We start from the raw sequence: 44,953 nt of genomic DNA, 5'->3' as shown, positions 1-44,953 counted from the left end.
AGCTACCTCGCCGGTCTCCACCTCCGCGCCGCAATGATCTGGATCGACGACCTGCTCAAGAGCACCCAATGATCACGACATCACACAGGCCCTAGGGGCATGGGACACCCCGAGTCTGTTTCGACCCCGTGGTCAGATCGCGGTGGGGATGGAGGGCGCTGCTGCGACCTGGGCCATCGTCCGAAGTCTCCTGAAGTAGGAGGCGCAGTACTCCTCGTTGATCAGGGGCACGATCGTGTCGAGATCGGCGATGCAGCCCCACAGGTAGGCGATGCCGATGTCGTCGAGGCCGCCTTCCAGCTCCCTCTGTACGAGGCCGGCGACGTCGGCGTCCAGGAGCACCAGGTCTATGCCGTCGAAGTCCACGCCGCGGAAGCCGTCGGGGAACAGTGCGCGCAGGTGGTCCTCCCACAGCCGGGCGAGTCCGTCTTCGGGCTGTGCTCCGCGCAGCACGTCGGGGGCTGTCGTCTCTGCCGCGGACGGGGGGCGAAGGAGCAGGGAGACGGCATCGAAGACGGCACGCACCATCGCGAGGGCCCGGATCGGGCGGAGGGCGGCACTCGACTCGGCGCCCTGCGTGAGCGTGTCGCGGAGCACTCGGCTGCGGTCGAGTTCGGCGGCGAGTCCCGCCGTGATGAGCCCTGCGTCGGTGGCCCGCTCGATCAGGTCGTGGAGTGGTGCGTTCGTGGCCAGACGCTCGGCGAGGACGTGCTCCAGGGCGAACAGGGAATGCGTGACGGCGACGGTGGCGAACTCGTACCGGTAGTAGGAGTGCCGGATGAGCTCGCGGGAGGTTTCCATCGCGCTCATGACGTACATCGACGCGTCACCAGGCAGGACCAGGTCGGCAACCAGGGCGTGCATGTCCGCATAGTCGAGAACGAGGTCACGGGCGCGCGGGTCCCGTACCGGCTGGAGGAGCGGGTCGGTCGGCGGTGGCAGGGTGTTCACCGGTGCAGTCTTGTCGCCGTAAGGCTGTCGGTGCCATCGGATTTGCTCGGGGCGGTGGCGACCCACTGCCGCATGCTTCAGTGTCGCGGAAACGTCTGCTCCATGATCCGGGTCGAGCCGGTGACCGTGTCTCTCCAGAGGCCCCCCTTCGACTTGCGGGCGGCGGCATACTGCCAAGTCCGATGGCAGTGAACCGGTCATCCGTCAGAAGCGTCAGCCTCCGGGGGAGGAGTTCCTCCCGCCCCCCGGGTGATGCGGTAGCAGGACTACGGTCAGGGCAGGCAGAGCCGCGAGGATGAGCCACGGTACGGCCGGCGGGAGGCCCAGGTCGAGGAGGGATCCAGTGGCCGAGGTGCCGAGGAGGACGATGAGGCCGGAGACGGAGGCCATGGCTCCGGTGTAGAGGCCGAGGCGGCCGTCCTCGGCGAGGTCGGGCACCCAGGCGCGGGCGGCCGGGACGATCAGCATCTGGCCCAGGGTGAGCAGGAGGACGTATCCGGTGGCGGGCAGCAGCCCGGTGATGCCTGTCCAGGTAGCGGGTCGGGCGGCGGCCACGACCGCGAATCCGGCGGCGATGAGCAGGAGTCCGACGGCCATCGAGCGGCGCAGGTCGAGCCGGTCGCCCGCCCAGCGGGTCACGGGGAGTTGGGCACACACGGCCAGGAGTGAGGCCAGGGCGAACAGCCAGGACAGCGCGGCCTGGGAGCCGGTCACGCGCTGCACCTCCTCCGGCAGGGCGAGGTAGAGCTGGTTGTAGGCGAGCAGATAGGCGCCATAGGCGCAGCACAGGGCGATGAAGGGGCGGTTGCGCAGCAGTGCGCGGAGCCCGCCCCGGACGCGATTCGGGACCCGGCCGGGTATGTGCTGCGGCATCAGCCGGGCGTGTCCGGCAAGCACGATGACGAAGACGGCGGCTCCCGCGAGGCAGGCGGTGCGGAAGTCCACGGCGAGCAGCAGGGCGCCGAGCAGGGGACCGACGAAGGCGCCGGCCTGTCCCGCCGCCGAGAAGAGGGCCAGTACCCCGGTGCGCGGGCCGTGCCCCGCCTCCTCTGACAGCACGGCCTGCCGGGCGGCTTCCGACTCCACGGCGGGGGAGAACAGGGCGGCGGCGAAGCCGATCAGGAAGACCGCGCCGATCACCGTCCAGGTCTGCTCCGCGTACCCGAGCCAGGCGAATCCCATGACGCGTAGCACGCAGCCGACCAGGACGAGGGGGCGTACGCCATAGCGGTCCACGAGCCAGCCGCCGATGACGAACAGCCCTTGTTGGCTGAAGGTTCGAAGACCCAAGGCGAGACCGACCAGCCACCCGGCCATGCCGATCGTGGTGCCGAGGTGCCCGGCGAGGAACGGTAGGACGGCGTAGAAGCCGACGTTGAAGGCGAGCTGCGTCAGGATGAGCAGCTTCAGGAGTGGGGACAGGGTTTTCCAGGTCCGTTGGCGCGCGGACTTGGAGGTCCTGGTACTCCGTTGCGGCAATACGCGGGAGAAGACAGCGGGCATCGGAATCCGTCAGTCGGCGGGGGTGAGGACGGGAGTACGTGCCGGTTCGGTGACCGGCGGCGCGGTGTCGGTATGACGCGCCGGTGGCGCTGCGGGGCGCTTGCCGGAAGATCGCCGGAACCGGGGCAGGCGCACTCCGCCCGTCGTGGTCACCGCCAGCGCTCCCAGCAGGGCGAGGACGGCGGCCGGGGCGAGGACCGCCCATGGTGCCCGCTCGGCGTATGGCTGGTTCTCGGCGATCAGCAGACCCCACTCGGGGGACGGCGGCTGGGAGCCCAGGCCCAGGAATCCCAGCGCGGCGAGGGCCAGGGCGACTCCCGGCAGCCGGAGCAGGGCGTGGCGGGTCACGGGCGGCAGGACGGCCGGGACCAGTCGGCGAATGAGGAGGTACCACGTGCTCGCGCCCAGCGCACGGGTGGCGTTCACGTGGGTGACCGCGCGTTCCTGCCGCAGCAGGGCGGAGGTGTGCGCGGCCAGCGGCGACCAGGCGACAGTGGCCACCGCGAGAGCGGGCGTCCACGGGCCGCTGCCCGCCGTGCCGGTGATCAGAAGGGCCAGCAGCACTGGTGGTACCGCGTTCACGGTGTCGGCGAGCGGCTCGGAGAGCCGGGGGAGCAGCCCAAGCAGGACGGCGACGACCAGTGCCGCGGTGCTCACCGCCACGGCGTCGCCGAGGGTGGTCACCGCGCCGTTTGCGATCCGGGCCAGGATGTCCCGCCCGAGTGCGTCGGTGCCGAACGGGTGCGTGAGCGAGGGCGCTTGGAGGCGGGCACCGGTCTTCATCGCGAGCGGGTCGCGGGGCAGGCCGAGGCCGATGACGGCGGCTAGTACCGCCGCGTACACCAGGGGGAGGATCCGGGGGCCGGGCGGGGCGGGGCGGTGCAGGGAGTGCAGGGCTCCGTCGCGCAGCGCGGGGCCGGTCAGCGCCCGGGCGGCGAGCCGGGCCAGAGTGGTGGCGATCGCGGCGAGCAGGACCAGGGCCAGGGTCCCGGTCTGCAGGACGGGCAGGTCCTGGGCGAGCGCGGCGCTCAGGGTGAGTCGGCCCAGGCCGGGGATGTCATAGATATGTTCCACGGCGACCGCGCCGCCGGTCAGGCCCACGATGAACAGTCCCAGATTGGGCAGCACTCCGGGCAGGCAGCGGCGCATCGCCTGTCGGGCCACGGACCGGGCGGGGATGCCGCGTGCGGCGGCGGCGAGCGTCCACGGTTCGGCGAAGGCGCCGGGCAGCAGGTAGTCCAGGATCCGCCCGAGTACCGCTCCGGCAGGCAGCCCGAGGGCCAGCGAGGGGAGAACTGTCCACTGCGGCCCGTACCAGCCCAGGGCGGGCAGCCAGCCGAGCTGCACCCCGACGACCGACACGAGCACCGAGGCGAGAAGGAACTCGGGAAGCGCGGCCAGCACGGCCGATCCGGTGCCACCGGGCTTTCGCTCACCGAGCCGGCGTCGCGAACCCAGCCACAGCGTCCGGGCGCACACGGCTCCGGCCGTCATCGCGGCGACCGCCAGGGCGCCGGCCATCAGCAGCAGGGAGACTCCGAGGGCTTGGGTGACGGACGGCAGCACCTCACTGCCGGAGACCCATGAGCGGCCCGCGTCCCCGTGTGGCAGACCGGCGAGCCATCGCCCCAGCAAGGCCAGGGGACCGTCGTGCAGGCCCAGTTGTTCGCGTACGGTCCGCAGCGCCTCGGGGGTGGGTTCGCCCTCTGCTGAGCGTGCCCTGAGCACGGTCAGAGCGGGGTCCGTGCGGGACAGCCAGGGCAGCAGGCCGATTCCGCATACAAGGGTGGCGGTGAGCAGCCCCCGCCACATCAGTGCGGGCCCGCCGCCCCGCGCGAAGGCGCGCAGGGCGGTGGTCCCGTCTTTCACCGGTTGGGTCATCGGGTCAGCGCCGGGTTCCCGTGCCGACGAGGAGACGCTCGTACGGGTCCATCAGTGTGCCCTCGACCGACGTCCCCATGCCCATGGCCGTCTTCATGTGCACCAGGGGGATCACCGCGTCCGTGGCGAGGAGGGCGGCTTCGGCCGCCATGACGGCTTCCTGGCGCCGGCTGGTGTCGGTGACGGATGCGGCCCGGGCCACGGCCTGGTCGACTTTCCTGTCGCACAGTTGCGACTGGTTGTTGCCGCCCTGGCAGGTGTAGTCGCTGGCGAGGACGGAGACGGGATCGCCGGTGTCCGCGAGGACGTTGCGGGCGTAGACGGTGGCATCGAATCTCCCGGCCAGCGCGTCCCCGTCGAACCGGGCCAGATCACGGACCTCCAGCTTCACCGTGAACCCGGCCTTTTGGAGCTGCTGTTGCAGCACCTGGGCGGCCTCCGGCAGCTCGGGCCGGTTGCTGTAGGTGGCGATCCTGATGGTGGCGCCGTTCGGATCCGCGGCCTTCGACCGTCCCTTCGGCACGACGCGCTTGGCGGCGGCCCAGTTCAGGGCGGGGCCGAAGATGCCCTGGGCCGGCTCGGCGTAGCCCTCGTACACGTCCTTGGCGAGGACGGAGGGATCGACGGCCACCCGGGCGGCCGCACGCAGCCCCGCATCGACGAACGGGCCGGCCTTCGTGTTCAGGTTCAGCACGACGCTGCGCGCGGTCGGCTTCTCGTGGACCGTTTTCCTGTCCATGGAGGAGATCTGAGCGACGGGCAGCGTCTCGGTGATGTCCACCCGGCCGGTGCGCAGGGCGTTGGCCCGGGCGGTGCCGTCGGGTATGAACGTGGCGTCGACGCCGGCAGCCTGGGGGCGTCCGCCCCAGTAGCCGTCGAAGCGGTCCAAAGAGGCCGCCGTCGCGCCGGTGATCTTCTTCAGGGCGAACGGCCCGGTGGCGGTGCCGACCGGGTTCACGGAGCCCTGCTTCGCGTACGCGTTCGGGGAGAAGACCGCCAAGCGAGGATTGGACAGCCGCAGCGGCAGCACGGGGTCGGGGGCCTCGGTACGGATACGCACCTGGTCGTCGCCCACCACCTCGGCGGACAGCTTCACCCCGGCCAGGGCGACCGGCACCGGCTTGGCCTGCGTGGCATGGGTGAGGGCAGTCACGACAGCGTTCGGGGTGACTTGGCCACCGTCCTGGAACTTCGCGTCCCGCAGGGTGAACAGCCAACTGCGGCCGCCGTTCTCGCTGGTCCAGGACCGGGCGAGCGCCGGGGCCGGGCTGCCGTTGGCGTCCAGCTGGGTCAGGCACTCGGAGACGCCGAGCCTGGACAGGTGGTAGGCGTCCTCGCCGAACGGGGAGAAGTTCTCCGCGGGCGGGAAGGCCATCGCCACACGCAGCCGAGCCTTTTCGCCGGAGCCTGCCGAGTCGGCGGCCGGGGAACCGCCGTCGCCGGAGGCGAAGCAGCCGGTGAGCAGGGGAGCGAGGAGCAGGCCGGCTATATATCGACGGCGGGGTCTCATGGTTCGCGTTCTCGTCTTTCGGTCGTGCAGATCAAGGCGTCGACCGACAGAGTAAACGATAATCGTTTTCACTTAAACCACGGGTGCTTCGAAGCGGAGTGTTCTCTGCGCCTCTCCGGGGTGCCTCGGGCCGCTCGTGCAGCACCAGCTCTCCCGCGGACCGCCGCAGCGCTTCTGCGCTCGGCGAGGGAGATGGGTGCGCAGGCGGAGCGACTGGTGGCTGCCGTCCGTCCTCGCGAATGCCGCCGACTCGGCGACCAGTCGCCGGGCCGGATTGCGCCGCCAGTGCTCACGGCGTACGTACACCCGCCGGGGCTGCCCGTCTCGCCCGAGGAGAAGCGCTCCGCGACCATCGCGGGTCCGGCGGGTGTTCGGGCCTCGCGCATCCAGTGCCGCCGTGGCGGCGACCGTCCCGTCTCGCTCGTCTTCGGTCACCGGAAGGGTGTGCCGAGGCGGGGCGACGTATGCGAGTTCCGGACGACGATGTCGGTTTCCACAGTGCGGGAACCCACTCCAAAACGCCGCGCACGGCAGCAGGTTGCGCGTGCCCGAACACCGACGTGATCCGCCTGGCCGTCCGTGTCGGCGAGGAAGAGCGTCCTCGGCCGCTCGTAGGGGGGTCCGCGGGCGCCACAGTCGAAGACGGCCACGAGCGACCCGCGCCGGGCTCGCGGCGCGTCGTCACGTTCCGATGCGCGAAGCCCGCCGGTGTGGGCGTGCGGAATCCGGTGAGCGCGGGCCGAGCGGCCGGTGTCCGGGGGCCCGGCCCGCGCGCTCATGTCACCGCCCGGCTTGAAGGGCGGTCCAGGTCGCCGTACCCGCGATGCCGTCCACTGTCAGCGCTCGGCTGCTCTGGTAGTCCCGGACCGCCTGGGCGGTGCCGGGGCCGAAGGTCCCGTCGATGCCCACGGTCCGGCTCAGCCCGGCCGTCAGTGATCGCTGGAGCCGTTTTACGTCGGTGCCCGAGGAGCCCTCGCGCAGGACGGGTTTCGTTCCGGCCGAGAGCAGCGCTGTCCAGGTCTGCCGGCCGATGATCCCGTCGGCCGGCAGTCCGCGGGCGGTCTGGAACGCCTTGACGGCGGTCGCCGTCTTGGTGCCGAAGACGCCGTCCGCGGTACCCGCGGCGTACCCCTGTGCGTTGAGGAGGGTTTGTGCCGCGGTGACCTGGGGGCCGGTCGAACCGCTGCGGAGCGTGTCGTAGGACGGGAAGTCGAGGTTGACGGTCCCGCTGCCGGTGCCACCGACGAGCTGCATGTAGTAGGACCAGTTCCAGTTCGGTCCCGGGTCGGTGTGGTCGTTGTTGGGGACCTCGGAGTGCCCGACGATGTGCGCGCGGTCCTTGGGGATGCCGTACTTGTCGGCCAAGTGGCGCGTGAGAGCGGCGGACGACCGGTACATCGCGTCGGTGAACCAGGCGGGGTTGTCGACGTAGCCTTCGTGTTCGATGCCTACGCTGTAGGCATTGCCCGAGCGTGCGTGGTAGGCGGTGTCCTTGTCGCGCACGGTCTGGGTGACCTGTCCGTCGGACGAGCGGATGACGTAGTGCGCGCTGACGTTCGAGCTGGGGTTCTGGAACCAGCTGATGGACCCGGCGTACGAGCCCTGGGTGACGTGGATGACGACGGCGGAGATGGCCGAGGTGCGTCCCACGGTGTAGTTCCCGCTGTTCGCCGCCACCCACAGGGCGGGCGGGTAGTCGGTGCTCAGTGTGCCTGCGGCGGCCGAGCCTCCTTCGTCCAGGGCCGGCACGTCCGCGTAACGGCCGCGTTCCGGGCGTACGGCGCGTGGGCGCAGGTTGAGGGTCTCGCCCGCGTCCGTGGTGGCGCGGACGCCGTTCGCCAGGAAGTCGTAGACGGAGTCCGCGTAGAGGCGGGCCGCGCGCTCGTCCGTGCTGCCGCTGTACTCGGCCACCGCCGGATACCAGGCATCGGCGTCGTCCCGGTCGTCCGCGGCGAGCCCCAGCCGGTCGGCGTACGAGCGCAGGACGGCGGCCGCGCCGCGGATGTTGGCGGTGGTGCTGTCCCGCAGCGCGGCCGGTGTCTCGCCCGTCAGCTCAGCGGCCAGTTCCAGAGTGCGCGAGCGGGAGTTGCTGACCAGGTGCATCACCCCGTAGCCGTTCGCGTGGCTGGGTTCCCCCTTGTGGGAGTCGAGTCGGCTTTCGCCGTACCCGATCGCCACGAGCAGGTCGCGGGGGACGTCGAATTCGCCGCCGGCCTGTACGAAGGAGCGGTCGACGGTGCCGTGGGCGGAGGGCGCCGCGGTGGCGGAAGGGGTGCCCATGCCCGTGAACAGGACGGCGAAGGCTGTACCGAAGACGAGCGCGGTGGTGCGTCTCCATGATCGCGGGTGTCGGTGCATACGGAGGTGTCTCCTCGTGGCAGTCGGATCGGTCGGATCGGCGGGGCCAGTCGGTTGGCCGGGTGGGGCTTACCGCCACGGCCGGGTGCGCTGTCAGGTCACTCCAACAAGCTTGCGTGTCCACGTCAATACGTGCGCGGGCCACTCTGCCGGGGCGGGTGTGTAGCCGAGCGGGCGCCTTGGTCGAGCGCCTCCAGTCGGCGCTGCAAGTGAGAGAGGCACAGCGTGGCACCAGTGCACCCACCGGGGGCCCTGTACCCATGGCCGAGAGGTCACTGGCACCGGAGCGCTCTTATCAGCGTCACCAGGCGCTATTGGTGTCACCGATGACGGCTTCTCCTTCCTCTGACCTTCGAGGTGCGCAGGTCGTCCCTGGGATGCCCTGTCTCGTCTGTCCGTTGTGCGGGCCGGCCAGGGGAGCGACTGATGAATGTCCCTAGCCTCGTCGGCGGCGAGGCTCTCCGCGAACGGGACGAGGGTCGCGGCCAGGTCTTCGCCGGCTTCCAGGCCGCCCTCAATGAGCGCGGCCGAGTGCCACTGGCGGGTTGCGACAGCCTTGTACCGCCAGACCCGACCCTTGCTGACGCGCGTGAGATGGCCCTGGGAGAGGAGGATGCTGGTGACCGTCGCCACGGTGGCGTATGCGACGTCCCGATGAGGGTGATGTCGTCGACGACCTCACGAACGGCCGACGGACGGGCCCGTGTCCTCTGCGCTGATCCCGATTTTGCCTTGCATAGTAGACGGGCAGCTCACGGGGCAGTTCCGTCGCGTTCGAAGGGCTGCTTCTTGAGGAGGCCCGGCCTAGGTCGTTCGGGTGGCAGTGCTGTGGGCACCCGCAGCCCCCTGCGGACCGTTGTCACCGGAAGGGCGCCCACAGCTATTCCGCCACCGCTCCGCCGGTCGCGGTTGTAAAGGGGTGCTGGAGTCGATGACGAGTCGACGTGATCTCATGACGAGATCGGCGGGAGCACTGGCGGTCAGCCTCGTATCCAGCTCCTGCGCGGTAGGGGCGAGCGCACCTCGGGAAAGGCCGGTCACTACGCCCGATGGTCGAGTGGACTGGGAGGCCCTGCGGGCGCAGTTTCGTCTGGAGCCTCAATGGGTGAACCTCTCGTTGTTCTATCTGGCCTCGCAACCGAAGGTGGTGCGGGATGCCGTGGAGTATCTGAGCGCACAGGTCGACGCCAATCCTCTGTCAGTGCCCACGGGGCTGGTGCTGCCCGACGGTCCGACCGGTTGGCCTCGGGTGCGCCAGGCGCTCGCGGCCTATGTGGGAGGGCGGGCCCAGGACATCGCGATGACGGCGAGCATGAGCGTCGGTCTGGGTGTCGTCTACAACGGCGTCGTGACCCGTCGGGGACAGGAGTTTCTGTTGTCCGAGCACGACCACATCTCCCATCGAACCGCCGCTCGGTTGGCCGCCGAAAAGCATGGCAACACGGTGCGGCTGGGCTCCTGGTTCGCCGAGCCGACTACTGCGACGGCGGACGGCATCGCAGCGGCGGTTGGCGAGGCGATTCGCCCGACAACCAGAGTCGTGGGGATCACCTGGGTGCAGTCGAGCACGGGGCTTCGGATGCCGGTGCGTGCGGTGGCCGAGGTGGTACGCCGAGCCAATGACGGTCGCAGGCCTGCCGACCGATGCCTGCTGGTCGTCGACGGCGTGCACGGACTGGCGGCAGTCGATGAGGATGCCGCCGACCTGGGCGCGGATGTGATGGTCGCTGGAACGCACAAATGGTTGTTCGGTCCCAGGGGAACGGGGCTGGTCTGGGTGGCGCCGGACGTCCTCGACCAGCTGCGGCCCACGTTCGTAAGCTTTATCGGGAGTGGGGGAGCTGCGGCTCTGTCGCCTGGGGGGTTTCTGGCGTTCGAGCACAGCTTTGCCCTGCCGGTCGCCGTAGCGCTGCATGAGCAGCTGGGGCGGGCCCGAGTTGCCGCCCGAATCACTGAGCTGTCGACGCGGGTGAAGCAGGGACTGAGCCGCATCCCGGGGGTCACCGTGCACACTCCTGACGACGCGGAGCTGTCAGCGGGGATCACCTGTTTCAGCGTGGCCGGACACACTCATCAACAAGTGGTCGACCACGCTGCTGCTCGCCGCGTGCGGCTGTCCACCTTGACCTACACCCGCATCGGCACCGCCGTGATCAACACTCCGGCAGAGATCGACACGGCACTGAACAGCTTGGATGACCTCACCCGCTGAAGGGCCGTTCTTGGCTTCTCCAGGCGTCGCTGTGGCTGCAGGGCGTCAGACCAGTGCGAGCCGGTCTACCAACAGTTCGACTCTCACCTCGGCGTCCTCGGGTAGCAGGCGGCCCGCTCGGGTCAGGGTCGCCAGGCCGTGCAGTGCCGCCCAGAACACCTCGGTGAACGTTCCTGGGTGGACGCCGTCGCCGGCGACCTCGGCGAGGCATTCGAGCAGGGCGGCGAAGGCGTCCTTCAGTGGCTCGGGGGTGTCTTCCTGTGCGTACGCCAGGCCACCATCAAGCTGGAACAAGGCGTCGTAGACCGCGGGGTTGTGCTCGGCGAAGTCGAGGTAGGCGCGGGCGAGGGCAGCGACCCGCTCGCGAGGGCTGTTTCCTCCGGACGTCGCGGCCCGCACAGAAGCGGCCAGCTCGGTGGCGCCTTCCAGGGCGACGGCGCCGATGATCTCGCGTTTACCGCGGAAGTGGCTGTAGAGGACGGGCTGGCTGTATTCGATGCGCTCGGCGAGCCGACGGGTGGTGACCGCGTCCCAGCCCTGCTGCTCGGCGAGTTCGCGGGCTGTCACCACGATGAGGCGCTCGCGCTCCGCCCGTTCGCGCTCCTTGCGTTCCTTGACCGACATAACTCGATCCTAGCATCGCTAGACAATCGAGCACGAGCAGGTCTAGCGTTGCTTCATCATCTAGCGTCGCTAGATCACAGGAGGGGTCACCATGCTCAACACACTCCAAGTCGTCACCACCGTCGTCGTCGGCCTGATGGTGGGGGTGGAGTTCTCCGTCGCCTTCATCATGAACCGCATCCTGGACGCGCTTCCCGAGGACAGCGGCCAGGTGGGCCACTCCCACGGCGGCCGGATGCTCGGCGCGCTGATGCCGTTCTGGTACATCGGCTCGCTCGTCCTCGTCGCGGCCTGGGCCACCGCCGGATGGCACCACCCCGGCGCAGGACTCGTCGTCACCGCCGCCGGACTGCTGATCCTCAGCGTGGTCATGTCGATCGTGCTGCTCGTCCCGATCAACAACCGGAACAAGACCTGGACCCCCGAGAACCGGCCCGCCGACTGGAAGGACCAGCTGCACCGCTGGGAGCGCTACCACTACGTTCGCGTCGCCGTCATCGTCGCCGCGTTCACCCTGCTGGTCGCCGCCCTCGCCTGATGCACCCCCACCCCGACGCCCACCGGTTCCCCACGACGGCTGTGCCCCATCGCGATGAGCCGGAGAGGGTATCGGGTTGCTGCCCGCAGGCAGAGGTCACGCCGCCGGCCCATCCCGGATCCTCGGGGGCCGGCCGCACATCCGGGCATGCTGCCGCCGCGCAGATCCCCGGACTGTGGTCCCGACAGGCCGCGCCCCTCGAACGCCCGCTTACAGGCGGCCTGATGAGCCCCACACGGCTCGGCAAGCGTCACACAGACCACTTGACTGACGAAAACTCACATGGGGAAGACCAATGTCGCTGAAGAAGATCAATACCGTCCTGGCCGCCGCCTTCATCCTCTTCATTCTCTGGTTCGGGACGGAGTACATCGTGAGTCCGGAAACGACGGCGCCGGGCTACGGCCTGCCGAGCTGGCCGCCCGGCGACGGCGACGGCTTCCTGATCATCAAGGGAATACGCGACGTCGTCCTGGCTCTGGTGCTGGGCATCTTGCTCGTGACGGGTCACCGGCGGGCGTTGGGCTGGGCGCTGCTGATCGAAGCGCTCGCCGCGTACGGCGACATGGCCAACGTGCTGGCCCACCACGGCTCCGTGGCCACCGCCCTCGGCGTCCACTGCCTGACCGCGACCCTGATGGTGTGCACCGGCCTGCTGATCCTGCGCGAGACCCGCAGCGTCGCGGCCGCTCCACAAAGGCCCGCCCCACAGCCCGCCTAGGACCTGACACCCGCACGCCGCCGACGCCCCCTAAAGGGGGCGGCGACAGGGGGTTGAAGGTGCCTCCGTGTTCACTCGGTCATCAGCTTGCCGAGCATCGATGGGGCGGGCGATGCAGCGGGGAATCAGCAGGCGTAACGGGTCGCCGGGGCCCGCCCCCTTCTTGGCGACGGGAGGCGGTCCGGTCCGGTTCCACAGCCGGCCTTTTCGGGCGCACGCGCGTCGGCGGCCGGTCGTCCTTGTCTCCCTACCCGAGTCGGGGTCAGGGAGCGAAGGAGAGCATGCGGGGTTCATGACGGGCGTCGTCGCCGTCCACGCCCGCGGGTGCGAGCACGAGCCGGTCGCCCACGTAGGCGTTCCGCCCGACGCCGCCCATCCGGATTTCGATTCTCGCGGTGGAGGCGGGGAGCTTCAGTACGTCCTTGGTGGAGTCGGCGCCGCCCGGGCCGATCTGCAAGACGCGTCCGGGACGGCTGCCCGTGCCCACCTGGTAGACGAAACCGGTCTTTCCCGCTCCGACGCGCAAGGGGAAGTAGCCGTACGAGGTGCCCTCCGACTTCACACCCCAGACGAGGGTGCCGGTGCCGAGGTCGTAGGCGCCGACGCGGTCCTCGCCACCCAGGAGCACGAGCCCGCCGCCGACGACGGCCTCCCGGCACGCCTGGGCGTTGGCGGAGGTGTCCAGGGTGTCGCCGCAGTGCTTGAAGCCTTTCCCCCGGGGGTCGATGGTCCTGCGGGCCCGCCCGTCGGGCCCGAGGGCGACGACCCGCCAGTCCTCGGCGTGCGTCTCCCGGTTCGCGGTGGTGATCACGCCGGGGGCGACGGAGAGCACCTGCCCGATTCTTCGGCCCGGCTCCGTCCGGTAGCGCCACATGACCTTGCCCGTGGCGGGGTCGATCTCCCGGACCTGGTCGTACACCTTCTCCATCGAGGTGATCGCGCAGTTGGCGAGCACCAGGAGCCGGCTGCCGCCCGCCACCCTGCCGGGGTAGCACGAGCCGGGGTCCTCCCTGGGGATGTCGTACAGCTTCCGTCCGTCGGCGATGCGGTATGCGGCGGCTTTCATGCTCTGGACAATGGCGACGGTGCCGCCGCTGATGGCGCTGTCCACGATGATCGTGTCGTCCCCGGAGCCGGTCTCGGTCAACTCCTTGCGCCAACCCTCCTTGCCCGTACGCAGGTCGATCATGCGGAGCTTGTTGCACCGGGCGCCGGACCATGCCTCGATGTTCTGAAGGACGATGACGACCTTGCCGTCGGGGGTCGGGTTGACCGGGGTCTCGCAGACGGGGGTGGGCAGGGTGACGCTCCACAGCTCGGCCCCGTCGCTGAGCCGGTGGGCGACGACCCTTTTGTAGATGGCCTGGACGGCGGTGTCGCCGACGATCCAGAGGTCCTGGGTCGGGATGTTCCGGCGGGGCAGATCGGTGCGGTCGTCGACGATCCAGGCGCTCGCCTCGCCGGACCGGCGCTGCCGAGCGATCTCCCCGGTGGTCAGGATGCGGGAGGGCGTCGGGCTGGGGCGGGCCGTCGCCGTCGACGGGGCCGTGGAGGGCGGAGCGCTGTTCCGCGGCCCGGCGCGGTCCGGTCCGGACCGCTCGCCGAGGACGTACACACCGACGCCGACGAGCAGCAGCAGGGCGAGGCCCGCGGCGACCAGGAGCCATCCGCGGCGGCGCGGGTGCGGTGGGCGAGGCGGTGGTGCACCGTAACCCCCAGGGGCGTACGGGTTGTCCGGCGCGGGCCACGAAGGCGGGCGGTGCCTGTACCAGGGCTCGTGCGACTGCGGCATCCGGTTTCCCCCTGTGAAGGTGCGAGCGGGCTCCCCGTGGAACTGGTCCTCGGAGAGCTGTTCTGATCGATGGCTGCGGCGGTCTTGCCGAAACGCCCCATGTCGACCACGGGGCCTACGGCGTGAACGGCGGGCAGGGACGGGCAAGGGCGGGCAGGCATACGGCGAAGGTCAGGAGCGCGGAGGAGCAGCCCGTACCGGCAGCGGTGATCGCCGTCCGGCCGCCGACGTGGTCAAGGGCCACGTCGATGCCGGGCGCGGCACGCATCACGGCTGTGAGGGGACACGGCCGCTTTCCCTCTGCCTTCAGCTACCGCCTCATACCGCGGGGCGTTCGCCGGACGGCTCGGCGAGGACGATCCGGACGTGGGAGGGAGCGTACTTGCGTGCCTTCCTCGTCATCTTCGTCAGATCGAACCTGGAACGCGGTACGGCGACGTGGATCGGTACGGGCATCGCCTCGTTCCGCGGGGGAACGGGCGCGCCGTGCGGCAGGGAGGCGCCGGGGCGCAGCCGGGCACCGATGAGCGCGTACTCCTCGTCGGGCGAGGTCGACACGACGAACTGGGTGACGTCGGACCACGGCAGCAGGACCTCGCCGAATCGGGCGCCAGCCGCGTCGAACTGGAAGGCCGTGCGCCGCTTCTCGAACCAGGAGACGATGAAGGGGGTCGCCGCGACCAGGACCACGCCGCCCTTCATGTCGAGTGCCCAGCCGAGCAGGAGGGCGACGGCCAGGACGCCCGCGATCGCCCCCCACAGGAGCGCCAGATCGCGTGCGGTGAAGGGGTGGGTGACGCGGTAGCGTTCCCACCGTCCGCCCCGGCGGGTGGGCGGGAGACCGGATGTTCCATGGGCCTGAGACACAGTGCTTGACCTTTCTCGATGACGGGTTCGGCCGCCGCGGGCCACGCCGGGCTGCCCACCACGGAATGGCGGGGCCGGGCCACCGACGGGACGCCCTGGGACGCCCCTGGGCTTCGCCGCCGAGTCAGGTCTGCCGACCGTTTTCCCGGCGCCCGCACAGACCGAGCAGTGAAGACACCCGACCTGGCTGCGCACGGCCGGCCACGGTCCTGACAGACTCTGGCGTAAAGCGCTGCTCTTCCGATGAAGTCCTGTTGAAAGGGGCTCCGGCAGCGAGTGGCACCGGACGTACGGGGGCATGGGGATTCGACGTGGGCGTGCATTCACGGGATACGGACATCGATGCCACCGATGCACGGAGTGACCTGCGCATCGATCTGCTCGGGTCGGTCCGTGCCCGGCGCGGCGATGTGCCGCTCACGCTTGGCCCGGTGCGACGGCAGGCCGTGCTCGCCTCGCTGATCCTCAGGGCTCCGGCGTTCGTCACGTACCAGCAGTTGCTGGACGACGTCTGGGGAGATGAGCCCCCTGGCACGGGACACCGGGTCCTCCCGAGCTACGTGTACGCGCTGCGAAAGGCACTGGACGAGCCGCACGCCGCGGCGGAGCTTTCCGTCGTCCGCGGGGGACGTGGCGGCTACCGCCTCGCAGCCGACGGAGTCCGGACCGACCTGGCCGAGCTCGCCGAGGAGACCGCGAGAGCCCTGCGCGCGAAGGCCGCCGGTGACCTCGACGCCGCGCTCGATCACGGCGGCCGGGCCCTGGAACTGCTCCACGGGGAGCCGCTCCCCGGTCTGCCGGGCCCGTTCGCCGAAGCCCAGCGACAACGCCTGGGCCAACAGCGGCGCGCGCTCCACCTGGATCGGGCCGAGTGTCTGGTCCTGCTCGGGCGCGGCCCGGAGGCCCTGGACACCCTCCTGGCGGCACCCGTCACGCAGCAGTACGACGAGCCGTTCGCCGCCCTGCACATGCGGGCCCTGTACGGCAGCGGCCGGCAGGCCGAAGCGCTCTCCGTCTACCGCGAGACGCGTCGACGGCTTGTCGACGAGCTGGGCCTGGAACCAGGGGAGGAGTTGCGGCGGGTGCACCAGGCCCTCCTGCGCCGGGACGATTCTCTGCTGCTCGGCCGGACAGGACAAAAGCGCGCGGCAACGACCGTAGTCGCGGATCGCACCGCGCCCCAGGACTCTGCGTCCAAGCCGCCGGCTGCGGACGATTCTGGTCTGCCCGAAGGACCCGACGACCCGCACGGGCGGCTCAGTCCTCGCACGCGTCGAAACGACCTGCCCGACGGGCTCCCTTCCCGCACGCGTCGAAACGACCTGCCCGGCAACACCGCCTGCCTGGTCGGGCGGGACACGGAGCTCGCCCTGCTCACCACCCCCGTGTCGCCCAGGGCCGTGTCCGTGACGACCGTCGACGGCACGGCGGGAGTGGGCAAGACCGCTCTGGTGGTCCGTGCCGCCTGGTCGCTCGCCGACGCCCACCCCGACGGCTGTCTCTTCGTCGACCTGCACGCGCACGGCGCCCATGAGCAGGTCGTCCCGCAGCGGGCCCTTCGCCGGATGCTGCGGGCGGTCCTCGACGAGGGTGACGCGCTGCCGCCCCCTCCACCCGGGCCTCACACCCTGGCCGGAGAAGACGTTACGGACGACCTGGCGGACCTCGTCACGGCCTGGCGTGCAGCCACAAGCGCGCTGCGGCTGCTCCTGGTCGTCGACAACGCGCGCAGCGCCGAGCAGGTGCGGCCGCTGCTTCCCGCCGGACCGGGCAGCCGGGTCCTGGTGGCGGGACGCCAGCGCCTGACCGGCTTGGACGCCGATCTGCGGCTCACCGTGGAGCCGCTGGACACGGGCCCCGCCGTCGGACTCCTCCGAGAACTCCTCGGGAAGTCCCGGGCCGACAGCGAGCCCGAGGCGGCGCGCGAGCTCGTACGACAGTGTGGGGGCCTGCCCCTGGCCCTGCGCATCGCGAGCGCCCGGCTGCAGAGCCGCCCGTCGTGGACCCTGTCCTTCCTGGCCGGTCGGATGGCCGACGGCACCCGCAGCCTCGACGAGCTGCGGGCCGAGGACCGCAGCGTGGAGGCCGCCTTCCGGGTGTCGTACGACCAGCTCGGTCCAGAACTCCGGCGAGGTTTCCGCGCGTTGGGCACGGCTCCCACCGTCCGCTTCGACAGAACCACCCTCGCCGCGATGCTCGGCGGCTCCCGCGAGGATGCCGAGGGAGTCCTGGAGGACCTGGTCGACGCGAGCCTGCTGCAACAGCCGCAACCCGGCCGGTACCGGCTCCACGACCTCGTACGGGCTCATGCGCGACGCGTCGCCTCCGAGGCACCTGAGGAGACCGCTGCGCACCGCGACGCCGTCCTGTACCTCTATACGGCGGCAGGCCGTATGGCCAGCGACTGGGGCCCCAACTGCTTCCCGCCCGTCGTCGATGCCGCCGGTCGAGCCGTACCCGGATCGTCGTTCACCAGTTGGCGGGAGGCCTCGGCATGGCTCGACGCGGCGGAGGGAGAGCTCGTCGACGTGGTGGCCCACGCCGCCGCCACCGGCCAGGACGACCACGCGTGCCGGATCGCCGAAGCCCTGGTCGACCACTTGGCCGGCCAAGGGCACCACCACGAGTGCCGTACCACGCTCGAGCTCGCCTTGAGCTGTGCGGACAGGGCCACCGACGCGCGGATGCCGGCCGCACTGCGCAACTGCATGGGCCTCGTCGACGTCTACCAGGGGCGGTTCCGGCAGGCGAGTGCCTGGTTCACCGAAGCCCTGCGGTACGGCCGCGCGCTGGGCGACCTGCGGGAAGAGGCCCGGGCCATCGCCGGGACGGGCATCGTGCTGGGGCAGCTGGGGCACCCGGAGGAGGCGGTCGCCCGGCTGAGCAGGGCGGTGGAGCTGGCCGCCGAGGTCGACGACGACTGGCTCACGGGGGTCTCACACTGCAACCTCGGCTCCCTTCGCCACCGGCAAGGACGGCACGAACAGGCGCTCACGCACTATGACACCGCCCTCGCACTCGCCGAGAAGAACGGTCGGCCCAGGACGATCAGCAGCACCCTGTGCTTCTCCGCCGAACTCGAACTCGCCCTCGGCAGACACGCGGAGGCCGCGCATCTGCTACGGCGCGCCACCGAACTGGCCGGCGATGTCGAGGACCAGCCTCTGCGTACGACGGCCTTGTCGCAGCTCGCCGCCGCGGAGCACAACCGCGGCGATCTCCGCTCGGCCGTCGACCTCCACCAGGAGGCCCTTTCCCAGCTCACCCCGCACACGAGCACATGGCTGGAGATGGGAGTCCGCATACGTCTTGGCAGCACCTACACAGCGATGGGGCGCCGCGCCGAGGCACGACGGGAGTTCCGTACCGCCCTTTCGCTGCCCGGAGCGGGTGACCACCCCCGCGAGTACCGGATGGCACATGAGGGACTGGATGCCACGGGTAGTCATGTCCCGCCGCCGGGCAGGGGAGGAGCTCGAGGAACGCCTGAAGGAGGACCGCAAGGAGGTCGGCCTCCCTCCGAAACCGGATGACGCCGACGGCTGAGGGATGGCGGGCACACCGGGAAGAGGGGCATGTGGGGGAGAACACCCGGCATGATCCCCACACGCCACACGCCACACGCCACACGCCACACGCCGTCCCGCGCCCCGGCCCAGCACTTGCGGCGCCGGGGCGCGCCACATGTCGGCACCGCTCGTGCGCCCGTACTGGGTGTCGGAGACACCTCTGAGGCTGCCGCGCTCCAGGAGCGTGTAGTACTCGACACAAGACAGCAACCACGCCCCACCGCACAGGATGAAACCGCAGCCCACAGAACTTACGACGGCCAAGTGTGTCTCCCACCGGGCAGGATGAGAGCCATGGTCAACGAGGGAAACACGGGCTTCACACTGCCGCGGGGTGCGACAGGCTTCTTCGTACCCAAGGAGGGCCCCCTTCCGGAAACCGACCTACGGGCGTTCCGGACCGCTCTGTACGCCGCCGCCCGAGTCGTCGAAGGCCACGTGGAAGAGATCGAGGGCCAGGAATACCCCCGGACCTTCCACACCGCGTCAGTCGTCGATCGCACCGGCGAGAGCGTCATCCTGTGCCACGCCCATCACCCCTGGATCGCCTTCGCACACGAACGCCGGAACTGGTACGCAGAGGAGTTCCTCCCCCCTCCACCCTGGGCCTCTACCTTCGCGGAAGCAGGCTTCCTGGTCCTGAGTGGCGAGCAGCTCGCCACACCTCTCTCCGACGTGGACACGGCGGAGATGACACAGGCCGAGTGGCGCCACATACGCTCCTACGGCATCACCACGTTGGGCGGAACGCTCTTCAACGCATGGGCCTGATGACCATGCAGAGTCGTTGCACGACAAGCTCACTGATTGTCTCAGAATGAGGTGCGGAGGCGACGGAGGCAGACAGGACCCCAGCCCGGCTGAGGTCACGGCCCCTTGTCTCGCCTAGGCTGAGGGGCGCACGTGCGGGGGCGCGAAGGGGGCGGACATGGTCCGGTTGGAGAAGGCGCCGGCGCGGGTGAGACCTGCGTCCCGGCGGAGCGTGTGGACCACGCTCACCGGCTGGGGGATGCTGCTCAGCGCCGCCGGGGCGGTCGGCTGCACGCTGTGGGGCGTCGGCCGATATCCGCCGCTGGTCACCGAGACGGGCCTGGCGGCGCTGAGCGTGATCTTCGCCGCCGCCTGGATCGCCGCCTCCCGCCGGGCCCCGCAACGAACCGGCCTTCCCCCGGCCAAAGGCCGCGCGCTGGTGTGGCTGGTCGCCTGGCTGGTGCCGCTGGCCACGCTGGCCTGCTTCAACCTCGGGTTCATGGTGTCTTCGGAGTACGGGCGGGAGACCGAGCGCTTGGAAGCGGCCCGGTACGGGCAGTACTCCGTCACCGTCGTCCGGCTCGCAGGAGACCCGGTCCGCGGGCACAACGCCTCCGACGAACCGGTGTACTTCGAAACCGACCTCGTCCTGCGTATCCCGTACGACAGTGGTCCGCGCGAGGTGACCATGCCCGACATGTACACCCGCTACCACCCCCCGAAAGCGGGCATGAGGATCGACGTCTCCTACGCGCCGGGCGACGCCCGCCCGGACTCGCCCGTCCTGGAGGACGGCCGCCGCTGGGGCACGGGCGTGATCGGCTCCCGCATGTTCCTCATCACCGCCTTCCCGGTCCTTTTCGCAGGGGTCGTCCTGACAGGGGCACTCTCTTATGAAATGCCGGGCAGAGTAAGGCGGTTCGCCCCATCCGTACACCTCCCCGCCCTCGGTATCCTCCTTCTCGGTCTGCTCCTCCTCCTGCCGACAGCCCTGGGCTGGGATGCCGGCGGCCTGGCGCGCCCGGCGGCCTTCCTGTCCTGCGTGACGCCCGGGGCCGCGCTGGCTTGGCTCTGGCGCTCGTCCTTCTGACTGATCGCTTCAGATCGGTTTGAGCTATGGGTCTTGCGCTCGCCGATCCTGGTCGGCAGGGCGCCCGGGGGCGTGCTGATCTTGTTCCGGACGAACTGGGGGGCAGTCCCACTGCTGCCAGTCGCTCCAGAACGCCGCCGTCGCCACCCCGGGCGAATCCGTGATCCCGACCAGGTGGCGCTCACCGGCGTACTGTCCACGCTGCCGACCATAGTCGTCCGGCGGGATGTCCCTGCGGGGACCGTCGGCCGCTCCGGAGTGACGGACTGGCACCGGCTGCGGGACTGGACTGAGGCCGGCATCCGGCTCCGCCCGCGCGCCGCCCTACTGACCGAGCTGCACCGCGCCGTCCTGCTGGACCTGCACGACGCTCCGTCAACGGCCCCCCGATCGTCGCGCAGCTCCCGCCTGGACACCCGCGCCGGGGCTCTTGCGTGCCTGGCCGACCGCCGGGCCACCGCACCGGGCCGCCGCACCCACCCGGGGCGGGGGAGGGGCTACCCGCCTCCCCAACCCCATGACCGACTGATAGAGGTCGATGATGCCCGCTCGGGCACCCCATGTGGGGCGTCGAGCATAGGGGGATCCAGCTCGGGCGTGACCGTCTCTCCGGTGAACTCGTTCGCCCGGCATCCCGCGCGCCCCCGGAGCGTCCAGCGCGGGCCGGTCGGAGACCGGTGCCTTCCCGGTCCAGAGCACGGACCGGGGACGTAGGGCGGGCCATGGGGGAGACAGGCTTTGCGATCCGTGTCGGTCAGCGGGTGCCTGACCGCGCAGGTCCGGGCCAGTGCCCTACCTGAGTCGGATCCGGTCCTTTTCTTGGGGGTAGTACATCGTGACCTCGCCCCCCTGCGGATGCTCCTGGAACCAGGAGGTTGTCCAGCTCCGATCGAGCCGAATCAACGGCGTTCAGTGCCTGTGACAGCTTCTTCGCGGGGACGCCCGGCTGACCCGCCCTGGGGTAAGCGTTGGCGAGCTGGACAGATCGCTTGAGCAGTTCGTGTCGGATCATCTCGAGGGCCTGGCCCATCTCGACGTGCTCTTCAAGGGTCAACCTGGGCTTCATATGGTGATCATCCCCCAGGCCGGGTTCAGCACGGGGCTGAATCCACCAACCAGGGCAGGGCGGGTCACCAAGTGCGCGCCCGACCGTCGAGATCAGCCGAGTCTTGGGCTGGGAATCCACTTGCTTGACGGTTTCAAAATGATTCGCAGCTGTGGTCAAGGAAGATCATGCTGTGAGAGCACACTGAGCCTCACAAGCGAACGGAGCCACGTCGATGGCAAGACCCCCTGGCGCATTTCAGTCGATCACGTTCGCGGCCTGGCGTGACCGTCATCCTCGGGAGGACCGCGCCTCCGATCGGTACTACGTCACGCTGGCGGAACTCCTTGTGCGCCTCGGGAGCTTTGGGCTCGGCCTCACTTGGAAGGTACGGATCGACGATGCTGGACTGGTCACCAGGTTTGCCGAGATCGAGAAGGCCTCCTCCGGTGTCGGGATCGGCACCTTGGAGCTACTGGCACTGGTCGCGCCGGACCTTCAGTTTGTTGACGCGGACTTCGCGGGGTATGCAGGCAATGACCTGACCGTGGTGCTGCGGGAGTTCGACAGCACGAGCTGGGACCTCTGCACCACGGATGCCTCGGTAGTCCGGGAGATCCGCCAGCATTTCCCTGACGCGGTACTGACTCCTGAGGACGTTCTCCAGGAGATCCCCTGGCCGACCAACCGGCGAGAGATGTGATCCAATGCTCTTACTGATCGTTTCCGGGTGTTGAACTGTGGGTCTTGCGCTCGGCGATCTTGGTCTGCAGGGTGTCCGGGTGCGTACTGACCTTGTTCCGGACGACCTGTGGGAGCGGGTGGCCCCGCTGTTGCCACCCGCTCCCGAACGACGCCACCGCCATCCCGGGCGACTTCGAGTTTCGGACAGGGCGGCTCTCGCCGGCATCATGTACGTCCTGCGGACCGGCGTTTCCTGGCGCGATGTCCCTGCCCAGACAGTGGGCTGTTCCGGGGTGACGGCCTGGCGTCGGCTGCGGGACTGGACCGAGGCCGGCGTCTGGCCGCGCCTGCACGCCGCCCTGTTGACCGAGCTGCGCCGGGCCGGCCTGCTGGATCTAGACGACTGCTCCGTGGACGGGTCCCACGTCCGGGCCCTCAAAGGGGGGCTCACGTCGGTCCCTCGCCCGTGGACCGCGCTCGTTCCGGCTCCAAGCACCACCTGATCGTCGATCGCCACGGAACCCCGCTCGCCGTGACGCTCACCGGCGGGAACCGGCACGACGTCACCCAACTCCTCCCACTGGTGGACGCCGTCCCGTCGATCCGGGGACTGCGGGGACGTTCCTGTTGCAAGCCCCGGCGGCTGTACGCGGACCGGGGCTACGACTACGACAAGTACCGCCGCATGCTGTGGAAGCGCGGCATCAAGCCGTTGATCGCGCGACGCGGCGTCGCCCACGGCTCCGGACTGGGGAAGGTGCGCTGGGTGGTCGAGCGCGCCTTCGCCTGGCTGCACCAGTTCAAACGGCTCCGCATCCGCTACGAGCGACGTGCCGACCTCCACCAGGGGCTCCTCGAACTTGCCTGCAGCATCATCTGCCTCCGACGCCTCCAGGCGGCATTCTGAAACGATCAGTTAGGGCTCGAACGGCACTCCGGCTACGCCCATGAGCTGGTGTTTGGCCGGTTTCCTCCCTGCCGGGAGCTCGACATCGTGCACGAGGACGACTTCGCCTGCGTCTTCTGCTGCAGCGATTTGCCAGAGACGTGGAAAGTGGATCCCCCGTCTGATGGCCCAACAGTCACTCGTTGATGGCCGCTACCGGGCGACCGGCGTGGCGACGGGCTGGTACCGGCCGGTCGCAGCGCTGGTGTCATGTCCCCGAAGCACGGGGTGAGCGGCTTCGTGCCTCTCGGTAACAGCGTTTGTCGCGGGCTTGGGGGCAGTTGGCGATCAACTGGGCCGTGGATGTCGAGGGGAAATGACGACAGTGTCGTAGGAAGCCGGCCCGGGCACCGAGCTGTCGACATGCCCCCGTCTACATGTCGCCCGTGGGCAGCCCGCTGTTCGTCGAGGCCCTGGCCTGCGTCGTTGGACAGGCGAGCACCTCGTCGGTGAGGCCGAGCCGCGTGCGCAGTGCGGTGTGGCCCGCAGCGGTCACTGTGACCTTCCGGGTCGTGCTCCGGTGCACCAGCCAGGATGAGTCCAGCGCGTGGCGGAACAGCGCCGCGCCTACTGCGCCGGCCAGATGAGGGCGCTGTTCCGTCCAGTCCAGACACGTGCGAACGTGAGGTCGCCAGGACGCGTTGGGGCGGTCGTCGGCGATGCCGAGGTCGCGGAGCCAGTCCCGGCCCGTCGCGGTGAGGGTCGGTCCGTAGTCCCAGGCCAGCAGCCCGCGTTCGGTCATCGCGTCGGTGATCGCCACGGCCAGCGTGCCCGCGAGATGGTCGTAACAGATTCGGGCGTGCGCCAGGGCGCGGCGGCGGTTGGAATCGGTCAGCGAGCGGACCGGGGCTGGTCGGGACGGTGCCCGGGCGGCCAGGTTCTCGATCATTTCGGCGGTGTCCGCGGTCGCCAGTCGTAGCAGCCGATTCCGCCCCTGCCTCTCCTCGGCCAGGATGCCGCCCCGCACCAGCCGGTCGAGGTGCGAGCTGGCGGTGGATGGTGCGACGCCCGCGGTGCGTGCCAGCTCCGACGCGGTCCAGGCACGGCCGTCGAGCAACGCCAGACAGAACGCCGCGCGAGTACGGTCCGCCAACAGCCCCGCGAATCCGGCGAGGTCAGGGCCGTCTGCGTAGGTTCCGTCGAAGCTGGTCACCCCTACAGTTTCGCCCGACGACAGTTCGGCCGCCGACGAAGGGTCCGGACCCTAGGGTTCGACTCCATGACGACAGCAACACACGCGCCCTCGCACATCGCGATAACCCCGAGCATCCTGTACTTCGGTACCCCCGTCGCCCTGCTGACCACCGAGAACGCGGACGGCTCGGTCAACCTGACCCCGGTCTCCTCTGCCTGGGCGCTCGGCCAGACGGTGGTGCTCGGCCTCGGCGCTGACAGCCAGACCGCAGCCAACCTGGCCACCCGGCCGGAACTCGTGATCAACCTTCCGTCGCCCGGCATCTGGACCGCGGTGGAGCGGCTCGCCCCGCTCACCGGAGCATCTCCCGTGCCCGCCGCCAAGCAGTCACGGGGCTACCGCTACGAGCCCGACAAGTTCGCCGCGGCCGGCCTTACACCCGTACCGTCCGAGACGGTACGGGCTCCGCGCGTCGCTGAGTGCCCGCTACAGCTCGAGGCCCAGGTCCGGCGCAGCTCACCGGACGCGGAGGGTCACTTCCTGATCGTGGAGTGCGCGGTCGCGCGCGTCCATGCCGACCGGAGCATCGTCGTGCCCGGCACCCAGCACATCAACCCCACCCTCTGGAGTCCACTCATCTTCAACTTCCGCCACTACCAGGGCCTCGCCCCCGAACTCGGCCACTGCTTCACCTCGCAGACACCCACCCACTGAGCGATGACGGGCGAGTACGACTCGAACCGATCACCGCAAGCGGATGACCAACGCCTTTCACCAAGAGCATCCCCATGCTGTCCTGGCAGGAGACCTGGTGCCTCCCGAACTCGGTTCTGGCACGGATCCTGGGAAGCCGTCGCGGAGCGAGACATCGTTGTTCCATTGCGAGGCTTGCTGGAGCGGGCAGACAGGCAGCGTCTCGTGCTCCACCGTCGCCGCGGCGCGTGGGTCTGTGTGTGGGGCACGGTCCGGCTGGGGGTCAGCTTCCATCTGTCAGACTCCGGTCGTGGACACCGAGGAGCCGCGCTCCGGCGCGGTCGGTCCCGCGGCGCCCCTGCTTCCCATCCGCCGAGGCCTTTTCCAGCCGTAGCCGCGCGGTACGTCCGCGCAGTGTCAGTGTCATCAGCTGGTTGCCGAACCAGGGCCCGCCGGTGCGCTCCCAGCGGACCTCCGGTCTTGCGACCCGTCCGTGGCGGGCGAGGAGATGCCCGATGATCTTCGCGAACCGGCTCCAGCCGAAACGGAACCCGACCCGTATGGCTGCGGGGACCGAGTTGTGCAGCGGTGAGCAGGTGAACTGGAAGACGCGGGAGCGCGGCTGCTGTCCGGTGGCCCAGACGGGCTCGGCCACATACGCGTGGTGTACGTCTCCGGAGAGCACGCACACCGTCGCCGGAGCGGCCTCGGATCTGCCTACCTCGGCGACCGTCTCCGTGAGCTGTTCGAACGACGAGGTGAACGCCGCCCAGTGCTCCAGGTCCGCGCGTCGGCGCAGCCATTCACCGAAGCGTGCCCAGCGTGGTCCGCGTTCGCCCCGGCAGAGCGCCGCGTGCCAGCCTTCCGCGAAGTGGACCATCGGGGGCAGCAGCCAGGGGAGCGAGGTCCCGACCAGCAGGTGGTCGACGCCGCCGGGGTCGTCGAAGGCCTGCGTGCGAAGCCAGGCCGCCTCCTCGGCGTCCAGCATCGCCCGCTGCTGCTCCTCCAGCACCCGCGCGGCCCGGGTGTCGACCATGAGCAGCCGGGTGCGGCCGAAGTCCTTGCGGTAGCTCCAGCGCACGGTCGCAGGGTCGGCATCGGCGCGCTCGGCGAACGCGCGCAGTACCTCCGTACCGTCGTCTGCCGCCAGTACCGCCGCGTACAACGTGTCCTCGGCGAGCTCGGCGGGGGAGAGGTTCCCGAGGTGCTGGTAGACCCAGTACGACATCAGGCCGCTGGTGATCCGCTCGTGCCACCAGGGCGTTGCCCGCATGTCGGCTACCCAGGCGGCGCTGGTGTTCCAGTCGTCGATGACGTCGTGGTCGTCGAAGATCATGCAGCTGGGTACGGTCGAGAGCAGCCAGCGCAGTTCGGGGTCGCCCCAGGACTCGTCGTAGAGGTGGGTGTACTCCTCGTAGTCGGCGACCTGGTCGGGCGGGGCGGCGGAGCCGGTGCCGGCGGCCCGCCGATGTCGGGCGATCCAGGCGCGGGAGTCGGCGGAGGTCTCGTCCGCGTACACCTGGTCGCCGAGGAGGAGGAGAACGTCCGGACGCTCGGCCTCCGGGTTGGCGGCGAGCCGGGCGGAGAGGGTGTCGAGGACATCGGGTCCCACCGGATCGGGTTCGCCCACGGCAGGCGCCGCCCAGCGGCACGAGCCGAAGGCGACCACCGCGCCCGTCGCCGGGACCGGCGGTGTGTGAATGGTGCTGGGCGGCTGGGTCGAGTGGGCGAGGGGCCACACGCGTTCGCCGTCGAGCAGCACCTCGTACGTCGTGGCGGACCCGGGGGTGAGTCCGGTCACGACCACCAGTGCGTAGTGGTGGCCGAGGACCTGGAACGTGGGGGCCGAACCACCGGCGCCGCCCGGGCACCGGACCTCCGCCGTGCACGCCCGGTCAGCCTCGACCCACACCGTCGCGCTCGTGCCCGACTCCCAGTCCACATGTCGCAGGAGCGGACCCAGCCTCAGACCAGCCATCGAATGCATGCTCCCTTCCGGTGCTCCGCACGGTAGGGAGCGGCCGCTCCCACAGTACTGAGATGACGGCGGAAACGGTGCCGTTGTGCTGCCAGGCCGCCCCGCGCGGCGGACACGGAAGCTGCCATTCAGCGCGACAGCACATGCGCTGTGGCCCTCACCGCGCCCGTCTCGTCCGCGCCCCTCTGCGAACGCCTGGACCGTCTGGAGGCCGCGGCGCCTCGGGCCGTCGGATCGACCAGGTATGGAGGAGGGCCAGCGTTCGCCCGTCCAGCCCCAGGCCGCAACAGTCTCTGCAACGTCCAGGAACCCTGAAAGGCAGCTCCCGTGACGGCGTCGACGACTCGCTGTAAGCCGCTGACCGGTGAACGCGTGCGCTCGGCGGGGTGGTGAGGGAACCGGCGGCGATGCACCGACCGCTGTGGGGCCAGCCCGGCCACGCCACTCGCCACAGAGTGGCCCTGGCCGCCGGCCTGGGCCTTCGCCGTGAGAGACATGAACGCGGCTATGCCAGCGGTTCCAGGACCACCGCTGCTGCGCCGATCTGATCGGCTAATGCGTCACGGTTTTGTCGTTGCTCCACAGCGCGGCCGATGAGTTTGTGGCTCCCGGCCGGTCCAAGCTGGTGACACCTCAAGGAAAGGACACCGCCATGTCGGAGCTTCTCGTCGACTTCATCACTTCTCTCGACGGCTACGCATCGGGGGAGGGATGGCCCGGGTTCTGGGGCCTCGAGGGCCCGGAGTATCTCGCGTGGCTCGGCGAGCAGCCCGAGGTCACCTACCTGATGGGGGCGAACACCTACCGGCTGATGTCGGGCTTCGCCGCGGGCGAGGTCCCGAGTGGCCAAGACGAGTTCCGGCCCGAGGAAGAGGCGTCCGTCGACGAGCTCACGCAGGCGTCCAAGGTGGTGTTCTCCTCCTCACTCGAGGAGCCACTGACGTGGGCCAACTCCAGGCTCGTCCGCGACGACGCCGTCGAGGCGGTCCGCGCCATGAAGTCGAGTGGCTCGGGGCTCCTCAGCACGATCGGCAGCCTCAGCCTGTGCCGGTCCCTGCTGCGCGCCGGACTCGTCGACCGCTTCCGGGTCGTCATGTTCCCGGTGATCACCGGGGCCACGGGCGAAGAACGCATCTACGACGGCTATCCGGATGTCGCCCTGGAGATGATCGAACACCGCACCTTCGACGGCCGCATCCAACTGGTCGAGTACAAGCCCCGCGTGCTCGAGCGCCCGCCGCTCAGCGTCCCTGCGTGACGTCGCCCCGTAGCCGGTCTGGACAGCCGCCAGGCCGGCCCCAGCGGGTGGAGCAGGAAGAGGTGGCGGGGTGACTGCTTCGACGGGAGCAGCATGTCGTCATAGGGGCGGTCGTCCAACTGGGCGACGCGATGAAGCACCGCTTCGGTTATTGCTTCGATGCCCATGTCCTTCATGCGGCTCACCTCGGTACCGGTTGGGAGAGGGCAGGACCAGACGAGGGGTGTTCCTCGCTACGCTTCCCGACCGTCACTCCCAGGGGTGCGATGGCACGCCACCGGCTTGACCACCCTGGAGACCGTGCAGGCCCAGGTGGACGTTGCGCGCGCGTGCATTCGGCTGAGCGTCAGCGCGCGTCCTCGCCCCCGGTCTCAGCGGCCTACAAGATGCCCGTATGGCAACACCGGAAGCCGCTCCGCAGGTAGAGCCGTCCCATGGATCCGTACAGCGCGAGGTACGTCTCGCCCTGGTGATGAACGGCGGAGTCAGCCTCGCCGTCTGGATGGGCGGTGTCACACACGAGCTGGATCTCCTGCGCAACGCTTCACCGCACCGGCAGAGGGAGGACGGAGCTGCCCTGGGCAAGGTCCAGCAGATCTGGAGCGAAGTCCTGGCGGCAGCCGGCGAGCGGGTAGTCGTCGATGTGGTCTCGGGGACATCAGCCGGAGGCTTGAACGGCGTGCTGCTGGCCACCGCGATCGCTCGGGGTCGTGCGCTTCCCTCTTTGCGTGACGTGTGGGAGAAGTCCGCCTCACTCACCCGTCTTCTCGACGGGGTCAACACATCGAGCATCCTCAACGGGAAGACTTTCTCGACAGAGGTGGCGCAGGCGATCGAGCTGATCGACAAGTCCGGGAGCGGCGCGGCCAACCCGGTCGAGCTGCTCGTGACCGCCACGGCCCTCGGCGGGCCGGCATGGCCGTACAGGGACAGCTTCCGCAACCCGTTCGAAGTCGAGGACCACCGGCGCCTCTACCAATTTCGTCACGGTGACCGATGGGAGTACAACCGGTCCGAAAGCGGATGGGTATTCGAAAAGGCGTGGCACGAGGAGTTCGGGGACAACTTCACTGAGCGACTGGTACTCGCCGCCAGGGCCTCCGCCAGCTTCCCGGCCGCGTTTCCACCAGTTGACAGCAAGCCCTTGGAGGCATGTCAGCTGCGCCGCCGGCCCCTGTCCGAAGCCGACGCAGGCTGCGTCATGGACGGCGGCGTCCTCAACAACGCACCGTTCGAACCGGTGCTGGCGGCTATCACACGACGGGGCATGGCGCACAGCCCAGTCCGGCGCGTGCTGGTCTACGTCGTACCGTCCGTAGGCATGGGCGTCACGAACGCGAGTGACTCCGACGTATGCGGTCACATCCCCATCTACAAGCCGCCTATGCATGCACTGCAGTACCCGACCGAGACGAACCTGCGGTCCTCGGTGGAGGAGATGCTGACCAGGCTGCAGGGCAGAGCACGGGACATGCCCAGCGACCTTCTCGGCCGGATGTGGGAGCAAGCACGTGAAACCGAGACATCACCTGGCCGTGCCAGTCTGGCCGATCATCTGGTCAAGGCCGCACGCGACCTGCTTGGCGAGTACCGCCGCAACCGTGCCTACGCAGTCGTGCTCGACGCCCGCCGACGGCTCGCCGACGGCACCACCGAGGTCACCTTCCACGAGGCCGACTCTGAAGAGATCGAAGACTGCGCGAGCGTTCTGCTCCGGCGCGGCGATCTGGCCTGGGTCCCACGGTGGCACCCTGACGAGCTGACGGGCAGCCGCGGCGCCTGGCGCTGGGGACTGGCCGCAGCGGAACGCCTCCTGCAGTGCCTGAGCGTGCACCTGCGCCGCCTGGCCGACCACGAGGCCGAAGGAAGGCCGCTCCCTGAAGCCGCCCGGGACGCTCTCATCGACAGCGCCCAGAGCATCACCGAGGCCCTACGAAAGGTCCTGGCCGTGGTCGAAACAGTCGATGACGACCTGCAAACCAAGGCCAAGGAAACCCGGCACCCTGTCGACACCGAAACACTGACCTCCCTGATCGACCGCGTGTATGAGGATCTCCACCTCACGGAAGAACTGCGCCGCATCGTCGAAGAGGCGAGTACCGCGTACTCGAGCGCCCTGGAGCGCTCCGGATTGGGCAACGGCTGGACCGCCGACACAGTCGTCACCTACTGCCTCGCCATCGAGGTAGTGACGCGGGTATACGCGACGCCGGCGAGATTCCTCACGCCTCTGCCACCGCAGTTCGCATTCCTGCGGCTGGGCCCGGACAGCATGGGCCCTCTTGTCGAAAGCCCCGCGCTCACTGGTATCGGGGACAAAAAGCTGTACGGACTGAGGCTCGGACATTTCGGAGCATTCATCGACCCGGAATGGCGCAGGTCCGACTTCGCCTGGGGCCGCCTGGACGCCGCCCACCACCTTCTATCGCTCTTCACGCTCTCCCCAGCGGACCGCCAGGCCTTTGAACGCAGGCTGCACCTGGCGATCCTGAAAGAGGAGGCGCCCGTGGGCATCGCCGCGAGCCAGGCGCTCCCACGTGAGGAACAGGCTCTCGCATGGCTGCACGGCCACCTGGCCCACGCGGACAAGAAGGACACCGCCCTGCTGAAAGACCAGGCGGACACGGAGGACGGGAAACAACTGATGCGAGACCTAGCCGGCGCACTTGTCCGGATCGTTGACAGCACATTGCCACCCGACACACCAGACCCAGGAATGAAACTTCCCTGGCGTAAAGCCGTACACATCGCGCGCCTCGTCTTCGCTCGCGAACAACCCGCACGAGGACCAGGAACACTGCTACTGCGCGCCCTGACCACCTGGCCGCGCCGCCGGGCCCAGAGGGCACTGCGCACCGACCCTCGCGCATTGCATCCCGACGTACTCCGAGCCTTCCTGTACAGCGTCGCGGGCACACTGGCCGGCGTAGTCGGCCTCACGGTGCTGATCACCTGGCTGGCCGCACGCCGATGACGCCGCCCTTGTGGGCACAAGGGCGGCGTACACAGTCGGTACCGCTAGTGTCCTGAGTCAGGGGTTTGTCGTCAGTCTGGTGCGATCGCCTCCTGTCCTGCTGGCCGGCTCACCGGTCAGCGGCTCGCCCAGCGGCCAGGGCTGGCAGGGGTCCAAGGTCAGCAAGCTGGAGAACGGGAAGCAGACGGCCTCGCCCGAGGACCTGAGGGCATGGGCCGACGGGGCGGAGCGGCCAGACGCGTACCCCGAGCTGGCCGCCCGGCTCGCCGGATTCGAGTCGCACATCCGGTCATGGCGCAGAGCGCTGGCGTGAGTCGGCGGTGTACGGGGCCGAGGCCAACTACCTCGTCGGACTCGGCGCGGCGCGCTCTGGGCCCCCCCGCTGAGTCCGGCTGGTTGACGCGTCGGAGCCCCGGTGACCACCTGGCCGCGCCCACGACCTCTTCGTCCCGATGAGGTTCGGTTGGTGACCGGGTCTGCAAAAAAGATCCCCGCACGCGGCAACCTTGCACGGGTCGGCGACCACTGACAGGGCGTAACCCCGTTCTCCCCCGTAAGGAAGCCCCGTGGCTGCTCACTCCCACCGCCGATCCCTCCGCTCCCGTCGTGCCGCCGTCATCTGCGCGGCCGTCGTTGCCGCAGGCGTCGGCGCTGGTGTTGCCGTGATGAACGCCAATGCCGGGACCGTCGACCTGTACCACCAGACGCTCACCGCGGCGGACGGCTGGGCGTCCTCCGGTAAGGGGACCACCGGTGGCACGAAGGCCGACGCCGCCCACACCTTCACCGTCTCCACCCGCGCGCAGCTGGTGAAGGCGCTGGGCTCGGTCTCCGACACCACGCCCCGCATCATCAAGATCAACGGCATGATCGACGCCAATACCGACGACAGCGGAAAGAAGCTGACCTGCGGCGACTACGCCCTCGGTACCGGCTACTCGCTGCCGGCCTACCTCAAGGCCTACGACCCGGCCACCTACGGCCGCTCCAAGCTGCCCTCCGGCACCCAGGAGCAGGCACGCGCCGCCGCCCAGGCCAAGCAGGGCAAGAACATTGTCTTCAAGGTGCCAGCCAATACGACCATGGTGGGCGTCCCTGGCACGAACGCGGGCCTCACCGGGGCCATGCTCCAGATTCAGAACGTGGACAACGTCATCGTCCGCAACCTGACCTTCGCCGCCACTGAGGACTGCTTCCCGCAGTGGGACCCGACCGACGGTGACGACGGCAACTGGAACTCCAACTACGACTCGGTGTCCCTGCGCGGCGCGACCCACGTGTGGGCGGACCACAACACGTTCACCGACGCGCCGCACTTCGACAGCGCCAACCCGAAGTACTTCGGCCGCGAGTACCAGATCCACGACGGCGCCCTCGACATCACCAAGGGATCCGACCTGGTGACCGTCTCGCGCAACCAGTTCACCAACCACGACAAGACGATGCTGATCGGCAGCAGCGACACCGACAGCGTCGGCAGGCTGCGCGTCTCCATCCACCACAACGTGTGGAAGGGCATCATGCAGCGCGCCCCGCTGGCCCGCATCGGCCAGATCCACATCTACAACAACTACTACGACGTCACGCCCGTCCACGGGTACACGACGCAGTACAGCATCAACTCCCGTGCCAAAGCTCAGGTCGTCGCGGAGAACAACTACTGGAAGCTGCCGGCCGGCGCGAAGGCCGCCAAGCTCCTCAGCGGTGACGGCACCGGATCGATCAAGGGCTCCGGCAACTTCGTCAACGGCACGGTGACCGACCTCGTCGCCGCCTACAACGCCGCCTCGTCCAAGGACCTGAAGACCACGGTCAACTGGACCCCGACCCTCATCACGGGCCTGGAGACCTCGGCGAGCGGCCTGCCGACGTCGCTGGCGACGACGACAGGGTCGGGCGTGCTCAAGTAGCACCCGAGACACGCGAGGGCCGGGAGACCAAGAGCCCCGGCCCTCGCGTACCCACGCCGACGCGGTCTGCCGCGCCACGGACTGTGAAGGGGCCCGGGATGCGTTCCCGGGCCCCTCGCAGCGTCTGCCGGGCACCGTCCACAGGACGCGGTGCACGCCGGGCGCATGCCCTTGTTCTCGGCGGCCGGAAGCCGGCGGAAGAGGCATCGGGAGAGGGCGGCCCGCCGGCATGAACATCCCGATCTCCCCGGCGCGACAGGAGATCCGAACAACTGGCGCTCCTCCTCGCCGGCAACAGGTCCGAGCCATGGGACAAGAACGCCGTCATCGTGCTGTCCCTCGGCCCACGTGGCAGCTGCTCGGGCGCGCATCGAGCCGTGATCGAACCGCCTGCTGCACAGGCCGGTGGCGGCCGCCCGCGGCGCACCGCGTGAGATCATCCGTCCATGAGCAGCGATCTGGAAGTAAGCGCTCTGGCGATCAATGTCACGATCCCGCAGGCGCTCCGCTGGACGGACACTCGACGCGGTGAAGCGTTCACACTGACCACGCTCAACGTCCGGCTCCTCCGGGACGGTCACCTCGCCGTGAAGGCCTATGGCAGACCAGTCGGTGGTGGTCGGGGTGCATATGTCTCATTCCCCGTCCCCGATAACCCCGAACTGGCGACTCTGGTCTCCGACGCCGCCAGCCGTGCCGGGGCGCTGTGGGCCGCCCATCGTGGTCTCGGCTGATCGCAGGGCGCATATCGGGCCGTGATCGGTCTGCGGGAGTCACCCTCGCGGCGGGGCCGGACCGGTCGGTCTTCTTGCGTGACGCCAGTGCAACCGACCCACGGGCAAAGCGAGTTCATCCACCCGTACACCTCGATAGTCTGCACGGCGTGATCACCTCGTATGCGAGCTTTGACGATGCTGCGGTCGCGATAGCCGGGGCGCGGGCCGGCGCCGGCGTGGTCCGCGACATGTACGGCCAGCGGCTCGACCGCATCGACAAGGGTGCCGGGGACTTTGCCACCGCCGCCGATGTGGAGGCCGAGATGGCCATCCTCGGCGTCATCCGTGCCGCACGGCCTGATGACGCGGTACTCGGAGAGGAAGGCGGGCAGCAGGGCACTACCGGCGCTGTGCGGCAGTGGTTGGTGGATCCTCTGTGCGGCACACTGAACTACGCCGTCGGCAACATGCTGGTGGCCGTCAACGTGGCGCTGCGCGATGGGGCGGCCGCGGTGGCCGACCCGTTCAGCGGAGAGGTCTTCTTCACCGACGGGGAGACCGCGTGGGTGCAACACGACGGGGCCGAGCGACTACTGGTGCCCACACCCGATAGCCGATTGGTGGACGTCAACCTGGATCCGCCCTTCCCCAGTGCGCCCGGATTCCGGGCCGTGGATCTGCTGGCCCACCCTGAGTTCGTCGAACGGTTTCAGCCGCGCGTCGTATCCACGACTCTGGCGATGGCCTGGGTCGCTGCCGGCAAGCGCGCCGCGTATGTCACCGATGGCGGCGACCTTTCCAGGAGCGTGCACTTCGCGGCCGGTATCGCTTTGTGCCGGGCGGCTGGTTGCGTTGTCACGGGGGTCGACGGTGCCCCGATTGGCGAGGGGGGTCGTGGGCTCGTGGTCGCTGCCGACGGCGAGATCCATGGGCTGCTGATGTCGATGATGCGCAGCCGAAGCCAGTGGCTGTCTGGTGATCATGTGGCTGAGCCGAGCGCCGGCGTGGGCCGGGCATGACGCGGGCCACCGGATGCCACCGCGCCCCACTGGCGCGTACGGCCGGCGGAGGGCCAGGCGGGTGCGGGCGGAGTCGTTCTGTACGGCGCCGAAGCGTCAGGCCGCCGAACGAGAGGGCGAGACACCGGGGCGGGGCTGCTGCGCCCCGGAAGCAGCGGGATCGTCCGCGTGACCGGCGGCGGCGATGACGGCCCGTCGGAGTCGCTGTCCGCACTCGCCGACGGCCCGCCCCTCGCCGATGTCTACGGCCGCCTTGCCCCGGCTATCGCCGCCCCGGGCGAAAGCCTCACTGCAGTCACCCTCGACCAGAGTTCGCCTTGGGTCTCGGCCTTCTCCTCGACGGACTTTGTAAGGTAGGCGCACCGCTGAACCCTCAGAGTCTTGGGGGCCCTGCGGCGCGACATGCGGGGCGAAGGCGGCGAGGCATCGCTGCCGCGGCCCCTGGCGCGCAAGACGTACGTCAGGAGCTGGCGCCGCTGACGCCAGGGGCGACGAAGCGCCGGTACAGGGGGTGGAACGTCGGCTCGGGATCGCTCGCTTCGCTCTGCACGCCCAGTTCACCCTTGAGTACGGGGGCGACCCTAGCTCGATGAACCGGTTGAAGTGATCTTGCGACTCCCAGATGTCCATCACGTTGAGGCCGCCGTCGACGAACCAGGCGGCGTGCAACACGCACCCGTCCGGTGCGTCCTCTTCCCAGCGCCCCCTTTGGCGCACCGCGTCGTACACGTCGGGTGTGATCTCGGGCCGGGAAAAGGTCATCACGACTGCCATGGGGATGTCCTCCCGCCCGCCTGGACGCGCCGCGGCCGGACGGCACACGGGATCGCACTGCGAAGCTAAGCCGCAGACCTTGCCGGTGCACACCGGGGCGTCCACCCGAGAAGGGCCGATTATCCACGGGCAGAGCGGGTTACTGCCTCGGCCGAGCAGGTCATGCAGCTCCTCTTGGCGCGGCAGCGGGACGCGCTCCGGTGGCTGCGTCCAGGCGTACGAAGATCTGTAACAGGCGACTCCTGACCATTCGCATGGCGCCACGAGAACATCGTGTCCTGGCCACTCACCGGCGCAGCGACCGCGTACGGACCCGCCGCCGGGACACGGCAACGGCCAAAGTGGCGAGGATGTCGGCTGGGGCCACCTTCACGGGGCAGTCCATCCCGCTTACGTACCGCCTTCAGGCGTGGGGAACCTCGAGGACCCTCGTTCGGATCACCGTGATGGCGGTGGCGACGGGGGCCGACGAAGGTGGGTGCGTACGTCTGTCGGTGACACCCATCCCCTCTCCGAGGAGCACTGTCATGTCCGAACGCCACACCTTCATTCGCAGCCTGCACGATGTGGGCCTGGCCGTCTGGTTCGGCGGCTCGCTGATGGGCGCGATCGGACTCAACGGCGCAGCCAAGGACGAAGGCGGCACGGCGGCGACCACGGACCGGATTGCGTCCGCCGGCTGGGCGAAGTGGACACCCGTCAACGCCGTCGCGCTCGGCGCGCACCTGTTCGGTGGCGGCGGTCTGCTGGCCGTGAACGCCCCCCGCGTCGCCACCCAGCAGGGCGTAGCCGCCTCCACCACGGCCAAGACCGTCGTCACCGCCGCGGCCTTGGCCGCCACCGCCTACGCCCGCGTCCTGGGCAAGAAGGTCGAACTGGCCTCCTCCTCCGACCCGCAGGACGCGCAGAAGGCGCGGGAACACCCCATCGACCTCGACAAGGCCCGGCGGCAGCTGACCTGCGCGCAGTGGGTCGTGCCGGCGCTCACTGGATGTCTGGTGGTACTCAACGCCCTGCACGGCGAACAGCAGCGTCCCGGCGAGCAAATCCCAGGCATGTGGGACCGAGCCCGGTCCGCGAGCCATTTCGTGATGTGAGACCCGCTCTCGGATGCTGAGTCGACCCCGGTCCGAAGATTCCGCCGTTGTCAGTGACTGATGCTCAACGGGGCGTGGGGGAGGGCCGGGTGCGTCTGCGTACGACCGCTCAGGCGTTGGCTCAGCAGTCGCGAATCGTGTGGGAGCGTGCGGACCACCAATCGATCATGGAGGTGTCCCGGCCGGGGTACGGATCGCTCAGGACACGTCTCCTCTGCTGCGCCAGTAGCTTTGCCCAGGAGCCCAGGAGCCCAGGAGCCCAGGAGCCCAGGAGCCCAGGAGCCCGGGAGCCCGGGAGCCCAGGAGTCATGCGATTCTGCCTCACCACCCCAGGCAGGACACACACGGCGGGCCCGCCGTCGAGGTCCGAGGGTCAACCCTCGTCGCTGCCGGGCCTCACAAGCGGGTCGCGACCCAGAGACGCAAACAAGAGCGAGGTCGGTGCGACCTCGTGCCGACGGTGACGACCGCGCCCATCCCCGACTGGATGAGCGCCTGCTGCGAGCCGGCTTCGGTGGGTGGAAAACCGACTGCGACGTGTGCGCACGGCAGGGTAAGTTGAGGTCATGCAGCTGTTTCTCACTCCTCCGCCCGCCGCTTAGGCGGGCAGTTCGACCCGGTCACCTTTGTGGAGGGGCCGGGTGGGTTGCCCACGCGTACATCGTGTTGGCAATCGATCGAGGAGATATCAGGTGCAGTCCTCTTCTGCCTTGCCAGTCCGGCAGGGTGTCCTCTACGTCGCTATAGCGGCCACGGCATGGGGTACGGGCGGAGCCGCGGCCGCCTGGCTGTATGAATCCGGCGGCATCGGCCCGGTAGCCGTTTCCTTCTGGCGGTTCGTCGTTGGGCTGGGTTTGCTTCTTGCCGCTCACTGCGTCCGACGCTCGGGGCGGCGGGGGACAGCTGGGTCGCTGCGCACGATGTTCGCCGCGAACAAGGGGCGGATGGTGACGACAGGCTGCGGGCTGGCCGTTTACCAGACCGCCTACTTCGCTTCCGTGCAACAGGCGGGGCTGACGTTGGCCACGGTGGTAACGCTCGGCGCGGGGCCTGTGCTGATCACCCTCGGAGCCCGGATTTTCCTGGGCGAGCGCATCGGCGCCGCTGGGGTCGCTGCCGTCGCATGCGGCGTTGTCGGCCTCGTACTGCTCATGGGAGGGGCCGATGACAGCGCTGGCTCAAGCCCCGCCCTGGGCATCGGATACGCGCTGGTGTCCGCCGCCGGCTACGCGGGCGTCACCCTGCTCGGACGCGCTGCGGGTCGAAAGCACACCAGTGACCCCTTTGCATCAACGGTGACCGGCTTCGCGGTGGGCACTGTCTGCCTTCTGCCCATGGCACTGCTGGAAGGCATCGTGCCGCACATGGATCGTCCAGGCGTGACGCTGGGGCTGATGCTGTATCTGGGAGCTGTACCGACGGCGTTGGCGTACAGCCTCTTCTTCGCGAGCCTCAGCGTCGTGCGGGCGACAACAGCTTCCGTGGTGGCGCTGTTCGAACCGCTCACCGCCGCGGCCATCGGCATCGCGGTGATGGGCGAACGACTGAACGCGAGCGCGCTGGCCGGCACGGCACTGCTGGTGATCGCCGTGCTCTTCCTCGCAGCGGAGGAAGGGCCCATCCGAGCGGCTGCCAGAAAGCCCGAAGAAGCCCCATCACTGCCGTAGAGCACCGGCGGCGGCCGCAGGAACAACGGCGGGCAGCGAGGATGACCTGCTGCCCGCCGGGCGGGCGAGGAGCCCTCCGCGCTCACCATCACGAGGAGAAGACGGTGGACCTGTCGCGGCCGGCGGTGCCGGACCTGACCCCGCCTGGGCGCCGCCGGCCGGCTGGCGTACGCAGCCCCCTCCCGCACTTTCCCTCCGGAACCTCAGCTCTACGAGGCCGGGCGGCCGGAGTAGCTGATCTTTCGGTAGGAGCGGACAGTTCACCTTGAGCGGTAGGCCCTGCGCCCTCGTGCTGTACCGTGTGGGAAGCGTCGCGTGCCGGTGGCAGACCGTGTCAGGCATGGAGGCGCCGGACCGAAGGAGGCCGACGATGTACTCGTCGCACCCTTCGCTCTCGCGTGACTGAGCGCGAGACGACCAGGCTCGTCGCCTGGAGCCAAGAACTCCGTCAAGTGCACCACCGACTACGGGAAGCGTTGTCCGTAACCCGTGCCTCCCTTGCCGACGGCACTCCCGGTGAGGCTGCCACGCGCGAACTGTTGCTGTACTGCCACGGCTTCTGCGCAGCTCTCGACGGCCACCATCAGGGCGAGGACCGCAACCTTTTCCCGGCCATCGCAGCTGCACACCCCGAGCTGCGCCCGGTACTGCGCTCCCTACAGCAGGATCATTCGATGATCGCCTACCTGATCAACGGCCTTCGTACCGCGATCGAGCGGGCTGCGCCCCCCGAGGAGCTTGACCAGCACCTCGAAGGCATCGCCGCGATCATGGAGAATCACTTCCGCTACGAGGAGCGGCAGCTGCTCACTGTGCTCGAGACCCTCGAGCTGCCAGCTACACCCAGCGAGGTCCTGGGCCCGATATGAGCCGGCGGACGGTGAATCCGGGTCGACCATGCGGGCGGCTATGTCGCCGGAATCCGGGGCGGTCCAGGCCTGGGCTGGGCGTGTTCGGGCAGAGCATCGGCCGCGGCCGGTCTGGGAAGGGCCCGGCGATTTCGTCCCCCGCCAGGGGACGCAGTCCGGATGGGGTGTTGCCAGGCGGCAGTCCGAGCCGCCTGGCAAGAACGCCCGGACCAGTACGGCTGCGCACCCTGGCCACACCGTCCGCATCCGGTACGACGGAACACCAGTCGCCAGGCACCGCGTGGGCCAGCATGAGGGAGAAACCGTCATCTGTGACCTCGGAGAGTATGTCGGCGATGGTCATCTGCTCTCCTTGTGGGGTTGCCTTCCGCTCCAGCTGGGGTGGCCGTCGCGGACGCTTCGCCCGATCGGGCAGGAGTCATGGGTCGAACGCGACGGCGAGCACGATGAGCACGCCGAGGATGACCACGCAATACCCGGCGTGGCGCTGCCAGCCGGTGACGACGGCTCCGGAGCGAGCAGCGGCAGACCGGGACGGCTCACGAACGCGCCGCGGCCCGCCCGGTGGTCCCGGATGGCGTGCAGCATGTCGCGGGCGACCAGGGCGAGGTGTCTGGCATAAGACGTCGTTTCATATCGGGCGCCCGAAGCCATTGCACGCCGTTCAGCGTCAGTCGAAGCACGTAGCGTTGCACTTGAGCGGACCTCATGGGGAGGCGTACGCGGTGTTGACGTTGGACGAGGCGGTTATTCAGCTTGACGACAGGTCCTCGGCGAAGCGCCGTGCGGCCGCGAAACGACTGCGCAAACTCGCTGTCGAGGCTGCCGGACCGGCACTGTTGCTGGCTCTCCAACGCGAGGTGCTCGACCTGCGGACATGGGAAACTCAGTACCAGATGGTCATGGCGCTGGGAGCGTGTGATCACCGGCCAGCGGTCCCGTTCCTGAGCGATCTGGCTCAGCGGCCCCTGGAAGCCACCATGGTGTATGTCGCCCTTGGTGACTCGATCGTGCGGCTGCGCGGCGCGGAAGAGGGAATCTCGGTCCCTGTGCAGCGGAACACCCATGCTTGCCGACGGAGCCCTCCGCGCTGTCGCCATGCTGCGCGCGGTGCCGGAGCCGGAGACCGTCGATTACATCCTCGACTTTCTTGCACCACTGCACTCTCACGATGGACTGCGCTTCTGGGCTGCGGCAGCAGCAGCCGGATGGCCAGGAGAGCGGGTCCACGCATTCTTGGAGAGGTGTGTGGCAGGTCCGCGGACGGACGTGGCTGATGCGGCGGCCACGCCGCTGGAAGGCAAGTACCAGACCTATCGGCCGCTTTAGACGTCATCTCATTTGGTGCGTGAGAGTAGAGCTCGGGCTTGCTGTGGTGCGTATCTGACCTGCAGGTTGGGCCATACTCCACGAGTGACTACACCGATAGGCCCTGTGATTCTCTTCGATGACGACCATTACATGTACGTCCTTCAGGACCGAGCGTCCGCCGAGGCATGGTGGGAGATGCCCGACGAGTACGCCTGTGGATTCGACGCCTTGGCCAGACCGTTGCGCATGACGGGTGAGCCGCATCAGGTCACTCTTGAGCTCAGTGGTGATGAATCGGCCGAGGCCGACCTGCGTCGTCTCGTTGCCGACCACTACCAGCGGTTCCTGCATGGGCAGGCGCCGCCCCGAGCATCCGATCTTTCAGAGTTCGTTGCGAGACTGCCTGTCGAGGGCTCATAACGCGAATCCGTTCGCCTGGCAGGGCTTCAACGAATCAGGTGGTGAGTCTGCGGTAGCAGATGAGGGTGCAGGCGATGCTGGTGAAGGCGAGGAAGTGGTCGGCCTTGCGTTCGTAGCGCCGGTGGAGTCGCCGACAGCCGGCGAGCCAGGACATAGTGCGTTCGATGGTCCAGCGGTGGTGGCCCAGCCGCTGCGAGGACTCGACGCCCCTGCGGGCGATGCGGTGGGTGATGCCTCGCTCGCGTAACCATTGCCGCAGGTGGGAGTAGTCGTAGCCCTTGTCGCCGTGAAGCTTGCCCGGCTTGCGTCGCCTGCGTCCGCGGCGGGACCGGATCGGCGGTATGCCCTTCACCAGCGGGATCAGGGCCTGGCTGTCGTGCAGGTTCGCCGCCGAGATTCCGACAGAGATGGGCAGACCGGTCCGCTCGGTGATCAGATGGATCTTCGACCCGTACTTGCCCCGGTCCACAGGATTCGGGCCTGTCAGGTCCCCCTTTTCAAGGCCCGCATGTTCACCGAGTCGATCGCACAGCGGGACCAGTCCAGCTCGCCTCGTGAGCCGAGTTCGTCGAGGACCAGGCGGTAGAGCTTGGCCCACACTCGGGCCTTCGTCCACTCGGAGAAGCGCCGGTGGGCTGTCGCTCCTGACGGCCCGAACGACGCGGACGGCAGCTGCTGCCACGTGCAGCCGGACGTTGCCACGAACACGATCGCGGCCAGCACCTCTCGGTCACCATGCCGACGCCGGCCACCGCCCTGAGGTCGCGATGGAGCCTCCGGCACCACTCGCTGGAAAAGCTCCCACAGCTCGTCCGGCACCAGCCGTTCAACAATCCCCACCACAGCCCGCAGCCTACCGACCCTGCCAAATGAGATGACCTCTTAGGTCAGGCCGAATGACTTGTGGCGCGTAGTTGGGCCGAGCGGGTTCAACTCGGTCGGCGGTAGCCGATGAGGGCTGCGGCAGTCCCAACGAATGCGAGGAAGTGTTCGGCCTTGCGTTCGTAGCGGCGGCGGAGCCGTCGGCAGCCGGCCAGCCAGGACACGGTTCTCTCGACTACCCATCGGTGGCGGCCGAGCCGTTGTGAGGACTCGACGCCCTTGCGGGCGATGCGGTGGCGGATTCCCCGCGCGCGGAGCCATCGGCGCAGGTGGTCGTAGTCGTCGTGCAGTTTCGCCGGGCGTCGGCGGCGTGGGCCTCGTCGGGAGCGGATGGGCGGGATGCGCCGCACGAGCGGCTCAACGCCCTGGCTGTCGTGCATGTTCGCACCGGAGATACCCAGGGGCAGGGGGAGTCCGTTGCGGTCGGTGATCAGGTGAATCTTCGATCCCAGCTTGCCGCGATCGGTCGGATTCGGTCCCGTCAAAGGCCCTCTCTTGCAGCCCGGACACTGACCGAGTCGATCGCGCACCGCGACCAGTCAAGCTCGCCCCGGGCACCAAGTTCGTCGAGCACCACCCGATAGAGCCGGGCCGGTAGACCGTGGGCCAGGCCGGTCCGAATACCGGCGGCAGCTGTGGCCAGGTGCAGCCCGACGTCGCCACGAAGATGATCGCGGCCATAGCCTCACGGTCACCGGCCCGGCGCCGGCCCCCGCCGTGCGGACGCTTCACCTCAGTCGGCGGCACCACCCGCCGGAACAGCACCCACGACTCGTCCGGCACCAGCCGCTCAACCAGGCTTGTCATGCCCCACTCAACGAACGATCACGTCATAAGAAGCGACGTCTAAGGACCAGGGCCCGAGCGGCCCGTCTTCGGGGCCGGCCGCCTTCAGCTGCTGCCAGGTCTCCAGCGCTACCCGGCCGCGCAAGCTGGGCTCGCTCTCCAGGATCTGCTCGACGCCGGCGGCGGCGGTCGCGCAGCTGGTCAGCAGACGGTCCGTGAGTCGGGCCAGGGGGAGGGCGCCCGGGCGATGTGCCTCTCGATGGCCACCTCGACGTGCTCCTCTTCGACCCCGGCCATCCGAGTGAGCGCCGCGCCGAAGTCCATCTCGACGACGGAGTCGTTGCCTGGTCGTGACGGGGTCTCCTCTTCCTCGGTCACCGGGAGCCGGATATCGGCGAACAGCCGCTTCCTCACGTCCGAGTCATCCAGACCCTGCGGGGTCAGCTCACTAGCGTCCACGACGCCGCTCTTCCTACTACGCTGAGATGCCCTGTCAGCACTGCACTACGACGGTAGAAACCGCAGACCGCTGCCAGAAGGGGCCGCAGGGACGGGAACGCGGGACCTGGTTGGCGCGTAGAGGGGGGCCCATGGGCGGCCACTCGCGTACAACTCCGACCGACGGTCAGGGATCCCGGCCTCGAGCGCGCGGAGGCGTGGTGTCCGGGTACGTCTTCCGGCTCATCCGAGAGCAACTCGGGTGCACGCAGGAGGAGCTGGCTGAAGAGTTCCGCGTCTCGTCCGACACCATCGCCGGATGGGAATCGGGACGCCGGCCCCTGACCGCTACGGCCGTGGGGACGAATGCGAGGGGCCGGCATCGGCTGTCGGCCACGTGGTCCCCCCGCCGCGGGAGCGTCCGAGGGCATGGTCGTCCTGCTCGCCTGCCGGGACCCCTTTTGACGGGTCCCAGCCGCATGCTGGTGGGTGCGGCAGACCGTGGAGTCGACGCTCAGGTCCCAGACGATTCGCCTTTCGCGTCAGCCAGGGACTGGAGCCGGGTGACGTCGCCGCGAAGATCAACGACGCGGTATGGCAGCGGTGGCAGCTGATGGTGGGCAAGTGCCGGCTGCGTCAGGCCGCCATCACGGGTGGAGTCACCGTGACGACCAGGGCGCGGTTCGGCTGCACCGCACAGGCCGGCACGGCCGACGCGGACGCTTCCGCCGGCTCGCCGTGCGCCTCCCTGCGGCGTACGCGCACCGCTTGTTCGACGCCCGCGACGCTGGAGCCGGTGACCAGCAGATGCCTGGACTTATCGCCGAAGGATCGAGGGATATGTGTTCCCAGGACGGCGGCGGCCGCGCTTCAGGTCTGTCGGACGTGGAAATCAACGATATCGATTACCTCGGCCTGGATTTCTGAGCACAGTAAATGAACGACATAGCCTTGTCCCCGGCATTGCAGCTGCCGGGGACGAGGCTCGTTACGGCAGACCTGCCGCATGAGGGCGTGATTACTGCTTGTGGTCACGCAGGGAATCGCGTACGCCTTCCAACCTCGCCCCGACCTGCTCGGCGGCTTCATTGGCCTTGCTCTTGACCTGGTCTGTCCTGCCTTCGGCTTCAAGGCGCTCGTTGCTGGTGACCTTGCCGACCATTTCCTTGGCCTTACCCTTGGCGTCCTTGATACCCATGTCTACTCCTTCGGTGACGGATGAGTCGGAAATGACGTTATGGGCGGCTCAAGCAGCTCGCACACCAGCGCTGCGCCATATGGGGGCGGGCCGAGGAGTGGCTGCAGAGGCTGATGGCCAATGCGTCGGGTTCGGCAACAATGACGTCAAGTGCTCCGGCGCTATCGGCGGCTCGGCCCGGTATCAGCTGATACGCGAAGAAGCCCACCCCTTCGGACGGTTCTCCGTCCGACCGCCGCCCTGCCGTCTAGTGACCTGAGTCAGAGATTCGGTGGCAGTAGGCGGCGATTTTGTCGAGGATTTCGTCGGCGGTCTTTGTCCAGACGAAGGGCCTGGGTTGGTTGTTCCAGTCGGCCAGCCATGACCGGATGTCGCGTTCGAGGGATTGGACGGAGCGGTGGACGCCGCGCCTGAGCTTCTTCTGCGTGAGCTCGGCGAACCACCGCTCGACCAGGTTCAGCCACGACGCACTGGTGGGTGTGAAGTGCAGGTGGAACCGCGGGTGGGCTAGCAGCCACTTCTTGATGTCGGGTGTCTTGTGCGTTGCGTAGTTGTCCAGGATCAGGTGGACCTGGAGGTCGGCCGGGACTTCCTTGTCGAGCTTGCCCAGGAACTTCTTGAACTCGACAGCCCGGTGGCGGCGGTGCAGCGATCCGATGACCTTGCCTGTGGCGACTTCGAGGGCGGCGAAGAGGGTGGTGGTGCCGGCGCGGATGTAGTCGTGGCTGCGTCGTTCGGGGACGCCGGGCATCATCGGCAGGACGGGCTGGGACCGGTCCAGGGCCTG

The 44,953-nt window shown here is 69.0% G+C and carries 33 protein-coding genes and 6 pseudogenes; 21 read left to right on the top strand and 18 right to left on the bottom strand.

Annotated features, from left to right (window positions below):
- Nucleotides 1-132 precede the first annotated feature (132 nt).
- From ACZ68P_RS34090 to ACZ68P_RS34065, 6 genes and pseudogenes are all read right to left on the bottom strand, one after another.
- Nucleotides 133-951 carry a hypothetical protein gene (locus ACZ68P_RS34090; protein ID WP_471013029.1) on the bottom strand — a complete coding sequence of 273 codons (819 nt, stop codon included), beginning with the start codon at nt 949-951 and terminating at the stop codon, nt 133-135.
- 213 nt (nt 952-1,164) lie between these two features.
- Nucleotides 1,165-2,454: an MDR family MFS transporter gene (locus tag ACZ68P_RS34085; protein ID WP_471013027.1), complete on the bottom strand. Its 1,290-nt coding sequence runs from the start codon at nt 2,452-2,454 to the stop codon at nt 1,165-1,167.
- A gap of 9 nt (nt 2,455-2,463) precedes the next feature.
- Complete coding sequence (locus tag ACZ68P_RS34080) at nt 2,464-4,266, bottom strand: ABC transporter permease subunit (protein ID WP_471013033.1); 1,803 nt, start codon at nt 4,264-4,266, stop codon at nt 2,464-2,466.
- A 73-nt stretch (nt 4,267-4,339) separates the two neighbouring features.
- Nucleotides 4,340-5,845, bottom strand: a complete 1,506-nt coding sequence (locus ACZ68P_RS34075; protein ID WP_471013025.1) for an ABC transporter substrate-binding protein — start codon at nt 5,843-5,845, stop codon at nt 4,340-4,342.
- A gap of 780 nt (nt 5,846-6,625) precedes the next feature.
- Nucleotides 6,626-8,203: a peptidoglycan-binding protein gene (locus tag ACZ68P_RS34070; RefSeq protein WP_471013023.1), complete on the bottom strand. Its 1,578-nt coding sequence runs from the start codon at nt 8,201-8,203 to the stop codon at nt 6,626-6,628.
- 93 nt (nt 8,204-8,296) lie between these two features.
- A pseudogene (locus ACZ68P_RS34065) lies at nt 8,297-8,845 on the bottom strand (hypothetical protein); the annotation flags it as partial.
- 415 nt (nt 8,846-9,260) lie between these two features.
- On the opposite strand from ACZ68P_RS34065, the gene ACZ68P_RS34060 reads away from it, so the two are divergent.
- Nucleotides 9,261-10,415 carry an aminotransferase class V-fold PLP-dependent enzyme gene (locus ACZ68P_RS34060; protein ID WP_471013021.1) on the top strand — a complete coding sequence of 385 codons (1,155 nt, stop codon included), beginning with the start codon at nt 9,261-9,263 and terminating at the stop codon, nt 10,413-10,415.
- Between the two features lie 45 nt (nt 10,416-10,460).
- Here the strand turns inward: ACZ68P_RS34060 and ACZ68P_RS34055 are convergent, their stop codons facing one another.
- Nucleotides 10,461-11,039: a TetR/AcrR family transcriptional regulator gene (locus ACZ68P_RS34055; protein ID WP_471013019.1), complete on the bottom strand. Its 579-nt coding sequence runs from the start codon at nt 11,037-11,039 to the stop codon at nt 10,461-10,463.
- A gap of 91 nt (nt 11,040-11,130) precedes the next feature.
- Between ACZ68P_RS34055 and ACZ68P_RS34050 the strand changes: the two genes are divergently transcribed.
- Nucleotides 11,131-11,577: an anthrone oxygenase family protein gene (locus ACZ68P_RS34050; RefSeq protein WP_471013018.1), complete on the top strand. Its 447-nt coding sequence runs from the start codon at nt 11,131-11,133 to the stop codon at nt 11,575-11,577.
- Nucleotides 11,578-11,872: 295 nt separating this feature from the next.
- A complete protein-coding gene (locus ACZ68P_RS34045) occupies nt 11,873-12,298 on the top strand; it encodes a DUF4267 domain-containing protein (protein WP_471013016.1) in 426 nt (141 codons plus the stop codon).
- A gap of 262 nt (nt 12,299-12,560) precedes the next feature.
- On the opposite strand, the gene ACZ68P_RS34040 is transcribed toward ACZ68P_RS34045, so the two are convergent.
- The 3 genes from ACZ68P_RS34040 to ACZ68P_RS34030 all read right to left on the bottom strand — a co-directional run bounded on the left by ACZ68P_RS34040 (nt 12,561) and on the right by ACZ68P_RS34030 (nt 14,957).
- Nucleotides 12,561-14,090 (bottom strand): outer membrane protein assembly factor BamB family protein, encoded by a 1,530-nt coding sequence (locus ACZ68P_RS34040; RefSeq protein WP_471013015.1) that lies wholly within the window; start codon nt 14,088-14,090, stop codon nt 12,561-12,563.
- Nucleotides 14,091-14,205: 115 nt separating this feature from the next.
- On the bottom strand, nt 14,206-14,361 hold the full coding sequence (locus ACZ68P_RS34035) for a hypothetical protein (protein ID WP_471013013.1): 156 nt from the start codon (nt 14,359-14,361) through the stop codon (nt 14,206-14,208).
- A gap of 47 nt (nt 14,362-14,408) precedes the next feature.
- Nucleotides 14,409-14,957 (bottom strand): hypothetical protein, encoded by a 549-nt coding sequence (locus tag ACZ68P_RS34030; RefSeq protein WP_471013012.1) that lies wholly within the window; start codon nt 14,955-14,957, stop codon nt 14,409-14,411.
- Nucleotides 14,958-15,388: 431 nt separating this feature from the next.
- On the opposite strand from ACZ68P_RS34030, the gene ACZ68P_RS34025 reads away from it, so the two are divergent.
- The 5 genes from ACZ68P_RS34025 to ACZ68P_RS34005 all read left to right on the top strand — a co-directional run bounded on the left by ACZ68P_RS34025 (nt 15,389) and on the right by ACZ68P_RS34005 (nt 23,002).
- Entirely contained in the window at nt 15,389-18,490 is a 3,102-nt protein-coding gene (locus ACZ68P_RS34025; protein ID WP_471013010.1) for an AfsR/SARP family transcriptional regulator, read from the top strand.
- Nucleotides 18,491-18,820: 330 nt separating this feature from the next.
- On the top strand, nt 18,821-19,297 hold the full coding sequence (locus tag ACZ68P_RS34020) for a hypothetical protein (RefSeq protein WP_471013008.1): 477 nt from the start codon (nt 18,821-18,823) through the stop codon (nt 19,295-19,297).
- A 157-nt stretch (nt 19,298-19,454) separates the two neighbouring features.
- Nucleotides 19,455-20,366 (top strand): hypothetical protein, encoded by a 912-nt coding sequence (locus tag ACZ68P_RS34015; RefSeq protein WP_471013007.1) that lies wholly within the window; start codon nt 19,455-19,457, stop codon nt 20,364-20,366.
- Between the two features lie 1,280 nt (nt 20,367-21,646).
- Complete coding sequence (locus tag ACZ68P_RS34010) at nt 21,647-22,114, top strand: hypothetical protein (protein WP_471013005.1); 468 nt, start codon at nt 21,647-21,649, stop codon at nt 22,112-22,114.
- Between the two features lie 79 nt (nt 22,115-22,193).
- Nucleotides 22,194-23,002, top strand: a protein-coding gene (locus ACZ68P_RS34005; protein ID WP_471013003.1) for an IS5 family transposase whose coding sequence is annotated in 2 segments (ribosomal slippage) — nt 22,194-22,533 and nt 22,533-23,002 — 810 coding nt in all. Because the reading frame shifts where the segments join, the coding sequence is not laid out codon by codon here.
- A gap of 412 nt (nt 23,003-23,414) precedes the next feature.
- On the opposite strand, the gene ACZ68P_RS34000 is transcribed toward ACZ68P_RS34005, so the two are convergent.
- Nucleotides 23,415-24,194: an ArsR/SmtB family transcription factor gene (locus ACZ68P_RS34000; RefSeq protein WP_471013001.1), complete on the bottom strand. Its 780-nt coding sequence runs from the start codon at nt 24,192-24,194 to the stop codon at nt 23,415-23,417.
- A 66-nt stretch (nt 24,195-24,260) separates the two neighbouring features.
- Here ACZ68P_RS34000 and ACZ68P_RS33995 point away from each other — a divergent pair, with 66 nt between their 5' ends.
- Nucleotides 24,261-24,890, top strand: coding sequence for a flavin reductase family protein (locus ACZ68P_RS33995; RefSeq protein ID WP_471012999.1), 630 nt, complete (start codon nt 24,261-24,263; stop codon nt 24,888-24,890).
- Between the two features lie 262 nt (nt 24,891-25,152).
- Here ACZ68P_RS33995 and ACZ68P_RS33990 read toward each other — a convergent pair whose 3' ends face one another.
- Nucleotides 25,153-26,847 (bottom strand): alkaline phosphatase D family protein, encoded by a 1,695-nt coding sequence (locus ACZ68P_RS33990; protein ID WP_471012997.1) that lies wholly within the window; start codon nt 26,845-26,847, stop codon nt 25,153-25,155.
- A 652-nt stretch (nt 26,848-27,499) separates the two neighbouring features.
- Here ACZ68P_RS33990 and ACZ68P_RS33985 point away from each other — a divergent pair.
- From ACZ68P_RS33985 to ACZ68P_RS33940, 10 genes and pseudogenes are all read left to right on the top strand, one after another.
- Complete coding sequence (locus tag ACZ68P_RS33985; RefSeq protein WP_471012995.1) at nt 27,500-28,105, top strand: dihydrofolate reductase family protein; 606 nt, start codon at nt 27,500-27,502, stop codon at nt 28,103-28,105.
- 394 nt (nt 28,106-28,499) lie between these two features.
- Nucleotides 28,500-31,079, top strand: coding sequence for a patatin-like protein (locus ACZ68P_RS33980; RefSeq protein ID WP_471012994.1), 2,580 nt, complete (start codon nt 28,500-28,502; stop codon nt 31,077-31,079).
- 84 nt (nt 31,080-31,163) lie between these two features.
- Nucleotides 31,164-31,389: pseudogene (locus ACZ68P_RS33975) on the top strand (helix-turn-helix domain-containing protein); the annotation flags it as partial.
- 256 nt (nt 31,390-31,645) lie between these two features.
- The gene (locus ACZ68P_RS33970; protein ID WP_471012992.1) at nt 31,646-32,989 is read left to right on the top strand and encodes a pectate lyase family protein; all 1,344 of its coding nucleotides are present in this window, start codon (nt 31,646-31,648) and stop codon (nt 32,987-32,989) included.
- A gap of 446 nt (nt 32,990-33,435) precedes the next feature.
- Nucleotides 33,436-33,723, top strand: a complete 288-nt coding sequence (locus ACZ68P_RS33965; protein WP_471012990.1) for a hypothetical protein — start codon at nt 33,436-33,438, stop codon at nt 33,721-33,723.
- A gap of 149 nt (nt 33,724-33,872) precedes the next feature.
- Complete coding sequence (locus ACZ68P_RS33960) at nt 33,873-34,724, top strand: inositol monophosphatase family protein (protein ID WP_471012989.1); 852 nt, start codon at nt 33,873-33,875, stop codon at nt 34,722-34,724.
- A 1,301-nt stretch (nt 34,725-36,025) separates the two neighbouring features.
- The gene (locus ACZ68P_RS33955) at nt 36,026-36,595 is read left to right on the top strand and encodes a hypothetical protein (protein WP_471012988.1); all 570 of its coding nucleotides are present in this window, start codon (nt 36,026-36,028) and stop codon (nt 36,593-36,595) included.
- A 641-nt stretch (nt 36,596-37,236) separates the two neighbouring features.
- Entirely contained in the window at nt 37,237-38,262 is a 1,026-nt protein-coding gene (locus ACZ68P_RS33950) for a DMT family transporter (protein WP_471012987.1), read from the top strand.
- A 398-nt stretch (nt 38,263-38,660) separates the two neighbouring features.
- Nucleotides 38,661-39,131, top strand: coding sequence for a hemerythrin domain-containing protein (locus tag ACZ68P_RS33945; protein ID WP_471012985.1), 471 nt, complete (start codon nt 38,661-38,663; stop codon nt 39,129-39,131).
- 1,434 nt (nt 39,132-40,565) lie between these two features.
- Nucleotides 40,566-40,862 carry a hypothetical protein gene (locus tag ACZ68P_RS33940; RefSeq protein WP_471012984.1) on the top strand — a complete coding sequence of 99 codons (297 nt, stop codon included), beginning with the start codon at nt 40,566-40,568 and terminating at the stop codon, nt 40,860-40,862.
- Between the two features lie 34 nt (nt 40,863-40,896).
- Here ACZ68P_RS33940 and ACZ68P_RS33935 read toward each other — a convergent pair.
- The 3 genes and pseudogenes from ACZ68P_RS33935 to ACZ68P_RS33925 form a co-directional block, all read right to left on the bottom strand.
- A protein-coding gene (locus ACZ68P_RS33935) for an IS5 family transposase (protein WP_471013031.1) occupies nt 40,897-41,696 on the bottom strand; the annotation gives its coding sequence in 2 pieces (ribosomal slippage) (nt 40,897-41,357 and nt 41,357-41,696; 801 coding nt in all).
- Nucleotides 41,697-41,791: 95 nt separating this feature from the next.
- Nucleotides 41,792-42,551, bottom strand: a pseudogene (locus tag ACZ68P_RS33930) (IS5 family transposase).
- 180 nt (nt 42,552-42,731) lie between these two features.
- Nucleotides 42,732-42,989 (bottom strand): hypothetical protein, encoded by a 258-nt coding sequence (locus tag ACZ68P_RS33925; protein WP_471012983.1) that lies wholly within the window; start codon nt 42,987-42,989, stop codon nt 42,732-42,734.
- 131 nt (nt 42,990-43,120) lie between these two features.
- Here ACZ68P_RS33925 and ACZ68P_RS33920 point away from each other — a divergent pair.
- A pseudogene (locus ACZ68P_RS33920) lies at nt 43,121-43,357 on the top strand (helix-turn-helix domain-containing protein); the annotation flags it as partial.
- Between the two features lie 7 nt (nt 43,358-43,364).
- Here ACZ68P_RS33920 and ACZ68P_RS33915 read toward each other — a convergent pair.
- Nucleotides 43,365-43,492, bottom strand: a pseudogene (locus ACZ68P_RS33915) (IS5 family transposase); the annotation flags it as partial.
- Nucleotides 43,493-43,533: 41 nt separating this feature from the next.
- Between ACZ68P_RS33915 and tpg the strand changes: the two are divergent.
- A pseudogene (gene tpg / locus ACZ68P_RS33910) lies at nt 43,534-43,895 on the top strand (telomere-protecting terminal protein Tpg); the annotation flags it as partial.
- Between the two features lie 91 nt (nt 43,896-43,986).
- Here tpg and ACZ68P_RS33905 read toward each other — a convergent pair.
- Together ACZ68P_RS33905 and ACZ68P_RS33900 are read right to left on the bottom strand one after the other, a co-directional pair.
- Nucleotides 43,987-44,166 (bottom strand): CsbD family protein, encoded by a 180-nt coding sequence (locus ACZ68P_RS33905; protein WP_471012982.1) that lies wholly within the window; start codon nt 44,164-44,166, stop codon nt 43,987-43,989.
- Nucleotides 44,167-44,413: 247 nt separating this feature from the next.
- Nucleotides 44,414-44,953 (bottom strand): IS630 family transposase (locus tag ACZ68P_RS33900; protein ID WP_471012980.1); only part of this gene is annotated, 540 nt, incomplete at its 5' end.

Source organism: Streptomyces sp. NPDC036822 (genome assembly GCF_055609145.1).
This window is presented reverse-complemented; position numbering and strand designations above follow the sequence as displayed.

Bases quoted from the DNA above. Each gene is read 5' to 3' on its own strand.
- ACZ68P_RS34040 (WP_471013015.1), bottom strand. From the start codon at position 14,090: ATGCCGCAGTCGCACGAGCCCTGGTACAGGCACCGCCCGCCTTCGTGG.
- ACZ68P_RS34010 (WP_471013005.1), top strand. From the start codon at position 21,647: ATGGCAAGACCCCCTGGCGCATTTCAGTCGATCACGTTCGCGGCCTGG.
- ACZ68P_RS33965 (WP_471012990.1), top strand. From the start codon at position 33,436: ATGAGCAGCGATCTGGAAGTAAGCGCTCTGGCGATCAATGTCACGATC.
- ACZ68P_RS33985 (WP_471012995.1), top strand. From the start codon at position 27,500: ATGTCGGAGCTTCTCGTCGACTTCATCACTTCTCTCGACGGCTACGCA.
- ACZ68P_RS34050 (WP_471013018.1), top strand. From the start codon at position 11,131: ATGCTCAACACACTCCAAGTCGTCACCACCGTCGTCGTCGGCCTGATG.
- ACZ68P_RS33990 (WP_471012997.1), bottom strand. From the start codon at position 26,847: ATGGCTGGTCTGAGGCTGGGTCCGCTCCTGCGACATGTGGACTGGGAG.
- ACZ68P_RS34070 (WP_471013023.1), bottom strand. From the start codon at position 8,203: ATGCACCGACACCCGCGATCATGGAGACGCACCACCGCGCTCGTCTTC.
- ACZ68P_RS33995 (WP_471012999.1), top strand. From the start codon at position 24,261: ATGACGACAGCAACACACGCGCCCTCGCACATCGCGATAACCCCGAGC.
- ACZ68P_RS34055 (WP_471013019.1), bottom strand. From the start codon at position 11,039: ATGTCGGTCAAGGAACGCAAGGAGCGCGAACGGGCGGAGCGCGAGCGC.
- ACZ68P_RS34080 (WP_471013033.1), bottom strand. From the start codon at position 4,266: ATGTGGCGGGGGCTGCTCACCGCCACCCTTGTATGCGGAATCGGCCTG.
- ACZ68P_RS33955 (WP_471012988.1), top strand. From the start codon at position 36,026: ATGTCCGAACGCCACACCTTCATTCGCAGCCTGCACGATGTGGGCCTG.
- ACZ68P_RS34020 (WP_471013008.1), top strand. From the start codon at position 18,821: ATGGTCAACGAGGGAAACACGGGCTTCACACTGCCGCGGGGTGCGACA.
- ACZ68P_RS33980 (WP_471012994.1), top strand. From the start codon at position 28,500: ATGGCAACACCGGAAGCCGCTCCGCAGGTAGAGCCGTCCCATGGATCC.
- ACZ68P_RS34045 (WP_471013016.1), top strand. From the start codon at position 11,873: ATGTCGCTGAAGAAGATCAATACCGTCCTGGCCGCCGCCTTCATCCTC.
- ACZ68P_RS34075 (WP_471013025.1), bottom strand. From the start codon at position 5,845: ATGAGACCCCGCCGTCGATATATAGCCGGCCTGCTCCTCGCTCCCCTG.
- ACZ68P_RS34015 (WP_471013007.1), top strand. From the start codon at position 19,455: ATGGTCCGGTTGGAGAAGGCGCCGGCGCGGGTGAGACCTGCGTCCCGG.
- ACZ68P_RS33905 (WP_471012982.1), bottom strand. From the start codon at position 44,166: ATGGGTATCAAGGACGCCAAGGGTAAGGCCAAGGAAATGGTCGGCAAG.
- ACZ68P_RS34085 (WP_471013027.1), bottom strand. From the start codon at position 2,454: ATGCCCGCTGTCTTCTCCCGCGTATTGCCGCAACGGAGTACCAGGACC.